Origin of the sequence: Mobilicoccus sp. (assembly GCF_032060985.1) — a bacterium.
Lineage (GTDB): Bacteria > Actinomycetota > Actinomycetes > Actinomycetales > Dermatophilaceae > Mobilicoccus.
Map to the genome: position 1 here is coordinate 57,672 of NZ_DAMBGD010000016.1, position 49,941 is coordinate 107,612.

The window sequence follows — 49,941 nt, forward strand, 5'->3', positions numbered from 1 at the left end:
GCCCCGACCCGCGGGGGTCCGGCGCGGTGTCGCCGGCACGGTCATCGTCCACGGACGCACCTGAGCTGGGTCGTCGTGGGGATCGCCGGGTCGTCGGGTGCGGACGACCGCACCGAGGGGGCGGGTCGAGAGGGGGCCCTGGTCACGGGCCCGACGCCCGCGGTGGTCCCGGGTCCGGCCCGTGCCACCGCCGTCGCGTCGTGAGGAGTGGCACCCCCCACGCTGGGGCGGGTGGGCTCGGCGCACCACCGTCGTCCGGGCTGGACCGGGGTGCCCCGGCGAATGATTCACGTGAAACACAGACGCCACCGTCATCACCGTCGCCCATCTCGACCGAGCGGTCGGACGTCGTGGTCCACGCCCGGCGCCGCACCTCGGCGTCGATCGGCGGAAACGCCACACCACCGTCGGCCACGGCGTCGGCCCGCATCGACGTGAAGGTGGGGGCGGCACGTGAGGGTGCGCGTGGGCCGACTGCTCCTACGCTGACCCCATGAGCCGGCATCACGATGACACGAGCAGCGACGACACGAGTAGCGACGACACGTCCCGTCCCGACGACGACGACGCCGCCACCGAGGACCTCGACGAGACCCCTGCGGTGGCAGGCGGGCAGGACGATTCCGCGCCCGCTCAGGGTGAGGGCGAGACCAACTCCTACTGAGGGACACGCGGCGGGCCTCCCCGTCCCCACCGACGACCACCACTGATCGCCGTCGCCCTCGCCCGGCGGTCGGGTCTGTCGGAGGCCGCCGACCCCCGCTTCTCGGCCGGGCGGTGCACCGCCGTGCGGCGTCATCCCGGTGACCGCGTGCGGACCGGGCGCGGCCGCCGATGCCGCCTCGGCGTGAGGGGGGCTCAGTCCGTCTGCACGCCGACGTCGACCGACGGGCCACCGGTGAGGGCCAGGAGCTCGTCGTGAGTGGTCCAGAACATCGCGTGCACGATGCCGGCGCCGGCCCAGACCCGCTCGTAGGCGGCAAGGTCGGCGTCGACGAGCGTGCGCAGGGGGGTGGCGTGGCCGACCGGTGCGCAGCCGCCGACGCGTTGTCCCGTGGCCGCGAGGACGAACTCGGCGTCTGCGCGGGAGAGCCGGGGGACGCCGAGGTGCGCTGCGGCCTTGACGGTGTCGACGCGGTGGGCTCCGCTGGCGAGGACGAGGACGGGCTCGTCACCGGCGCGGAACACGAGGCTGTTGGCGATGGCCCCGACGGGGCACCCCAGCTGCGCGGCGGCCACGGCGGCGGTGGGCACGTCGTCGTCGAAGGTGGTGATCCGGTCGTGCAATCCCGCGGCGGCAAGGGCCGATTCGACCCGGTTCAGGGCGTCGTGATCGGCCATCAGGCGGCGCCGAACCGCGCGGCGGAACGGGCCTTGGCCTTGGCCGCCTCCTCCTCGCGGTTCTTCGGCGGGGCCGAGGTGACCAGCTCCTCCAGGAGACGGTCGACGACGGCGGCGATGTCGGAGACCGCCCTCTCGTAGGCGGACTCGTTGGCCTTGCTGGGCGCGCCCCCGCCGATCTTGCGGACGAACTGCAGGCAGGCCGCGTCGACCTCCTCGCGCGTGGCCGGGGGTTCGAAGTTGTGCAGCTGACGGATGTTCCGGCACATGGGGACTCCTCATCGGTGGCGAGGGCGGTGACGCACCTCGTGGTGACTGGTCGTCGGTGTCGGTCTCGTGTGCGGTGTCGGAGTGGGGGATCCCTGCGGTGCTCGGGCCGCCGGTTCGTGCTCGTGCGAGGTGCTGCTGCCCGACCCGTCGCCACGCCGGGCACCTCCGCGGGGCGGCCGGGAAGGGGGCCCGTTCCCGATTCTCCCCGTCGCAGCCGTCGCGGTCGACGGCCCGGGGCGATGGGCTCGTGAGACGAGGCGGCCGGCAGTCTCCGGTCCGGTCGGTGGTGGCGGACCGACCGGTGGCGGCCGTCGCCGCGCGGCTCGGATCGTCCCGGGGGCAGGACGTGGGGTCGGAGACGTGGGGTTCACGTCGACGGGCGCTCGTAGGCGACGACGCCGGCGCTCACGGCCTCACGCAGGATGCCGGCGACCTGGTCGCGGTGGGTCGTCGGCGCGAAGTGCGTCGCGCCCGGGATGAGGCGGATGTGCGGGTCGCGGCAGGCGGCGGCGTAGTGCCGGGTGTCGATGCGCAGTTGGTCGAGGGATCCGGCGACGAGGTAGACCGGACAGTCGAGCGCGGCGAGCTGCGCGGGGTCGGCGCTCGCCATCGTCGCGGCCCAGGCGGCCGGCAGCGCCGCGTATCCCGCGCTGTCGGGCAGATCATCCGGTGCGGCCCCGAGACCACGCATGACGAGGTTGCTGCCGCGGGCCATGCGCTCGGCCCCGACCATCCCCAGCGCGCGGGCGAAACCGGTGTAGGTGCGCCGGAGCACCGGGTGCCGTTTCGGGTCGGCCATCGCGCCGATGAGCACGAGTGCGTCGACCCGTGCGGGACGTCGCTGGGCGTACGTCGTGGCGACGTATCCGCCGAGGCTGTGTCCGGCGACGATCACCGGGCCCTCCACGTCGGCGGCCTCCGCCACGACCCCGACCGCGGCGTCGGTGGTGAACTCCGCACCGGCACGGGTGCCGTGGCCGGGCAGATCCACCGCGACGATCTCGGCCTCGGGGATCGCCTCCGCGTATCCCGCCCATTGGCGCGAGTCGAAGCGGGTGCCGTGGACGAGCACCAGTCGCGGTCGCATCATCGTCGTCCCTCCTCACCCGTCGTCCCTCCTCACCCATCGCCGCCCTCGTCGGGCTCGTTCCATCGTGCCCCCGGCGATCGCGTGAGGGTGGGCGAGTGGCCGGCCGCTGCGGTGGGCGGGCCTCACCCGGGCGGACGCACCCGGTCCGGGGAGAATGGCCGCCATGACAGTGGATGCCGCACGCGTGGAGACCTACTACCGGCTCGTGGACGCGCACGACGTCGACGGCCTCGTCGATCTGTTCGCCGCCGACGCCGTCTACCGTCGGCCCGGGTACGACCCGCTGGAGGGTCACGAGGCGCTCCGGGCGTTCTACACCGCGGAGCGGGTCATCGAGTCCGGCACCCACACCCTCGACCACCGCGTCGTCGGTGAGGACTCCGTCGCCGTCCACGGCCGCTTCGAGGGCCGCCTGCGCGACGGCTCCTCGGCGTCCCTGCGGTTCGCGGACTTCTACACCTTCGCCCCCGACGGCCGCTTCGCCACCCGCGACACCTTCTTCTTCGCGCCCTTGGTCTGATGCCGAGCCCCGGAGGCGTCCTCCGGGTGTGCGGCCCGGCTGCGTCAGGCCGTCGCGTCTGCGAGGCGGCGTCGACCGCGGGCGAGGGCGGCCTCCACGAGGCTGCCCTCGTGTTCGGTGGCCTCGCCGACGAGGTCGAGGACCCGATCGCCGATGGCGTCGACGGCGTGGGTGAGCTGCTCCTCCGACCAGCCGGTGGCGCGGGCGTGCTCGTGGATCACCCCGCCGGCGTTCGCGACGAAGTCGGGCACGAAGGTGATCCCGCGGGCGAGCAGGGCGGCGTCGATGTCGTCGGCGTCCAGGGTGTCGTTCGCGGCGCCGGCGATGAGGCGGCAGCGCAGGTGGGGCACGATGTCGGCGGTGACGACGCGGGCGACGGCGGACGGCGCGAACACGTCGCAGTCGGTGGTGACGATGTCGGCGACGTCGACCGCCCTGCCGCCGAGCCTCTCGGCCACACCTTCGGCGCGGGTGGGGTCGACGTCCGCGACGACGACGTGTCCGCCCTCCTCGGCGACCAGACGCGCGAGTTCGGCGCCGACCGAACCGACGCCCTGGATCGCCACCCGCACGCCGTCGAGCCCGGGGGTGCCGAGCAGACCCTGCACGCCGGCCCGCATCGCCGCGTGGACCCCGCGGGCGGTCCACGGCGAGGGATCCGCGTCGGCGCAGTAGACCCGCGCACCGCGCGAACGCACGACGGCCATGTCGGCGAGGGTCGTCGCCATGTCGACGCCGGGGATGTACCTCCCCTCCAGGCCGGCGACCGCGTCGCCGAACGCTTCGAAGAGCCGCGTCCGAGCCTCGCCGTGCAGGGACGAACCATCCGCGTTGATCACGGATTTCGCGCCGCCGTAGGGCAGCTCGGCGAGGGCGTGCTTGAACGTCATCGCGTGGGCGAGGCGTTCGGCCTCCTCGACGGCCGCGGCCTTGGAAGCGTAACGGCGCATCCGGACACCGCCGAAACCGGGGCCGAGGGTGAGGTCGTCGAGGGCGATGACCGCCTCGAGCCCGGAATCCGGATCGCTCACCGTGATGGCCTGGGGGAAGGTGTACGGGGCGTGAGGTGTCGCGTCCATGGGCTCACCGTACGGCCCGCGCGATCGGCCGTGGCTCGGTCGTCTGGGGTTCGCGGGCGCCCTACGCCTACCCTTGGTCATCGTGTCCGAGAGTCTTGATGCCCTGCTGCGGCGTGCCACCGGCCGTCTCGCGCCCACGCTGCCCTTGCTGACGGAGCTCGGGGCCGCCTTCACCGACGCCGGGCACGAGGTCGCGCTCGTCGGCGGCCCGGTGCGTGATGCGCTGCTGGGGCGGGAGAGCAGCGACCTCGACCTCACGACCTCCGCGAGGCCCGAGGACACCGAGCGGATCCTCGACGCCTGGGGCGAGGCGACGTGGGACATGGGTCGGGAGTTCGGCACGATCGGGGCCCGCCGCGGCGCCACCGTCGTCGAGGTGACGACCTACCGCGCCGACGCCTACGACGGGCGCACCCGCAAACCCGTCGTCGCCTTCGGGGAGAACCTCACCGAGGACCTCGTGCGGCGCGACTTCACCGTCAACGCGATGGCCCTGCGCCTGCCCGACCTCGAGTTCGTCGACCCGCACGGAGGCCTCGAGGATCTCGCCGCCGGTCGACTGCGCACCCCCGGCCCGGCCGAGGTCTCGTTCGGGGACGACCCGCTGCGGATGATGCGGGCCGCGCGGCTCGCCGCGCAGCTCGGGTTCGACGTGGCGCCGCAGGTGCGGGCGGCGATGGGCGACATGGCCGAGTCGCTCGGCATCGTGTCGGCCGAGCGGATCCGCGACGAGTTCAGCAAGCTCGTCCTCGCTCCCGACCCGGTCACCGGGCTGCGGCTCCTCGTCGACACCGGCCTCGCCGACGTCATGCTCCCCGAGCTGTCGGTGATGCGGGAGACCGTCGACGAGCACCGCCGCCACAAGGACGTCTACGAGCACTCGCTCACGGTGTTGCGGCAGGCCATCGCCCTCGAGGGTGCGCCCGGCGGCCCGGAGGACTCCGTGCCCGCCCCCGACCTCGTGCTGCGACTGGCGGCGTTGCTGCACGACATCGGCAAGCCCGCCACCCGCCGGTTCGAGCCCGGCGGCGGCGTGACGTTCCACCATCACGAGGTCGTCGGCGCGAAGATGACGAACAAGCGCCTGCGTGCGCTGCGCTACGACAAGGACACGATCAAGGCCGTGAGCCGGCTGGTCGAGTTGCATCTGCGCTTCCACGGCTACGGCGACGGGGAGTGGACCGACTCGGCCGTGCGTCGCTACGTCACCGACGCCGGCCCCCTCCTGCAGCGACTGCACCGCCTCACCCGCGCCGACTGCACGACCCGCAACCGCCGCAAGGCCGAACGCCTCGGTCGCACCTACGACTCCCTCGAGGCCCGCATCGAGACCCTCATGGCCGCCGAGGAACTCAAGAAGGTGCGTCCGGAGTTGGACGGTCACGAGATCGGCGAGACCCTCGGCATCTCCCCGGGCCCCGTGCTCGGGCGGGCGTACAAGCACCTGCTCGCGCTCCGCCTCGACCGCGGACCCGTCGGCAAGGACGTCGCCCGCGAGGAGCTGCGCACCTGGTGGGCGCAGCAACCGGAGTCCGCCCGCGACTGAGGCGCCCCACGCGACGCATCCGCATCACCCGGCGTCGATCGGGGAGTGAGACGCCGGTGGTCAAGACGGATGGCGCCGCGGCCGATGGGGAGGGGTCAGGCTCCGTCGTGGGTGTCGTCGGCGGGCCCACAGGGTCTCGGCATACCCTGACCTGCATCGACCCCCGGTGGAAGAGGATCGCGTGAGTTCACCGACCGGACGCATCCGAGTGGTCGCCCCCCCGAAGAAACGGGGCTGGAGGCGGCTGTTCTCGATCAAGACGTGGCTGCTCGTCATCAGCCTCGGTGTGCTGCTCGCCGCAGGACTCGTCGCCGTCGCCTACGTCCTCGTCGACATCCCCGACCCCAATCAGGCCGCACGCAGCCAGACCTCGATCCTCTACTACGCGGACGGCAAGTCGGAGATGGCGCGGATCAGCGCGGTCGACCGGCAGGCGGTGCCGCTGGACCAGGTGTCGGAGCCGATGCAGCACGCCATCCTCGCCGCGGAGGACCGCAGCTTCTACGAGAACCCCGGGATCTCCGTCACCGGCATCGGGCGGGCGGCGTGGGCCATGCTCTCCGGCGGCCCGACGCAGGGCGGATCGACGATCACCCAGCAGTACGTGAAGAACTACTTCCTCACTCAAGACCAGACGTTCTCCCGCAAGGGCAAGGAACTCATCATCTCGCTCAAGGTCGAGCAGGAGTTGAGCAAGGACGAGATCCTCCGCGACTACCTCAACACGATCTACTTCGGCCGCGGCGCCTACGGCGTCGAGGCAGCCTCCCGGGCGTACTTCGACAAGTCCGCCGCCGACCTCGACCTCGCCGAGAGCGCGTTCCTCTCCTCGGTGGTGCGGGGTCCGTCGCTGTACGACCCGGCGAACGGCGCCAAGGCGAAGAAGGCCGTGGCCGAGCGCATGGACTACGTGCTCGACGGCATGGTCGAGCAGGGGTGGTTGTCCTCCACGCGGCGTGGCCGGGTGCGGTTCCCCGAGGTCGTCAAGCCCAAGCAGCGATCGGCGAAGTCGGGCCCGAACGGGTACCTCGTGCAGATGGTCAAGGACGAGCTCGTCGCCAAGGTCGGTCTGACCCAGGAACAGGTCGACATGGGCGGCCTCCGCGTGACGACGACGATCGAGCGCGACAAGCAGAGCGCCGCGATCCGGGCGGTGGAGAACAACCTCCCGACGCCGAAGGTGCGTACCGGTCTCGTGTCGCTCAAACCGGGTGACGGGGCGATCCTCGCCCTCTACGGCGGGGCCAACGCCGTCACCCAGCCGTACAACGCCGCCACCCAGGCGCAGCTGCAGGGCGGGTCGACGTTCAAGATCTTCACGCTCGTCGCGGCCCTGGAGAAGGGCATCAGCACCTCGCGCGGTTACGACGGCAACTCCCCGCGGTACTTCGAGGCCTTCAAGGGCGGGGACAACCCCTACGGGCGGGTGCAGAACTACGGTGACGCCTCCCTGGGGTGGATCGACCTGCGCACGGCGACGGCGAAGTCGTCGAACACCGTGTATGCCCAGGTCAACGTCGATGTCGGGCCCCAGCGCACGGTCGACGCGGCGGTCAAGCTCGGGCTGCCGCAGAACACCCTCGGTCTCGACGACAACCCGGCCAACGTCTTCGGGACGGCCTCCCCGCACGTCATCGACATGGCCGGCGCCTACGCCACCCTCGCCGCGGGCGGGGTGCGGGCCGAGCCGTACCTCATCCGCAAGGTCGAGGCCGTCCAGGGCGTCTCGGACTCCGTCGATGGGTACACCGCCCAGCCGGTGACCGAGCAGGTACTCGACAAGGACGTCGTCGCCGACACCGTCGACGCCATGCGTCAGGTCGTCGAGCGAGGGACGGCGCAGAAGGCGCAGGCCATCGGGCGCCCGGCCGCCGGCAAGACGGGCACGACGGACGAGAACCGCGCGGTGTGGTTCGACGGGTTCACCCCCGAGATCGCCACCGCGGTCGGCATGTACCTGCCCGACGCCGAGGGCAACGCGATCCCCATGCGGGGTGCCGGTCTCGGCAGCGGGGTCACGGGTGGCTCCTATCCGGTCGACATCTGGACGGCCTACATGCGCGTCGCCGTCCAGGGCATGCCGTACTCGGACTTCCCGCCGCGGGCGGGCATCGGCCGGCAGGACGACGGGGGTGAGGAGCCCGGGTCGACCGCCGAGCCGACCCAGCCCGAGCAGACGCAGGAGTGGGTGCCCGCACCGCCGCCGGTCGAACCCACGCCGCAGGAGACGTGGAGTCCCACCGACGTCCCGCCGCCGCTTCCGACGGAGGAGGACACCCCCGGTGACCTGGGCGACGGCTTCGGCGATGGCGACGGCGGGGGCGACGGAGTCGGTGACCAGCCGGGTGGCGATCAACCGCAGGGGCAGGGGCAAGGACAGGGGCAGGGCCGGGCCCAGGGCCGCGGCGGGGGGCAGGGCTCCGGAGGCCACGCGGGGTTCGCCCCGCGGCGGGGCGACGGCGGTCGGGCGCGCACCGGGGGGCAGGGCTCGGAGGTCCCGGCACCCGGCTCGAGCGGCACGTAGCCTTCGGTCATGTCCTCGATCGCGACGCCGCCGCCCGCTCCGGCCGAGTCCGACACGATCGCGCGGCTCGCGACCGGTGCCCTCGGGGGGCCGCGCGGGCGGTACGCGGTCTCGCCGCTCTCCCGAGCCTCGCGGTTGCTGCTCGCGGGGTTCCTCTGCCTGGGGGCCTCCCTCGCGGTCCTGCTGGGATTCCTGCAGAAGAGCTACTGCCTGAGGTACGGCTGGGGTGCGCCGCAGGTGTACTTCAAGGCCTGTTACTCCGACCTGCCGGCCTACGCGGGCACGATCCCCCCCTCCGGCGGACTGCCGTACGCGAGCGGTTCGGCGCTCTCAGAGCCACTCGGCACGGGGGTCGCGCTGCGATTGCTTGCCGCGTTCGTGCCGAGTGACGGATTCGCCCGCCAGCAGGGGATGTTCGTCGCCTGGGCGATCGCGGCCGCCGTGCTGCTCGTGCTCACCACGGTGGTCACGCTGGCCACGTGTCGGGCCCATCCGGCCTGGGCGGCCCACGTCGCACTGAGCCCGATCATCGTCACCGCCGCCCTCGTCTCGGTCGACCTCGTCGGCGTCGCCCTGACGTCGGTGGCGTTGTGGCTGTGGAGCAGCCGTCGGCCCACGGCGGCCGGTGTCGTCCTCGGCCTGGCGATCACCACCCGCACCTACCCGGTCCTCGTGCTCGTGGTGCTCGGGGTTCTCGCGCTGCGAGCAGGGGTGATGCGTCGATGGGCGCGTACGGCCGGGGTCGCGATCATCACGACGGTCCTGCTCCTCGGGGTCGTCGCCGTGTTCCTTCCCGGGGTCCTCACCCCCTACCTCGCATGGTTGGGCGCGTCGGCGCAGCTCGGATCTCCTTGGTACCTCGCGACGCTCGCGGCCAAACCCGTCCCGCTCGGGGTGCTCACCCTCGCGGCGATGATCGGCTGGGTGCTCGCGGTGGGCGTGGGGGCGTTGGTCGCGCTCGCGGCGCCCGCCCGTCCGCGGATCGGTGAAGTCGCCATCGTCGTCGTCGTGCTCGTCCTCGTCACCGGCAAGTCGTTGCCGCCGCAGTCCTCGTTGTGGCTCATCCCCCTCGTCGCCCTCGCGGGACTGCCGTGGCGCGATCACCTCGTGTGGGCGACCACCGAGATCTGCTACTTCGTCGCCGTCTGGCTCTACCTCGGCGGACTCGACGACGTCACGGCGGCCCTGCCCGCGAGCTGGTACGGCGTGTTCCTCGTCCTGCGTGTCGGCGGGTTGTTGTGGCTCGCCGCCGCCGCGACCCGGCAGGCCATGACCCGCGCCCCCCACTCGGCCCTCGACGCGGCGCTCGGCCGGGAGGACGACGACGCGGCCGGACCCATGCACGCCCGTCGCGACGCTGTCGTCGTCCGGTACGAGCGCTGACGGCGCCTGCGCGGGAGCCACGACCCGGCGCCGTTTCCCTGGGGACACGCCGTTCCCGCGGCGCGTCATCCCGTCAGCCCCGTCGCGTGCCCGGTGCACGATTCGGCCCTCGTCACCGCGACCGGTACGCTGGAGGTATCTCGCGCTGCGCGCGCCATGTCGTCATGCGCCATGTGGTGGTGCCACCACGTCCTCGGGGTCCTTCCGACCCGGTCGACGCGGCCGACCGACAGGGCTGTTCGACGCGGGGGGTCGACGTCCGTCGATCTCTCCGGCGCAGTCGAGACGCTGCAACCCTCCTGTCACGGAAGGACCGTGACCGCCAAGACCGAAGGAGGTGGGTTACCCGCATGCGTCAGTACGAACTCATGATGATCCTCGACCCCGAGGTGGACGACCGCCAGGTCGCCCCCACGCTCGAGCGATTCCTCACCGTCGTCAAGAACGACAAGGGCACCATCGACAACATCGACCTCATGGGTCGTCGTCGTCTGGCCTACGACATCAAGAAGAAGTCCGAGGGCGTCTACGTCGTCGTCAACTTCACCGCGGAGCCGGCCACGGCCAAGGAGCTCGACCGTCAGCTGGGCCTCAGCGAGCAGGTGCTGCGCACCAAGCTCCTGCGTCCCGAGGCGGCCTGAGTCTCCACGCACCGCTGATCGACCGCTGATCCACCCGGCCCGGCCACGGGCCGGTGCCCCACCCACGCGAGAGGATCCCTCCATGGCAGGCGAGACCGTCATCACCGTCATCGGCAACCTGGTTGCCGACCCGGAGCTGCGCTTCACCCCTTCGGGTGCGGCGGTCGCGAACTTCCGCATCGCCTCCACCCCTCGGACGTTCGATCGTCAGACGAACGAGTGGAAGGACGGTGAGGCGCTGTTCCTCACCTGCTCCGCGTGGCGTGACATGGCCGAGAACGTCGCCGAGTCCCTCACCCGGGGTTCGCGCGTCATCGTCTCGGGTCGTCTGAAGTCTCGGTCGTACGAGACCAAGGAGGGCGAGAAGCGCACCGTCATGGAGCTCGACGTCGACGAGATCGGCCCGTCGCTCCGGTATGCCACGGCGAAGGTCGCCAAGACCTCTCGTGGTGGTGGCGGTGGCGGCGGCTTCTCCGGTGGTGGCGGCGGAGGGTACTCCGGCGGCGGCCAGCAGGGCGGCGGCAACGCCGGCGGCTGGGGCGGCGGCGGTGGTCAGGGCGGTTCCCGTCCCGACGCCGACCCGTGGGCCCAGGGGCCGAGCGGCGGCGGCGGTGGCGGCCAGCAGGGCGGCGGCAACGCCGGCTGGGGCCAGGCACCGTCGTACGACGAGCCTCCCTTCTGATCGGTCCCGCCTGCCGGTCCACCTCGTCGTTCCCCGAGACCCGTTCTCGGTGAGCACGGTCGATCGACATCCCGCGAGCCGGTGTCCGCACCGGTCTCGCCTCCCGGCGGAGCCTGCTCCGTCACCTGCGAACCGGCCTCGGTCGGTCCCGCGATCAACATCTGAGTACGACCCCATCCCGGAGCACCCTCCGGGCTCTCACGAGAGGAGAGCACCACGATGGCGAAGCCCGTTGTGCGCAAGCCCAAGAAGAAGGCCAACCCGCTCAAGGCCGCGAAGATCGAGAACATCGACTACAAGGACACGACGCTGCTGCGGAAGTTCATCTCCGACCGCGGCAAGATCCGTGCGCGTCGCGTCACCGGTGTGTCCGTGCAGGAGCAGCGACTCATCGCCAAGGCCGTGAAGAACGCCCGCGAGATGGCCCTGCTGCCCTACTCCAGCTCGGCTCGCTGAGTCCGACCGAGTACGAGTTCAAGGAGACACACATGAAGCTCATCCTCACCAACGAGGTCACCGGCCTCGGCTCGGCGGGCGACGTCGTCGAGGTCAAGGACGGCTACGGCCGTAACTTCCTCCTCCCGCGTGGTCTCGCCACGCCGTGGAGCCGCGGCGGTCAGAAGCAGGTCGACGCGCTCCGCAAGGCGCGCGAGGCCCGCGTCATCGCCTCGCTCGAGGACGCCAAGGGCGTCAAGGGCCAGCTCGAGGCCCGCACGCTCACGATCACGGCGCACTCCTCGGAGTCGGGTCGTCTGTTCGGCGCGATCTCCCAGGCCGAGGTCGCCGACGCGGCCAAGGCCGAGGGCGTGACGATCGACCGTCGCACGGTCGAGTTCCCCGCCCCGATCAAGACCACGGGTGACCACACGGCGCTCGTGCGTCTGCACCCCGAGGTCTCGGCCACGGTGGCGCTGCAGGTCGTCGCCGGCTGACCTGACGCCGTCGGGTCTCGGCCGACGCCCCCGCCTCCCGGTTCTCACCGGGGCGCGGGGGCGTCGTCGTGCTCAGCCCATCCCCGTGACGAGCCAGCAGTCCTGTCGGGCGCGCCGGGTGAGCAGGAGGGCACGGGCGATCATGAACACCTGGAACCCGGCCCAGATCGCGGCGAGGGCGAGACCGGGCCCGGCCTGGGCCAGGGGGGCCTGCGCCGCGAGGAGCAGCCCGACGACGGGGAGATAGCCGAGGAGCAGCACGAACCCGAGCTTGGCGAGCCAGCGTGCGTCCCCCGCCCCGATGAGCACGCCGTCGAGCAGGAACGCCTGCGCGGCGACGGGTTGCCCGAGGGCGAGGACGAGGATGCCCACGGTGAGGGCGGCCCGCACCTCGGGGTCGGTCGTGAAGAGCCAGGGCAGGACGGGCGAGAGCGCGGCGAGGACGACGCCGAGCACCACGCCGAAGCCGATCGACCAGCGCGTCATGAGGGAGGTCATCGCGCGGGTCCCGGCGACGTCCCCCGCGCCGAGGGCCTTCCCGATGAGGGCCTGGCCGGCGATGGCGAGGGCGTCGAGGGCGAAGGACAGGAAGGTCCACAGCGTCCAGGCGACCTGGTGGGCCGCGAGGGTCGTCGCGCCGAAGTGGGCGGCGACCCAGGTGGTGAGCAGGACGACCGCGCGCAGGGTGATGGTGCGCAGGAAGAGCGGGACGCCGCCGACGGCCGCGCGGGCGACGGCGGCGGGGTGGGGCCGCAGGGAGGCGCCGTGGCCCTGCGCGGCCCGGACGACGACGACCGCGAGCCCGGCGGCCATGCCGGTCTGGGCGACGACCGTCCCCCACGCCGATCCGGCGATGCCGAGCCCGGCCCCGTAGACGAGCAGGACGTTGAGCACGATGTTCGCGCCGAACCCGAGGGTCGCGGCGATCAGTGGGGTGCGGGTGTCCTGCAGCCCCCGCAGCACGCCGGTGAGCGCGAGGACGGCGAGCATCGCGGGCACCCCGAGCGCGGAGATCCGCAGGTAGACGATCGCCTGGGCGGCGACGGCCGCATCGCTGCCGAACGGGCTGACCAGGGCCGGGGCACCCAGCCCGAGCCCGAGTCCCGTCGCGCACCCGAGGAGGAGGGCGAGCCACACGCCGTCGAGACCGGCGGCGAGAGCGGCGTCGTGTGCCCCGGCGCCGAGGCGTCTCGCGACGAGGGCGGTCGTCGCGTAGGCGAGGAAGAGGAAGAGACCGACAGCCGTGGCGAGGATGCTCGAGGCGACGCCGAGGCCGGCGAGGGGGGTGGTGCCGAGGTGGCCGACGATGGCGGTGTCGGCGAGGAGGAACAGTGGTTCGGCGACGAGCGTGAGCAGCGCGGGGATCGCGAGGCGCAGGATGTCGCGGCGGAGGGCGCCGTGGTCGATCTGGCCCTGTTCGGTGTCACTCCCGCTCATCGGGGGTGGCGCGGGGCTCGGGAGCAGGGTCGGTGGAGGTGTTCTCGGCGTGGAGGCTGCTCTCGCCGAGGGGGGCGGGGTCGCTGTCGATGCTGGAGCACGGAGGCAGTGTCGCCTCGATGGCCTCGGTGAGCGAACGCGGCAGCTCGTCGCGCCAGGAGTCGAGGGTGCGGCGCACGCACGACGCGGCGGAGGGGAGCGCGTCGACGTACACGCCGATCGCGTGGGGGAGACAGTCACGGATCATCGGCCGGCGGTCGAAGAGGTTGGCGACGACGGCGGCCTTGAGCAGCGCGCCGTCGGTGCGCACACCGCGTCGCTCCTGGCAGATGATCGCGGCCCGCCGCAGCCACGGGGAGCCGACGACGGCCCAGGACTTGAGCACGGGGACCTCCGTCTCCGGGCTCGCCTCGAGCGGTAGGGGGAGGCAGCAGGTCGCGAGGGCGTCGACGGTGTCGATCGTGGGGTGGTCGTCGATGAGGTCACGGTAGAGCCCGGTCGAGCGGGGGGTGCCGGCGAAGTCGCGATACCGGGGCCGGCAGGCGAGCGCCACGGCGGCGTAGCGGGATTCGAGGGTGGGCTCGTCGGTCCACAGGGTGCGGACGGCCTCGGCCCAGGTGTCGGCGTCGCGCGGTTGTTGTCTCGGGTCGCTGGTGGTCAGGGCGACGACCCGGACGATGTCCGGGACGGTCACGCCCAGGGCCGTGAGAGGTCCGCGACGGCGGCGGTTGAGGCGAGCGGCCCGCGCCTTGTCGCCGTGCGTCTCGAGGCCGGACCGCACCGCGTGGGCGAGGGCCTGTGCGACGGTGGACATGCCGCTGACAGTAGTGGATTCGTGGGACGCGCGCCGGACGGGGCGACGAGGGGGTATCCCATCATCCGGACGCCGTGACGGAGTCCTTGCCGTGTCATCGAACGGTGTGGTGGGCGTCACCGGGGATGGTCTCTTTGTCCGTTTCCTCCCCACCCCGCGCGGCCACCGGCTCGGTTCGATGTGCCGGGAGTGTGCGTCGGGTCAAGGCGCGGTCTCGCGATGGTCAGGCGGTGTCTCGACCACCGATCGGGAGGGTGCCCGTCGTTGCGCATCCCGTTGTCCACCGGTATCGGCCCAGGTCACAGCGGCGTCGGTGGACAAGCGAGGCGTTCATCCCCAGGGTCCTCCACAGGATGTGGACGTTGTCCACCGTCTCGTCCACATGCTGTCCCCAGGGCGTGTCGCGCACCCGTTTGTGACGGACGTCCGAGCGACCTAGCGTGGAGCCTCGGTCGTCCCCGCGGCCATGAACGTCGACCCGTCCTGCCAGTGCGTCGGCGCTCGGAGATTCGCCCGTGGGGAGGCGAGGAAGGCCTGTCGGTGGCGGCATGCATCGTGCCGTCGTGGGCAGGCCTGCTCGTCCGTGGGGTCGTCCCGCCGGTGTCCGTGTCCAGCTCGTCGAAATGGGGAACGCATGTCGCTCGCTCGGGTGGATCGCGCCGACATGGAGGCCGGGCTGCACGCGGTGCCCGAGGGCCCGGAGGACCGGGTTCCGCCGCAGGACGTCCACGCCGAGCAGAGCGTGCTCGGCAGCATGATGCTGAGCAAGGACGCGATCGCGGACTCCATCGAAGTCCTCCGAGGCGTCGACTTCTATCGGCCGGCGCACGAGCTCGTGTTCGAGGCGATCCTCGACCTCTACGGCCGGGGGGAGCCGGCCGACGCCATCACCGTCGCCGACGAGCTGACCAAGCGGGGTGAGCTGTCGCGGGTCGGGGGGCAGTCGTACCTGCATCAGCTCATCGCGGGGGTGCCCACGGCGGCGAACGCCGGCTACTACGCGCAGATCGTCGCCGAGCGCGCGGTGCTGCGGCGTCTCGTCGACGCGGGGACGCGCATCGTCCAGCTCGGCTACGGCACGGCGGGCGGTGACGTCGAGGAGATCGTCAACACGGCGCAGGCCGAGGTGTACGCCGTCGCCGACAAGCGCGGCGGCGAGGACTACCACCTGCTCGGTGAGCTGCTCGAGGCCACGGCCGACGAGATCGAGCAGGCCTCGGGCTCGACGGGCGAGATGGTCGGCGTCCCAACCGGGTTCACCGACCTCGACGACCTCACCAACGGCCTCCACCCGGGGCAGATGATCGTCATCGCGGCAAGGCCGGCGATGGGCAAGGCGCTCGCGCTGGACACGCCGCTGCCGACGCCGCAGGGGTGGACGACCATGGGCGAGGTCGCCGTGGGGGATCGGGTGCTCGGCGCCGACGGACGGCCGACCGCGGTGGTCGCCGTCACCGACGTGATGACCGGGCGCCCGTGCTACGAGGTCACGTTTTCGGACGGGTCGCGCCTCGTCGCGGACGAGCAGCACCAGTGGTTCACCGAGACGCGCGCGAGCCGCCGATCGTTCCAGGCGGCCCGTGACGGCCGCAATCGTCACAGGCACCAGCGCACCTTCGGGGCCGTGCGCACGACAGCCGAGATCGCGGCGACGCTGCGTTGCGAGACCGCCGACCGGAGACTCAACCACAGCGTCCCGCTGGCGGCCCCGCTCACCCTCGACCCGGCCGATCTGCCACTCGGGCCGTACACGCTCGGCGCGTGGTTGGGTGACGGCTCGTCGTCGTCGGCGGTCCTCACCTGCAACGATCCCGAGATTCTCATGAGCATCGAGAGCGAGGGGTACGTCACGGCTCCCCGTGCCGGCGTCGTGCGGCATTCGATTCGTCTGCCCGAGGAGGCCGTCGAGCCGCGGGAGTGCGTCGTCTGTGGTGCGACCTTCGTCCCGGCATCCGTCGGGGTGAGAACGTGCGGGAGGTCCTGCGGCGGGAGGGCGCGCGGTATCGGCCCCGCCTCTGTGAAGCCGTCCTGTCCTGACTGCGGCGAGCTGTACAACGGTGGACGTCGGTGCATGACGTGCTATCGGCGACACGGGTCGGTGCAGGCCGTTCTGCGCACCATCGGGGTCCTCGGCGACAAGCACATCCCGACCTCCTACCTGCGTGCGTCGGAACGCCAGCGGCGCGCGCTGCTGGCCGGGCTGCTCGACACCGATGGGACGGTGTCGAACGTGGGGTGTCCGCAGTTCACGACGACGAGCAGTCGGCTGGCGCAGGACGTGGAGGAGCTGATCGTCGGGCTGGGGTACCGGTGTTCGGTCGGCCGTAAGAACGTTCGTGGCCGGACGCCGGAGTCGTCGATCGCCTACACGATGACGTTCAGCAGCGACGAGCCCGTCTTCGGCCTCGAGCGGAAGAAGATGCTCCACAAGAGGTTGGGGCAGCGGGCGTTCCAGCGGCGTGACTCGCGGTTCATCACGTCGGTCACGCCGGTGGAGTCCGTGCCGGTGCGGTGTATCCAGGTCGCCGCAGCCGACCACCTGTACCTCGCCGGGCGCACGATGATCCCGACGCACAACTCCACGCTGGCGCTCGATTTCGCGCGGGCGGCGGCGATTCACAACGAGATGGCGACCGTCGTCTTCTCGCTCGAGATGAGCCGGAACGAGATCACGATGCGACTGCTCAGCGCCGAGGCGTCGATCCAGTTGCAGCACATGCGCAAGGGCACGATGCGCGACGAGGACTGGAGCAAGCTCGCGCGCACGATGGGTGAGGTGAGCGAGGCGCCGTTGTTCATCGACGATTCGCCGAACATGTCGCTCATGGAGATCCGGGCCAAGTGCCGCCGGCTCAAGCAGCGGCACAATCTCAAGCTCGTCATCATCGACTACCTGCAGCTCATGAGCTCGGGCAAGAAGGTCGAGTCCCGGCAGCAGGAGGTGAGCGAGTTCTCGCGTGCCCTCAAGTTGTTGGCCAAGGAGATCGAGGTGCCGGTGATCGCGCTCAGTCAGCTCAACCGTGGTCCGGAGCAGCGCACCGACAAGAAGCCGCAGGTGAGTGACCTGCGTGAGTCGGGGTGCCTCACGGCCGACACCCGCATCCTGCGGGCGGACACGGGTGCCGAGGTGTCCATCGGTGAGCTGGCGGCCTCGGGGGAGACAGACGTGCCGGTGTGGGCGTTGGACGAGTCGCTGCGGTACGTGCGCCGGCCGATGACCCACGCGTTCTCCACGGGGGTCAAGCCGGTGTACCGGCTCACCACCGCTTCCGGAAAGACGGTGCGGGCGACGGAGAACCACCCCTTCCTCACCTATGAAGGGTGGGTGCCGCTGGGCGAACTCACGTGTGGGGTGCGGGTCGCCGTGCCTCGCCACGTGGGGGCGCCGCAGGCCAGTGAGAACGACTGGGCCGACGAGGACGTGCGCACGGCGGCGGTGCTCTGCGCCGAGCATCCCGCCGCGACGATCCCCGCAGTCGTGTTCTCGCTGCCCAAGCCGCAGATCGCGCTGTTCCTGCGGGAGTTCTTCTCGCACGCCGGCGGGGTCGTGCTGTCGCAGGACCGGCCGGGCGGAGAGATCTTCGCCTTTGCCGACGAGCGGACGCGCCTGGACCGGATCGCGCGGCTGCTGCTGCGGTTCGGGATCTCCGCGGTCGTCACCGGGGACGAGTCGGGCTGGGTTCTCGACGTCGTCGACGTGGACTCCCAGCGCCGGTTCCTCCAGGAGATCGGCATCGAGGGCCCGCCCGCGCCCGATGCGGCACGGCTGCTCGACATCGTCCGCGACGTGTCGACCGCTCCGCTGCCGGGTGAGGGCCAGTTGCCGTTGTGGCAGGACGTCGCCGCGGCGCTGTCACCGGTCCCCGAGGAGGACGCGGCTCTCGTCACCGAGGTTGCCGCCCCGGCCGCGCAGGTGGGCACGTTGCGCCAGGTCGCGGCGGTGCTCGACCGTGACGGCGCCGACCTCGAGGCCGTCAACGACGTGGAGTGGGAGGTCGTCGTCGGGGTCGAGTTCGACGGGGTCGAGGAGGTCTACGACGCCACGGTGCTCGGGACGCACAACTTCGTCGCCGACGGCATCGCCGTCCACAACTCCATCGAGCAGGACGCCGACATGGTCATGCTCCTGCACCGCGAGTCGGTCTACGAGCCCGACTCCCCCCGCGAGGGTGAAGCCGACATCATCGTCGCCAAACACCGCAACGGCCCCACCCGCACCATCACCGTCGCCTTCCAGGGCCACTACTCCCGCTTCACCAACATGGCGGCGAACTACTGAGGTTCGTGTCGAGACGGGCCGTTGTCGAGATGCGCTGTCGAGATGCACTCAAAACTGTAAGAAGTGCCGTCGATTCCATGAATAAGCCGACGTTATCCGGTTCGGGCGTGTCGCCCCCTCCAGGTTATGTATCTAGCGTCTTGCCCAGTCCGGTGGTCAGACAGGGGATGTCAACTCGGCGTAGCGACTGAAGAGCAACTCCTGGCGCTCAAGTTCGGATCGGCATCGTTCGGCAGCACCGAATGCTTGGTCGACCACTTCATCAAGCACTAGATGAGCGTCGATGAGTTCGGGCGCCATGCTGCTCGGGTCGTACTGTCGAGCCAACGACTCGCCGCTGCGCAGGTCGCGCGCTGCCAACACTCCGGCGCCCGCTCTGATGATCCCTGCCCGCTGGGCATCGGAGATTTTGGGTAGCGGCAGCGTGTTCCACACAATCGTGTTGGTGAAACTGGGGTCGGACTTGAAGCGGCCGCCAACCGTCTTCTGCCAGGTCAGGAACATCGCTGACGACACGACTCCGAACAGGAAGCCGTCAGGGTCTGGGGATGTGAACAACTTGATGGATGCGATGACGGTGCTCGGCACGCGTGCCACTGTTGCGTAGAGCCGGTTCTCACTGAACGTCTGGGGTATCCCGAGGTACGGCTTCGTTGGCTGACGGCGCTCCTCAAAGAGGTGGGGAGTCGCCGCTCCCTTTCGCGTTGCCGGCTTCGGACTCGCCAACCGCCGGGTCTTGACTTCCCGGAGGCGCCTTTTGATCAGGTCGCTCGTGCGTAGGTCATCAGTCGGGGCATCGACGAGCCACAAGCACCACCGCTCCAGATCGTTGATGAGTTCATCGCCACCCTTGAATGGACGCAGGTACTTTCTCGCGACAGGGTCGGCTGCGACTCCCTCGTACTGCTCGGGCTCCACAGTCAGAAAACCCCAGTCAACCGCCTTGGACCCCGCCACGACCTCGGGTAGTTGTTGCGATAACGGCTTCATCCGCTTCTGGACCAGGACGTTCGGGCCGTCCACCAGATAGGCGTTGATGTAGGGGACCGTCCGTACCGGAGTGTTGAGATCGCGGTGATCGAAAAGTCGCGGCCGCGCAAGATCGGATCGCGAGAAGCCCACGATGACGCAGTGAACGGCGGCACCACCAGTTGCTTCGCTGGTCCACGGGAAGGTCCGGTGAGCAAACTTTATCCTCCAGCCCTGGCTGAAGATCGCACCCCAAAGGGTCGGCACAGCCTGGCCTTGGGAGATGGAGTTGGTGGACACGAATGCCCACCGGGAATCGAGGCCGGCGAGGTAGCTCAGGGCTTTGGCATGCCAGCCAGTCACGTAATCCAAGAAGCCGTCATATGCCCCTCCCCAGACGTACTGCAGATCAAGAGTCTGGTCCTTCGAGCGCTCCTTGGGGCCAAGGAAGGGCGGATTTCCGGCCACAACGACGTGCTCCGAGGGAGGGAGCACCACCTCCCAGTCGATCCGCAGCGCGTTGCCGACGACGATCTTGGCTTCACGTTGGATGGGGAGGCGTTCGGGGGCTTGCCCGAACCGCTCTCTCAGCTTGAGGTCGCACTGTCGATCGATCATGAACATGGCGGTCTCGGCGATCCGGGCTGGCCACTCGTCGATTTCGATCCCGTAGAAGTGGTCGAGGGTGACCTTCAGATCAGACTTCGCGTCGAGGGAGAGCTGGTGCTTGTCGCGGAGGTCGTAGAGCGCCTCCATGACCTGGAGCTCGATGGCTCGGAGCTCGCGATAGGCGACGATGATGAAGTTGCCGCAGCCGCAGGCTGGGTCCATGAATCGGATGGCGCCGAGTCGGTCCCAGAGTTTGTTGAGGGCGTTGACCTTCTTCTGGGTGGTGTCGCGGGCAAGGGCGGCCGCGAGCTCTTCACGCAGTTCGTCGAGGAACAGCGGGTTCAGTGTCTTGAGGATGTTCTCCTCGGACGTGTAGTGCTCGCCCAGTGCGCGTCGGGTTGCGGCGTCTCGCACTGACTGAAACATGGAGCCGAAGATCGCCGGACTGATGCTGGACCAGTCAACGGCGCAGGCGTCCAGGATGGCCGCGCGGAAGTCCTTGCCCAGTGGCGGTAGCTCGATCTTCTCCTCGAAGATCCCGCCGTTGACGTACTTGAAGCCTTCGAAGCCGTTCGGCACGCTCCTGGGGTTGGCCGTGTCGAGGAACGTGAAGAGGTCGTTCAACACCTGGGCAAGGTTCGAGCCTTCGGGCAAGGTCTCGTGCTGGATGACGTTGCGGAACGCGTCGGTGTGCCACATCTCGGTGTCGTCGCCGAACAAGAGGAAGAGGATTCGGGCAAGGGTCACCGAGATCTCGTGGTCCCGGACCTTGGGAGCCACCGTTGCCGGGTAGGCCTTCTCCACGGCGGCGTACATGTTGGCCATGAGTTTGGATGCCCGTTTGGACTCATTCTGAGCTTCGGTGTCGAAGGCCTCCCGAACCCGTCCCAGCACAGCGTTGGCGTCGAGGATGACGTCGAACGGCATCCGGATGATGTCGAGGCGAGCGGCGAACTTGGGGTCGGTGTCCCCCTTCTTGTGTCGGTGGCTGGTAAGCCGTGACGTGACTGAGCCATCCTTGGCCCGCCGCAGTGGCCAGCGCCAGACCTGCTCCTTCTCGTCGTCGAAGATGACGAGTCGGTCTGTGGTGGTCTTCGCGATCAGGCGGTCGAGTTCCGCCTCCAGCACAGATCCCGGCCGCTCATCGCAGACCCACACGCGAAGGCCCTTGTAGGACGCAACGTTGTGGGCGCTGACCTGGCGGCCGTCGTCGTCAGTGACGCTGATCGACTTCTTCACGTCGGGCGCCAGCCAGTTGAGGTCCTCGATGAAGACCTCTTGGAAGTCGCCGCGGTCCACCTTCGGCAGCAGGTCCTGGCTCACTGGTCAGTCACTCCGATCGAGCAGACGATTCGCAGCTCGTCTGACTCGCTGGAGCCGATGACGAGACGGTCTTCGCGGTGAAGTCGGTCGAGCAGGTCAAGGATGTCCTGGTCGGGATACTTGTTTCGCAGCGCGATGGACAACTGGTTGGTGGCATGGGTTGTCAGTGGCCGTTCGTGCAGGGCGTTGAGTGCGTCCTCGGCCTGTTCGGCGTAGAAGGTCCCACCGAATCGCTCCCAGATCCTTTTGCGGACACCGCGGAGGTTTCCGGCGGCACGCGCCTCGATGGTCAGTGGACCGCGAACCAGCTCGGCCTCGCGCTCGAAGTGGTCGTCACGGGGTGATGCAGTGGGGGTCGTTGGCTCAGCTTCGAAGATGCGCAGGGCCTCGGCTGGTGTAAGGAGCCGCTCAGCGCCCGCAGCGGACTCGCTGACCGCGAATGCGTCGACCCCTGACTCGGTGCGCACGAAGCACGCCACGCCACCAGTGGACTCACGGGCGTACTTGTCGCGCGTGGAATGGATGAGGTCGGGCAGCGCGAGCACCCTCTTTGTCACCTCGGGGTGGCTGTTCTGGGCGTTGCTCCACGCCAGCCAGGCCTCGCTCACGGCGTCTGCTTCGCCCTCTCCGTCGTCATCGCCGTCAGAGAGGTTTCCGTTGTAGAAGTTGTGGAGGAGGTTGATCTCGTCGTCGGTTCCGAAGAACTGCTCATCGGAGCCGAATGCTTCGGCGGCCGCACTGAGACGCGCACGGATGCGCTGGCGCAGGCGAATCTGCTGCTCGACCTTGTCGTGGGTGATCAGGTAGACGTGGACCGTGTCGGACTCCTGTCCGACGCGGTCGACTCGACCGGCGCGTTGGATGAGCCGGATGATCGCCCACGGCAGGTCGTAGTTGACGATCACGTGACTGTCTTGAAGGTTCTGGCCTTCTGAGAGGACGTCCGTGGCAACGAGGACCGCGATGGGGTCAGCGGGCTCGGCCACCTCGCTGACGCTTTGGGCTGGGAGCCGATTTGAGCGTGGGGAGAATCGGCGGGCGACATCGGAGGGGTCAGCCACGTCTCCCGTCGCCAACCCGACGTTGTCGACACCCGCGGCCTCAAGCGCGTCCGCGACGTACTCGGCGGTGTCCTTGTACTCGCTGAAAACGAGTACCTTCTGGCCCTCGTGGTCACCGCGTAGCAGGTCGACCAGCGCGTTCACTTTCGTGTCACGCGTGGAGTCCCAGCTGCCGAAGCGGACCAGGAGGGACGTGATCAGCTCGTTGTCCTTGATGAGGTCGTGCCGCAGCGTGGTCTTGAAGACCGTAGAGTTGAGCCACTTGGTCTTCGCCGGCGCGCTGTCGCGCAACTCCTGGTAACGACTGGCCAGCGACCCACCTACTGGCTCGTCGCTCTCGAGGTCGTCGTCGCTGACGGCGATCTGCCTATCGGTGAAGCTCCCCAGCGGGACCTGCAGCTTATGGTCGATCGCGTGGATGAAGAGCTCGTTCCGGGCTCGCTGACGCTGCAAGGACAGGATGAAGGAGTGCCCGGACGACGAGAGGCGCTTGAACAGGCCGATGCGCACGAAGCCGCTGACGTTGCCTCGCCCTGAGCGGATGTCGTCCAGGTACTTCTTGTCCTCGGCAGTCTTGGTTGCTCGGGTGTTCTCGTAGTCGGAGAGCCGATACCGCGGCAGCGTCAGTTTCGCGATCGCGTCGAGAGTGGTGTCGTCCTCCATCAACGATGCCGGGTCGTCCTTCCCGAACGTGTGTGTGAGCGGATGCGGGACCCGGTTCGGGAAGAAGAACTCGGTGCCGTCGGCGAACTGGAGGTACTCGCGCTCTTGGACTGTCCCGTCCGCGAGGGTGACCAGCTTCTTCTTGGCGGACTTCTTGATGAAGCTGCGGGTGCGACGCACGAGGTGGTCGGACATGAGCCGGCGCCAGTCGTCAGATTCTTCGGAGCGCTTGAAGGCCACGAGCGTGTTCGTCTTGCCGTCGACCTTGTCCGCCAGGGTGTGGTCCTTGGCCATCGCCGCCGAAGGGACGATCCCCAGGTCCTCGTCCTCTTCGATGTACAGGGCCAGTTGGTTGGCGACGTCGGCGAAGGCCAAGTTGTAGGGAGTCGCGGTGAGGAGCAGGACCTTGCTGGAGTTGCGGCGGACATACTCGCTGATCGCCTCGTGGGCCCTGGTGGTGTCATTGCGAAGGTTGTGTGACTCATCGCAGATGACGAGTTTGTACAGCTTCAGGTCTGGAAGGACCTTGTCAGCCATCGAGTAGGGAACGACGCGCGCCCCCTCCACCCCGTAGGCTTCCAAGTGCTCCTGCCACATCGACTCCAAGTTCTTCGGGCACAGCACCAAGGTGGTGTAGTCCTCGGCGGCTTGAAGCATCAGGGCAGTGGCGACCGCCGTGAGCGTCTTGCCCAACCCGACGACGTCGCCCAACATGGTGCCGCCGCGGCGAACGATCCGACGAGCCAGGGTTCGCACAGCCGTGACCTGGTAGTCGAGGAGAAGGTCCTGCATCGACTTGGGAAGCACGTACCCCAGGCCGTCGCGGGCATCTTGTGAGAGGGCGTGACAGACCTTGAGGTAGACCTCGAATGGTGTGGCCTGCTCCTCCCCGGACCACGACTCCTCGATCAGCTCGATGATCTCCTTGGTGATCGTCAGGGAGTACTTGTCGTCCCAGCGGTCCTCGAACCATGACGCCAGCTTCTGGTTGGGGTCCTGGTCCGAAATGTCGATGTTGAGCTCAAGGTTGTTGAACAGCCCGGCGCCCGTGAAGTTGGAGGACCCGAGGTAGGACCACAGCGGGGCAGGCCCACCGCCCCCGCGAAGGATGTATGCCTTGCCGTGCAGCGGTCGCCGAGTGAACACCTTGATCTGGACACGCCCCGACTCCAACTGCCGCTTCATGAGCTGAAGGGTGGCCTGCCCGCTCTTGGTCGGCAGCCCGCGCATCAACTGCGTCCGCAGGTGGCGCACGAGCCGCTCCTTCTGATCGAGCGCCTTGCTGTTGTCGTGGATGGCTGCACCGGCCCCTTGCTCCGCAAGCTCTGCTTGGAGCGAGCTCAGGATGGCCTGGGAGTCGGACGGGGCGACCATTCCCACGAGGACCCGAGCGACAGGCGGGTCCCCCTCGGCGAAGGGCTTGCCCCCGATGATGTCTCCGAGGTGGCCCCAGCCTCGAAGGTCGAGGTAGCCCGTGGCGACGTCCAACGACTCGTAAGACCCTTCGAAGTAGTCCCGGAGGGCTACGCCCAGTTGACTCTCCGGCGTGAGGTTGTCAAAGATCTTCGGCACAGTGGTGATCCTGCCCTAGGAGTCCGACGCCGGCGCGGCGTGCAGTTCAGGCCGGTTTCGGTCCGGGGGCACCGCGTACCGCTGAAGGCACCAACGCCGATTGGCCAGCTCCACCTGGACCTTCCGCCGTTGGGCGTGTGTGCCTTCGCCGCGCTCGATCGCTTGCAGCAGCACCGCAATGTCCGCGAGCAGTTCGGCGCGCTCGTAGTCGAAGGCCTCACGGCATGGCCGCCCGCAGAAGAGCGGCAGCCGGCCAGCCTTCGGGCGCGTGACCTTGCGCAGGCAGCTGGGGTTGAGGCAGGGCATCTTGGCGGCGCACAGGACAGCGCGGGGGATCGCGTCGGCCACGGTGGCCAAGGTTGCCCGCTCCAAGGGAACGAGGGTGTTCAGGCGTCGGCTCATCAGATCATCGAGGGCTTTCCTCGTCGGGGTGGTCAGCCCCGAAACGGTTGGTGACCCCACCGTACCCACCTCCAAGGTCTCAGCCGAGTACCCAAGGCAACTCTCGGTCGAGCGGCCCCGCGCTACAAATATTTAGCGTATCGACTCGACCTGCACAAACACGCACCGACACATAAATCAGGGACAGATGAGCAGGGGGCCTCGGCGTTTCCGTCCGGCAAATATTTGCGCGATTCCCCTTGTCTGAGTCGAATGGCCAGGTCTACCCTTGCGAGCAAGACGGTCGCTGTGGGCCTGAGTCCGGACATGGATGAGGGGCACCCGCTGGCACGGGTACCCCTCGGCGACGGTCCCGATGTAACTGTTGCCCAGAAACGAAGGTGCCGTCGCGTGGACGAGTCTATTTCGCATGCCCGAAAGCGGCCAGCCCCTGTGGTGCTTGCCCCTGACCTCGAAGCCGAGTGGCTCTTCGATGTAGGCGCCGGCCTTTCCGTGTGGCCCTGGTCCGGGCGCCCGGATGTCACCCGCTTGCAGCGAACCCGCACGCCGAAGGTAAAGGCACGCTCGGGGCACATCCCCGTGTATGCCTTCACCGTCACGACAGGCACGCACCTCCACCTCGAATCAGGTCTCGAGCACGACCTCGTCAGGGAGCTCGACCGCCGCAGCGACGTGACCTGGCTGGTCGCCCAGCCGTGCAGACTGCGGCTTCCTGCAAAGCGCCGTGGCAGCCGCCTCGAGCACACGCCTGACCTGCTCAGTCGTCACGGCGACGGCACGATTCGGCTCTGGGATGTCCGGCCGGCCAAGCGTCATGACGAGGACTTCAAGTTGAAGGTGCGCTTGACCGCCGAGGCGTGCGTCGAGGTGGGGTGGCGCCACGAGGTCTTCGCCGGCTGGTCACGGATCCGGCGGGTGAACCTGATGTGGATTCATGGATTCCGGCGGCGCATGCCGTGGTACCCCGGATCACTGCGTCTCCTACACGAGCACCTCGAGGGCGCGGGGACCGTCGCCGACGTCCTCGACCTTGATGCCGGTGGAGGGCATGTGGTGTCCGCGATGTGGCACGGCGTCTGGAACGGACAGATCGACTGCGACCTGGACTCCCCAATCACGCGTACCACGCCATTGGTGATCCACCAGCCAGCGGACGTTTCCTCGTGAGCAAGGCGGTGGAGCTGTTCGTCGGAGCCCGGGCCTTGATGTCCTTTGGCCCGGCCGTCGTCGTGGAGCTGGGGCGGCACGGCGTCACGGTCAAGGACGCCGTCGGGGACAACCACTTCGTTCGGGCCGACCAGCTCACCGTCACCGGATTCGGCGACGAGGGCCTGGATGCGATCCACCTGTCGCTGCAGCCGTGGTGGAGCAGCCTGACTCCCACAATGCGCGCAGAGGTCCACCTCAAGCGCGAAGTGGTCCTTGAGATACTCACGGCCTACCGCGACGGTCATCCGCTGATGGCCCGAGACGGGGAACCGTTCCACCCGTTCGGGGAAGGCTTTGGGGTCAGCCTGAGCAAGCGGATCGAGGCGATGGCCCGACAGCTCACCTTCGAGTACAGCGTCGACCGGATGCGGGTCCGGCGCCTCCTGGCCGGTGAGGTCGTGAAGAACAGCGTCGCGCCCAACACCATCCGCGGCTGGATCAAAGCCTTCAAACGCGACGGTCTGCGCGGACTGGTGGACGGTCGCAAGACCAAGGGCCGGCAGGGCTTCGAGGTCATCGACCCCCGGTTCGTCCGCATCGTCGACGAGGAACTGGCGGGGTTTGACGGCACCCGCAGCAAGGTCAGCATCGTCGAGATCGAACGGCGGGTCCTGGTCCGGCTCAAGCAGGAAGGCATCGACGACATCGACCTGCCTCAACGGATCACCCAGCAGTACCTGTCGATGCGGTTCGCCGCCTTGGGGCACACAACCAAGCAGCACAAGTCCTCCACGCTGCGCAGGAACTCCAGCCGGAGCAACTACCCGGCCACCCACCCGGGACACTTCGCGGTCGACGTCACCCGGTGCGACAACCTGGTCTGGGACGACGTCTACGAACGCGTCTACTCCGTCGAGATCATCACGATCATCTCTGTCCCGAGCCGCGTGGTCGTCGCCTGCCGCGTCGTCCCCCAGTCCGCGAACGCACTCGAGATCGCCCTCGCGCTGTATGACGCCATCCGGCCCTTCTCGATGGTCGTCGAAGACACCACCATCGACGACTTCCGGTGGTGCGGCATCCCCGCCAGCCTCGACCTCGGCGACAACCCCGTCACCGCACACGCCAGCCGCGTCCGCACCAGCCGAGAGGTGACCGGCCGACACGTCAAACCCGGCATCTGGCCCATCTCCATGCGGGCTGACAACGGCAAGATCTTCCTCAGCGACAGCCTGCTCGCGCTGCTGCGCGACTGGAATGTCGACCTCATGCCCTCCCGGCCCGGCCGTCCCATCGACAACAACATCGTGGAGCGCTGGCACGACAGCCTCCAGGCGGCATACCAGTCCTTCCGCAACGGGGCCGGGTTCAAAGGCCGCGCCGTCCACGAACGGGGACGGTTCGTCGGCTGGGTTGGGTTCGAGCCTCTCAGATCGTGGCGCGAGCTGCAGCAACACCTACACCGGCACACCGCCATCGCCTACCACCGCAACCGACACGGCGGAGTGAAGATCCCCGGCGTCGAAGACGGCAACTTCACCCCGCTCGAGCGCCACGACATGCTGCACACGATCACCGGGCGCCTGCTCGTCCCGCAACACCCGGACCTGATCTTCAGCCTCCTGCCCGAGAAGTGGCTCACCCCCGGCAACGGCGGCGTCGCCTTCCGCGGCCTCACCTACGACGGCGACATCCTCGACGAGATCCGCGGCGTCCGTCCCGGCACCTACCGCGCCCAGGACGCCAAGGTGCCCTTCCACTACGACCCCCGCGACCGGTCCCGGCTCTGGCACCGCAGCCGACACGACGACCGCATCTACGAACTGCAGTGGCGCGACGCCCACCTGGTCGAAGCGCCGCTCACCGACGTCGTCGTACAACGAGCCCGCCAGCTCATCCGAGACCGCGGCGGCAACCGCGTCGTATCCCGCCGCAACGTGACCCGCGAGATCATCGCCGCCATCACCGAGCTCAGCGCCGCACCCACCGACGAGGAATGGCGCAGCAAGCTCATCCGCGCCGGCATGCGCCACGACCAAGCCCTCATCGACCACGCCGAAGCCGACGCCGCACGCGCGCTCATCGACACCGCCGCCGACGTCACGCCACCCAGCCTCCGCCCCGGCGCCTCCCTCGCCGAAGACGACCCCATCGCCGACGCCGCCGAGACAACCACACAGATCGACTTCGACTCAGCCTTCCCCGACTACGACAGCGAGGCCATCTGATGGACGCCCGCCTGTGGCACCAGCAAGCCACTGCCCCGCCCGGGACCATGCCGACACCGATCCCTGTCGAGACCTTCGACGCGATGTCCGCGGCCGCCCAGGACGAGTACTGGGACGAGATCACCACCGCCATGACCGGGCTCGTCCTCCCCTCGGTCCTGGCACAGCGCGCCGCCCACCACCTCACCCGACTCGTCGACCGCAACCGGCTCCGGCCGCCCGGGGCCAAGGCGATTGGGTCGGTCAGCGCCTCTTTCGCCGTCGGCAAGTCGACCTTCGTCAAGGACTGGGCCCAAGCGGCATACCGCGACCTGCTCGGCCCGGCCTGCGCCGACCCCCGCCCCACGTGGAACCCAGAGCCCGGCGTCACGGCGGACTGGATCCCGCAGCTCTACCTCACCCTGCGCGCCGCCTCGAAGATCCGTGACGTCCTCGCCGCGCTGCTGCTGACGATGGGCTACCCCAGCGAGGGCCTCGTTCGCGTCACCACGACCAGGGTCATCCACGCCTTCCGGCAGCACGGGGTGAGACTGCTGCTCATCGACGACAGCCACTTCCTCGACGTGTCCAACAAGGACAGCCGCGACATGCTCGACTTCCTCAAGTACCTCAACACTGAGCTCGGTGAGCTCGGCGGCACGATGATCCTCGTCGGCGCCGACCTGCACGAGTCCCCGCTCTACCTCGACCCGCAGATCAACTCCCGACTCGAACGCCTCACCCTGACTGCGTACCCGCTGGCCACCGACGACGACCGACGCACTTGGCAACGCTTCCTCAAGGACGCCGAGACCGTGCTGCTGCCGTACTTCGACTGCGCACCGGCAGGGATCTTCTCCCGACAGCACGCCGGCTACATCTGGCGCCGCACCCAGGGCTACGTCGGCGACACTGCCCTACTTCTCACCGAAGCCATGCTCGCCGCCTTCGACGACGGCTCCGACACCATCACCACCGCCCACCTCGACGCCGTCCCCCTCTCCGCCCGGGCGATCGCCGGCGAAGCCGAGCTGCGCGCGGTCGCGCCCCAGCCCTCCCGGCGGCGACGGGTCAAGGTGGCCGTGTCATGACCGTCCTGCCCGTACGTCCCGACCCGCGGCCGTCCGAACCGCTCAGCTCGTATGCCGCGCGGCTCGCTGACGCCAACGGCCTCACCCGATCCCGGCTCCTGCTGCCCTGGCGGCACGACATCGACATCCCCCGACGCGAGCTCGACGCCGTCGCCTCGCTGGCCGGGCTCGACGCAGATGCCGCCGGGCGCCTGACGATGAACCGCTACCCGCTGGCCATCCGCGGCCACGGCCCCCAGCGCCGCCACGGCTGGCGCCTGCATCACGCGGTGGTGTGGATCTGCCCGGCCTGCACCGTCGCGACCGGACACACCGACCTGCTCTGGCAGACCGCCCTCATGCCCGTCTGCCTCCGGTGTCGCTGCTACCTCGTCCAGGCCGGCACCGCGCACATCGTGCAAGCGGCCCACCCTCGGGTCCTCGAGCTCGCCGAGATCCTGCGCGACCTGACCGAAACCGCCATCGACCAGCCCCGAGCCCGCGCCATCCTCTACCAACTGCGCCGCCGCTGCCAGGCCGCCGCCGCCACAGTCGAGGCCCATCCCAAAGACCTGAACCCCGGGCTCCCGACGATCGACGCCGCCGCCGCGCGCAAGTGGGACGCCTACCCCTCACCCGACCCGGGCACGGTCGCATCCCTGCTCGTCCTGTTCGGCCGTCGCCTCGTCCGAGAGAAGCGCCAGCGCCCCGCGCACTGCCGGCGACACCAAGCCGGCGTCTTCACCCCTGCAGACCGGGCCCGGCTCGAATGGTTCCTCACCCGACTGCGGCACCACGTCACCCGCGACGGACTCCATCCGGGGCACGTCCCGGCGCTCCTGCCACTCCCCACCGACAAGGACGCACCGGCGCGACGGCCCGGCCAGTGGCTGTCCCTGACCCGAGCCGCCGTCGCCCTGCACCTGCTCATCACCCAAGCCCACGACGGCGACCCCAATCCCGACCAGACGACCGCCGCACTCGGGGTGAGCGGCATACCGACCAGCCTGCTCATCGACGGCATCCACACCCGCGCGGGCCTTCGCGAGCAGGACGCCGACCTGCTCGGTCGATCCCTCGACGCGCTGCTGGCCCCCGGGCTCGTCGACTACCGGCGACGCCGCGACACCCTGCGCGCCGTCACCCGGCTCCCCTCGAGCACCGCCCGACTCCTGCCGCCCAGCGCAGGCCGCGGCGACACCCAGGTCCTGGCGCAGGGTTGGATCTGGACGAGGTTCACCCACGGCCCCATGCGCTCCAGCCCTTGGGCGCACATCCAGGACCGGGACATCCACGACTTCGACTCACGCATCGACCCCGAGACGAGGCTGCTGCTGCACGAGACCGGACAGCAACTCCTCGCCGACGCCGACCTGCTCACCATCCCGGCCGCCCAGGCCACTTGGGCCGGCGTCACCCGGAGGTACGGATGACCACCATCGAACCGGACCTCGAAGAGCTCCGAACCCGAGCCGCCCGGATCCTGCAGGCCATGGACGCCACTCCGATCCCGGCCATGGACGCCACCTTCCACGCCCACTACACCGAGGAACTTCGGATGGTCGTCGAAGAGCTCCTCGCCGCCGATCCGCCCTGTCACCGCGTCGCGGATCGGGTGTGGCTGCTCTGGAACTGCGACGACATCATCGGCACATACCGCAGCGAACTAGACGCCCAAGAAGCGCGCGCCGACCTCCAGCACCAGCTGCTGTGCGACTACGGACTCCACATCGAGCTCCTCGAGTCCATCACCATCACGACCGCGGACATTCGCTGTGTGCGACCCGCTGCGCTACAGGCGCGGCCGTGAGAGGCATCAGCCGCGAGGTCCTCGCCCGCGACGCCGCTTGGACCCTGGCGGACGGCAACTGCAAGGGACTGGCCCGACGCTGGAACGACTGGGAGAAGACGTACCTCTCCGCCGAAGCCGTCGAAGACCGCGCCCGACTCCTTCTTGCGCCGGTCGCGGTCTGCGCGGGCTGTCCCATCAGCACCGAGTGTGCCGACCTCGCCGAGCTCTCCGGCTACACCGGCATCGCCGGTGGCCGCGCCTACCGCAACGGCCGGGACGACACCTACCGGCTGCGCCAACCAGCGCGTCAGCAGTCAGCATGAACACCGCCGCCCTGCCGGTCAGCATCGCCCCCCGAGAAGGTGAGTCGATCGAGTCATGGCTCGAGCACCTCGCCGACGCCAACGGCCTCACCACCGCCCAGCTCCTCAACGCCACCGGCAGCGGCCGCGGCTGCACCCGCTACCTCACCCTCGCGCCCTCCCCGGAGACCATCTCGCGTCTCGCGGCCCTCGCCCGAGTCAGCGAAGCCAGCGTGCATGCCGCGACCCTCGCCGCCTTCGACGGCATCGCCCTCGACCTGACCGGGCTCGACCCGGGCGACCGGCACTCCTACCGGAAGGTCGCCGCGCGCGGCTGGACCCCCGCCCACGGTACCCAGCTCTGCCCAGCCTGCCTCGCTCACACCGGGACGTGGAAGACCGCGTGGCGACTCCTGCTCGCCACCGCCTGCACCGCTCACTCCGCCGTCCTCGTCGCGGAATGTCCGTCGTGTGGGCGGCCATTCCGCGACCAACGCCACTCCCACCTACGCCGGGTTGGCGCCACGCCGGTGTGCGGGAATCCGCTCGGGCAAGGACCGGTCAAGCAGTGCCAACACGAACTCACCACCATCACTACGGCGCCCGCCTCACCGGCGTTGCTCGCGGCGCAGAGGCGGATCGACGCTGCTCTCGCCGGGGAGCACGTCACTGTTCTCGGGGAACCGGCGAAGCCCGCGGCATACCTCGCCGACCTGCGACACCTCACCACGCTCTTGTTGCACCTCGCCGGACAACCCGGTGCCGACACCCGGGCTCCCTGGGTGCCTGACCTCGCCGCCATCGCCACACACCGAACTGCCGCCCGCGGACCCCGCTGGGGGCTGCGTCCACCGGACGACCCACGCATCCGCGGTGAAGCGCTGGCGACGGCGGACGCGATCCTGTCCGCTGCCGACGTCGACACCGCGGCAGGGCTGTTGACGCCGTGGACCGAGCTCACTCCGACCACCAACGACGGCCCGCTCGGCTGGCTCGCCGACCGCACCGTCATGACCCCCACGCTCACCCGCCTTGTCATGGCCGCAGGTGCCCCCCACCGGCGCCTGTCCCACCACCTCGACATCCCCAGAACCGATGGAGCCCGTATGCCGATCAACCGGCTCGTCATCCCGCAAGTCATCCCGCACGAGCAGTACCTCGAGCATCTTGCTGGCGCGACCGACTCCAGTGAAGCCACCGTCCGCCTCTTTGCGTCGTTGTCGCTGACGCGACTGCATCCAGACGTTAGGTCATGGGCCGCAGCCGCGGAAGCATTCGGTATGCCCGGCCCCATGGGGGTGCGGTGCGCCCGAGCGTGTTCGGCAACCATGGTCGTCACTGCAGACGAGTGGGAAGCCCGGATCTGGCGGGCCGTCGAGGACACACCCCGACGCGACTATCGGGCCATCGAGGCGAAGGTCTGGCATCGGCTCGGCATGAGTGGTTGGTTCGACGAATGGGCCCGCCGCTGCCGCCCGTCAACCCGCGACAGCAGCCAGCCTCACGCCCTGACTTGGCAGTGGGTCCACGTCGCCCACGGACACCTTGACCTCTCACCCGCCTGGCGAGGCAAGAGTCCCAGCGCGAAGGACCGCGCCCACTATCGCCAGTTCGCTGTCTCCCTCGACGAACGCCAGCAGTTCGAACTCGCCTACGCACTCCGCGACCGGGCGTGACGATGACGAGTGTCACCCGTCGGCGATGCGAGGAGCCGCCTTGGGCCCAACCGCTTGGCGGCTTCACGACGTGTCGGCATCCACGGTGCTGCCACTGACCCGCGATCGGCGACAACGTCAGGCGCCGAGGCCAGCATCGACCAGGCCAGGGACGTTCAACACACCACCACCAAGACGTCCCACTCAGTCTGACCCCCGTCTCTAGGATGGGTCTGTGGCCGGCCGACACCTGAAGGAGATCTTCCGCGCGTTCCATGCGCGCGACGAGTTGGCCTTCCGTCGTGCCGCGATGGAGATTATTGAGGAAGAGCAGGCCAAGCACCACAACGCGCTTGCCCGGGACCTTCAGAAGCTCCTCGTTGCTGGCGGTGGCTCCTTCGACTCCGGTTCGACGGTCATCGTCCCGGCACCACCGACGGACCGTGAAGGCGAGTGGGACCTGGCTGAGGTCCGCGAACCGCACCGCCTCTTGGAAGACCTCATCTTGAACAAGGGCGTCTGCTTGGCTTTGGAGAACGTCGTGGAAGAGGTCCGCCAGTGGCCAGCCTTGGACGCTGCCGGCCTGCCGCGGCGCCAGCGCCTTCTCCTTCAAGGGCCACCCGGATGTGGGAAGACAACGTCGGCGGAGGCCATCGCCGCGGAGTTGGGTCGACCGCTTCTGATAGTCAGGTTGGATGCAGTCGTCTCCTCGTACCTGGGGGAGACTGCGAGTAACCTCCGCCGAATCTTCGAGTACGCAGATCAAGCGCCCTTCGTGGTCCTGTTCGATGAGTTCGATGCGTTGGGCCGATCGCGCGACGACGCGTCTGAGCACGGCGAAATGAAGCGGGTGGTCACAGCCTTTCTTCAAATGACGGATCGGTACCAGGGTCCGAGCCTGCTGCTTGCCGCCACCAACCACCCAGGACTGCTCGACGAGGCCCTATGGCGACGTTTCGATGAGGTGCTCACATTTGGGCTGCCAACGGTGCACCAACTCCGGCAGGTCCTCAGGTTGCGCCTGAAGGGGGTCGCGCACTCGGGACTTGAGATCGACCGGTATGCCAGCGCACTGAAGGGTCGACCGCACGCCGCCGCAGAAAAGCTTGTAGTGGATGCCAGGCGCAATGCGCTCTTGCGAGACTCAGCCGTCGTGACGGGCCAAGACGTTCATCGTGCGCTCCCAGGCATCACCGCGCGGCCCTGGTGACGCGATGGCCGAACACCTCCTACTGCCGAACCCTCGTCCACTGCAGTCGCGACGCGCAAGTCCTGCGGGCGGGGGTTCACCTAACCGACAGCGTGGCCAGCACGGTGCGCACCTGCGGCAGCAGCTGCGCACAGCCCGTGCCCCACGCCAGCTGAACGCCGGTGTGGACCCCGACCTTGTATTCAAGATCAAGGCCGGTGCACGACCAGACGATTCTTCGTTCGAGGGCCGCGGACTGCAGGTCCTGGGTGAGACAGTGGACTACACCTACTTTGTGCTCGCGGGTGATCAGGGCTCCTCGCTCGAGCAGGCAATTGAGCGGTACGTTCGAACCGGGGAACTGCGGTCCTTTTTCAACCAGATCGACGACATCGAACCGTATGGCCCTGCCGACCGCACCGGCCCCGGTATCACTGACCTCGACGGAAGTCCCAGCGGTCAGCACACGCTCGACGTCATAATCTGGCCCAGCGGCACGTACAGCGAAGCTGAGCGGCGAACCCGCAGCGTTGAGCAGATCGTGGGTCACAATGGCGGCCGGATCTTGCTCCGATCAGTGTCCCCGAGGCGCAGCTATCTGAGGGTAAGTGTCTCTTCCGCTGGGCTCGACGACCTTCTGAACACCTCGGTAGTCGAGCTGGTGCGTACACCTCCAGTCCCGTTCCTGGACTTCCGGGACTGGAGGAATCTCGACATCTCAACAACCTCTCGGGCGGAGGTAGTCAGCGAGGTGGTCGGGGTCCTCGACGATTCGCCCGAGTCAGCACACCCGCTGCTGAGCGGACTCGTTGTGTCGGACGAGTCTCTAGCGCCGCCTGCCTACCAGTGGCAGCAGCGCGGGACGCATGGCACGGAAGTAGTCGGGCGCGTTCTCTTCCCCGCCCTGCACGAAGAGCTCCGGGAGGCCCTGCCCATCTCGGCTGTCGGGAGTGTCCGGGTCGTTCGCATACTTGAACCCGACCCCTCGCGTCCAGACCGCGCGCCGCGGTTTGCGACGTACGCACCACCGCACGTCTTGGTCGAGGAAGCCATCCGTCACCTTCACGGCACTCATGGGGTGAGGATCTTCAACCTCTCCATCGGCTACGCGGAGCCGTTCAACGACCTTCATCTCGGGCCACTCACCGAGACGATTGACGATCTGATTCGTGAGCTGGGTATCGTCGTCGTTCTTCCCACTGGGAATGCTCCTGCCGACCTTTCGGCCCGAACTCCAAGCGGGCACCATGTCATCGACGACAAGCCAGAGTTCTTCTTCGCCCCCGAGCATCGTTTGTCGGAGCCCGGTCCAGCTGCCTTGGCCGTGACGGTCGGAGCGCTCGCTTTGAGTGGTGCGCCTGCTGAACTTCCTGGACGTAGCGGTTGGCAGGCAGCTGCTGATGCCGACGAGGCTGCACCTTTCAGCCGGACCGGGCCTGGCCTAGGAACCAATGCGAGACGTGCCAACAAGCCGGACGTAACGCATTACGGTGGCAACCTCGTGGTGTCCGACACCGGCAACAGCGTGCAGAACGATCTTGGGGCCTCTCTCATCAGCACCTCCACGCGTGGCTCCGGTGGCCAGATTTTCGCGACGGTGAACGGGACCAGTTATGCCGCGCCAGCGGTGGCCAGGGTGGCTGCCGATATCGCCTACGCCTATCCTGACGCGTCGGGGAACTTGGTCAGAGCCCTGCTGGCGGCGGGCTCCACGCAGACGTCTCCGGCGGCGAGGCTGTCCGACCTGCATCGCCGAAACCGTGTCTACGGATTGGGATTACCGGACGTCGACAGAGCGACATCAAGCGATGCCAGACGAGTCACGATGACGTACGACGGTGCAATGCCGGTCGATACTGTTCAGATCCACCCCATGCCGATCCCCGAGGCCTTCCGCCAAGGGAGCCGGCGCGATCGCGTGATCAGCGTTGCTCTTGCATTCGACCCACCTGTTCGGCGCCAGCGGCGGGAGTATCTCGCCGGGACCATGAAGTTCAACGTGTATAGGGACATCGATCCTGATGAGCTTGCCGAGATTCTGCAGCGGCAAGACCCCGACGATCCGAATGATCTCATCAACGATCGCCGAAGGCTGAACCTCCAACCTGGCGTGAACACCTTCACGCACAGCACCTTGCAGCTCCGCGCATGGGTCGGGCGGAATTCGTTCGTGAACGACAATGAGACCTTTCTGATCGCCGTAACTCACAAGGCTCAGACTTGGGCTCGGGATGACGCCACCTATGAGAAACAGGGCTATGCCCTCGCGGCAACGCTAGAAGACCGTGTACTGGCGACCGCGGATCTGCACCAGGTCTTGCGGCAACAACTACGCTTGCCGACCCGGGTGCGTCTCCGCACCTGAGCCGGTCGCCTTGCGCGCCTTGCACACATGCCAAGGCGCGCATCTTGCACGGACTCTCCCGCGCAGTCGCGTTGTGCAAAGTTCCCCGAACACCCTCGCGCAGTCTTCGCCGCATCTCGACATTAACGTCGTGTTATGCCTCCGCCGCATTTTCTACCCCGACATTATGGATCGTTGGCCTTTGCGTGGGCAAGCCGTGACTGACTCTCCGCGGTTGCCTACGGACCCCAATTGCGCAGCAGCTGCTGCGCAATTGCCGTGGGGCCACGTCATGGTTCTGCTCTACCGCCTCGACGACCCCGACGTGCGTGTCTGGTACGCCGCCCGGGCGGAGGCAGCCGGGTGGAGATGCGGCGTCCTGGAGGGCCGCATCAAAGGCCGGCTGCACGCCCGCGTCGGAGCCGCGCCGTCGAAGCTTCCCAACCGCCTCGCGCCGGGCGGACAGCGACCTGGTGCCGCTACGGGGTAGGCAGGTTGATGGTGAGCGTGCTGCCTTGGTCCGTGCCTTTGCTGGCTGCGGTGAGGCTGCCGCCGTGGGCGTTGATGATGGCCCGGCTGATCGTCAGGCCGATGCCTGAGCCGGTGCGGTCGTGCGTGCGGGCGGAGTCCGCTCGGTAGAAGCGTTCGAAGGCGTGCTGGAGTTGTTCGGGGGTCATTCCGTCTCCGTCGTCGGTGACGGTGAGAGTCGTGTGGTGAGGGCTGCTGTGACCGGTCAGCGTGACGGTCCCACCGGGCGGGGTGTGTCGTAGGGCGTTGCTCAGCAGGTTGGCGAGAACCTGGCCGATCCGGTGGCGATCGACGTGGATGTCGAGGCCGGCGGTGGTCGAGGTCTCGACGATGAGGTTGATGCCTTTGGCGGCATAGGCGTCGCGCATGCCGTCGTGGGCTGCCCAGAGCAGGTCGGTGACATGGTGGCTGCGGAGGTCGAGCGCAAGTCGGCCTTCCTCTGCGGTGGAGACTTCGTCGATGTCGTCGGCGAGACGGGCCAGCCGTTGGGTCTGTTCCTCCAGTGCGGCCCTGGACTCGGGACCGAGGCTGGTTACGCCGTCGTGGAGGCCTTCGTGGTACGCGCTGATGGTGGCGATGGGGGTGCGGAGTTCGTGGGCCAGGTCCGAGAGCATTCTGCGACGGGTGTCTTCGACGCTGTCGAGTCGGGCCGCCATGGTGTTGAAGGCTGCGGCGAGGGTTTCGAGTTCGGTGCCGGCAGCGATAGCAGGGACGCGGATGGCGTAGTGCCCCATGGTCAGTTCGCGGGCCGCGTGGGTGACTTGCTCGAGGGGGCGGCGCAGTCGGCGGGTGAGGAACCAGGTGACGGCGCCTGCGGCGAGCAGCGAGATGAGCAGGCCGATCCCGACGGAGATGAGGGATGAGTCGCGGTAGGCCATCTCGATGTGCACGAGCTCGGGAGAGTTCTGCTGGTGTCCGGCTTCGAGAAGGTGCTGGTGGAAGATCGGGGGCCCGATGACGGCTGCGACCAGTCCCACGGTCAGCGCGCCGGCCACCAGGACGATGGCCTGACCGGCCAGGAGCCTGGTCGCGAGGCCGGTTGACGAGGGGCTGTGGGTGGTGGTCATCCTTGTCCCATCCGGTAGCCGATGCCTCGTACGGTCGTGACGTAGCGGCCAGTGTCGGGGTCGTCGCCGAGTTTGCGGCGCAGGTGGGCAACGTGGACATCGACGAGGTGCTCGTCCCCGACCCAGTCGGTTCCCCAGATGTCATCGATGAGCTGGCGGCGGGTGAAGGCCATCGTGGGTCGTCGAGCCAGCGTGATGAGGAGGTCTCGTTCGGTGGGAGTGAGGGCCACCTCGGTGTCGGCCAGGTGGACGCGATGGCCGTTGGGGTCAACACGAAGTATCCCGAACACTCGGATCGGTTCGCTGCTCGGTGTCTCTGATGCGCTCGTGGGCCCGGTCCGGGGGCGGCGCAGCACGGTCTGGACGCGGGCGAGGAGTTCGCGGACGCTGAACGGTTTGGTGACGTAGTCGTCCGCGCCCACGGACAGGCCGATGAGGGTGTCGACCTCATCCTTGCGAGCGGTGACGACAATGACGTAGCAGTCGGAGAAGGTTCGGATCTGGCGGCATACCTCGATGCCATCCAGCCCGGGCAACCCGAGGTCGAGGATGACGACGTCGGGGGCGTGGTCGCGCACGGCCTGCACCCCGTCGGGTCCGGTGTGGACGGTCGTCGTGGCGTACGCAGCCCGGGACAGGTAGGCGGCGATCAGGCCGGCCAGCGTGGTCTCGTCCTCGATGACCAGCACCCTTGCCGGTGGTGGTGTGGGGTTCGTGCTCACCGCCTCAGTCTCCCGGCTCAAGAGCGAACCTCGTCCACTCCCGGCCCTTCTCGGGGGACGATCTTCGTCAAATCTCAACGTGACCACGGCCGGGCCTTGAGGTCGCCCACGGACAGTGGTCATGTCCGCCTCCTCATGAGGCCGACAGGACAGCGTCAGGAGAGCACCGATGATGTGGGGCAACGGGTACGGCATGGGCTGGTGGATGTGGCTGCTGATGGCCGCCGGAACCCTGACGTTCTGGATCGCCGTGGTCCTGGTGGTTCGCGCCCTGCTCCCGGCCCGGGATCGGCAGGGGGGCGGCATGGAACGCCCCGATCCGTTGACGCTGCTCAAGGAATCCCTGGCGCGCGGCGAGGTGAGCGTCGAGGAGTACGAGCAACGACGCCGCCTGATCGTCGATGGCCACTGACCCCACCGTGAAAGGCACCATGACCTCCCCCCTGCTCTCGCGACGAAATATCCTCCTCGGCGGATTCGCCATCGCCGCCACCGCCACCGTGGCGGCATGCACTACATCGGCGCCGGGGAAGGCAGGTATGCCGTCGCGCACCTTCGGCGCCCCGCCCCCGCTCTCCCCGTCGCCGGGCCAACGTCTCGTCGAGAAGACTTTGGTGGCCAAGCCGGTCAGTCTCGACCTCGGCAGTCGAACCGTGTCGACCTGGGCGTACGAAGGGAAGCTCCCCGGGCCGCTGGTCCGGGCCAGTGCCGGGGACTTCCTGCGGGTATCCCTGGACAACCAGCTTCCGGCCGACACCACGATCCACTGGCACGGGATCCGGCTGCGCAACGCCGCCGACGGCGTGCCCGGCCTGACCCAGGACCCGATCAGCTCCGGAACCAAATACGTGTACGAGTTCACCGCACCCGACCCGGGCACCTACTTCTTCCACCCCCACGTCGGGGTCCAGCTCGACCGAGGCCTGTACGCACCGATGATCATCGACGACCCGAACGAAGCCGGCGACTATGACGCCGAGTGGATCGTCGTCCTCGATGACTGGATCGACGGCACCGGCACCACACCCGATGACGTCCTCAAGAAACTCATCGCCGACGGCGGTCCCGCCTCCTCCGGCGGCATGGGCGGGATGGACCACGGGTCGATGGGCGGGATGGACCACGGGTCGATGGGCGGAATGTCGATGGGAACACCTCCGTGGGGTGATGCCGGGGACGTGACCTACCCGTTCTTCCTGATCAACGGCAAACCACCCACCGACCCCGATGTTCTGACCGCCAAGCCGGGTCAGCGGATCCGGTTGCGCGTCATCAATGCCGCCTCTGACACCATCTTCACCGTCGCGCTTGGCGGACACCGGCTGACGATCACCCACAGTGACGGCCACGCCGTCGAACCGACCGAGGTCAGCGCGTTCTACATCGGGATGGGTGAACGCTATGACGCGATCGTCACCCTCGGCGACGGCGTGTTCCCGCTCGTGGCCCGCCCGTTCGGCAAGACCAGCGGCGGACAGGCGATCGCGGTGGTCCGCACCGGCAGCGGCAGCGCGCCCGGCGTCGACGCCGCTCCGGCCGAGCTGTCCGGGCAGGTCCTCATCGGCTCCCAGCTGCGGCCGGCGGAGTCCGCGAAACTACCGGACAAGGCCCCGGATGCCACCGTCGACCTCGCGCTGCAAGGCTCGATGAAGCCCTACCAATGGGGCATGAACGGTGCCAAGTTCGGGGAGAACGAACCACTGACCGTCAAGGCCGGCCAACGGCTGCGGATCAACGCCACGAACCAGACGATGATGACCCACCCGCTGCACCTGCACGGGCACACCTTCGCCCTGCCCTCCGGGCTGCGCAAGGACACCGTCCTCATGGCGCCGATGCAGTCCTTCGCGATCGACCTGGACGCCGACAACGCCGGCGACTGGATGATCCACTGCCACAACATCTACCACGCCGAGGCCGGCATGATGATCGCGCTGGAGTACGCGACATGAACACCCGCGCCCGCCGTCGGCTCCTCCTGGCCGGTAGCGCCCTCGCGACACTGGCCGTGCTGACCGCCTGTGGTTCCACGGGCACCGCCACCCCCTCGGCACGCGGCGGGTCCCCTGGCACAGCGCCCGCCGCCACAGCCGCAGCGTCGTCCCCGGCAGCGACCTCGTCGAGCCAGCCTCCCGTAGCCATCACCCACATCCACGCCGTCGCCCGCGACCCCAACTCCGGGGAACTGCTCCTGGCCACCCACGAAGGACTCTTCCGCCACGTCAACGGCGAGCTGGTACAAAGCGGCCCCGTCATCGACCTGATGGGTTTCGCCGTCGCCCCCGACGGCACCTACTACGCCTCCGGACACCCCGGCGCCGGGGTCGACCTCCCACAGCCGGTCGGACTCATCACCTCCACCGATGCCGGCCGAACCTGGCGAGTGGCCTCCCGCGGCGGACAGTCCGACTTCCACGCCCTGACCGCCGGCCCCGCCGCGGTGATCGGCTTCGACGGGGTCCTTCGGTCGAGCACCGACGGCACGACGTGGACCACCCGCACGATCCCCGCTCCGCCGCGCACACTGGCTGCGGCCCCCACCTCGGGGACCCTGCTCGCCACCACCGAAGCCGGGCTCCTGGCCAGCAGCGACACCGGCAGCACCTGGCGACCACTGTCCCCGCCCGGGACCGCCCTGCTCGTCACTTGGGCCGACGAGAAGACCATCGTCATCGCCACCACAACCGGCCAGTTGGGCGTCAGCAGCGACGCCGGAGCCACCTGGACCCTCAACCCCACACGCATCGGCACCGCTGAGGCGCTGCACGCGCGGCGCGGCAGCGACGGGGGCCTCGAGATCGTCGTCGTCGCCGACAGCAAGGTCTTGCGCACCCTCGATGGCGGCACCACCACCGAGAACCTCCTGCCATGATCCGGCGACGCGATCTTGACCAGACCTTCACGCCACCACGGCCCCACCTCGGCAACAGCTGCGCAGGCTGAGAACACCCAGGCACCCGCCCGGGAAGACATCCAAGGAGCGGAACGATGAACCACTCGACACAACACCCCGACGAGTACGCCGCCTTCACCACACCGACCAACACGCCCGCCGCCGAAGACACCCAGGGCCCACACGCGCACCACGGGGCCCGCCATCACTGGCTCATGTGGCTGATGTGCCTGCCCATGGTGCTGCTCGTCGGTGCACTGATCGCCACCGGCCGCCTCGGCCTCGGCGGCCTCATCTACGCCGCAGGCTGCCTGCTCATGATGGGCCTGATGATGGCTTGGATGAACCACGGCAACAACCAACCCAAACACTGAGACCACCGCGCCAACGGCGAACTCCCGATCATCAGCGATCTCCCGGTCGACGACGCAGACGTCATCCGCGCGGTCACCGAGGCCGGCTACTCCGCCAGCCGACGCTGACCCACACGATCCCGGCCCTGCATTTCAGGGGCATCCCGAGCGCCACGTCAGGAGCAGCGGACATGCAGCACGAACACCAACTCGCCCCACACGACAACGTGCCCACCCGACCGGGCGCGACCGACCCCGTCTGTGGGATGGACGTCGACCGCGAGACCGCGCTGACCCTCGATCACGACGGCACGGCATACCACTTCTGCTCCCAGAGGTGCCGCGACCGGTTCCGGCAGGACCCGTCCGCGTATGTCCAAGCCGTCGGCGCCCCAAGCGGCATCCCCGCCGCGACCTCGCCAGTGCAGGGTGAGGTCGCGGAGTGGACCTGCCCGATGCATCCCGAGATCCGCCGACTCGGCCCCGGGTCGTGCCCGATCTGTGGGATGGCCCTGGAACCGGTCACCGTGACCGCCGACACCGGGCCAAGTCCGGAACTGGCCGACATGACCGGCCGCTTCTGGGTCGCCACTTCGTTGACCATCCCTATCGTCATTCTCGAGATGGGCCGCCACTTCGTCCCGTGGCTGCACGACCTGATCCCGGCCACCGCGTCGGTGTGGGCGCAACTGCTCCTGGCCACGCCGGTCGTGCTCTGGGCGGGGTGGCCCTTCTTCGTGCGCGGCTGGGCCTCGGTCCGGACCCGTAACCTCAACATGTTCACCCTGATCGCGATGGGCACCGGCATCGCCTGGCTGTTCAGCCTCGTCGCGACACTCGCGCCGGGGATCTTCCCCACCTCTTTCCGCAGCGACGACGGCACCGTCGACGTCTACTTCGAGGCCGCCGCCGTCATCACCACTTTGGTCCTCCTCGGCCAAGTGCTCGAGCTGCGGGCCCGCGAGCAAACCTCCGGGGCGATCAAGGCACTGCTCGACCTCAGCCCCAAGACGGCCCGCCGCATCACCGACAGCGGCGACGACGAAGAGATCCCCCTGGACGCCGTCCAGCGCGGCGACCGGCTCCGCGTCCGCCCGGGCGAAGCCGTCCCCGTCGACGGGACCGTCATCGATGGCCGTTCCGCCGTCGATGAGTCCTTGGTCACCGGCGAGTCGATGCCGGTCACCAAGACCACCGGCGACCCCGTCATCGGCGGCACCATCAACGGCAGCGGCGCGCTGATGATGGAAGCCGAAAAGGTCGGCATCGACACCATGCTGGCCCGGATCGTGGCCATGGTCTCAGAAGCGCAACGCTCCCGCGCACCCATCCAGAGGATGGCCGACAAGGTCGCCGGCATCTTCGTGCCCGTCGTCATCGTCATCGCCGTCATCGCGTTCATCGTGTGGGGCCTGGTCGGACCCGACCCCAAACTGGCACACGCCCTCGTCGTTGCCGTCGCCGTGCTGATCATCGCCTGCCCCTGCGCACTCGGACTGGCCACACCCATGTCGATCATGGTCGGCGTCGGCCGCGGCGCCAGCCTCGGCGTCCTGATCAAGAACGCCGAAGCTCTCGAACGGATGGAGAAGGTCGACACCCTCGTCGTCGACAAGACCGGCACCCTCACTGAAGGCCGACCCACCGTGACCGACATCGTCGCCACCGGTAGTCACTCCCAGGACGACCTGCTCCGCTTTGCCGCCGGGGTTGAACGCTCCTCCGAACACCCACTGGCCCTGGCGATCGTCGAGGCCGCCACGACCCGAAGCCTCGATGTTCCCGACGTCACCGACTTCGACTCACCCGTCGGTCGCGGCGCCCAAGGTGTCGTCGACGGGCACCGGGTTGCCCTGGGCAGCGCCACCTTCCTGGACTCACACGGCATCGACAGCACCGACGTCCGGGAGAGGGCCGACCACCTGCGCGGCGACGGCGCCACCGTCATCTACATCGGTATCGACGACCAGCTCGCCGGACTCTTCGCCATCGCCGACCCCATCAAGGCCACCACCCCCGACGCCCTCAAAACACTGCGTGCGGACGGCATCCACGTCGTCATGCTCACCGGCGACAACCGGGTGACCGCCCAAGCCGTCGCCGCGACCCTGGGGATCGAGCAGGTCGAGGCCGAAGTCCTGCCCGACCACAAGAGCGACATCGTGACCAGGCTCCGCAGCCTGGGCCACGTCGTTGCCATGGCCGGCGACGGCGTCAACGACGCCCCCGCCCTCGCCGCCGCCGACGTCGGCATCGCCATGGGCACCGGCACCGACGTCGCCATCGAAAGCGCCGGCGTCACCCTCCTCCAAGGCGACCTCACCGGCATCGTGCGAGCCCGAAACCTCTCAGCGAAAACGATGGCCAACATCCGACAGAACCTCTTCTTCGCCTTCGTCTACAACGCACTCGGCATCCCCATCGCCGCCGGCGTCCTCTACCCCGTCTTCGGGCTCCTGCTCTCACCGATCATCGCCGCCGCAGCCATGGCCTTATCGAGCGTCAGCGTCATCGGCAACGCACTCCGCCTCCGCGCACAAACAATCACCTGAGACCACGCCGGAGGGCCGGGCACGGAGATTGCGCGACCCCACCGGACGAGCCGATCTCTGCAAAGTGCGCCGCACGACATGGTGCAGTCTTCGCTGCATCTCGACAACACCGCTACGCGGGCTACTTTGCACAGCCCGCCCTCCTCGGTGGGTAGTGTGCAAAGTAGGGCGACGAAGCCCTGAGCGCGCGTGATCGTTGACCCAGAGACCCCTGACGGCAGGCCCCGGTCAGACGCCACCCGTAGCTGCAGCAGTCCCTTGACTTTCGTGATGGGCTGTTCGGTTGTGTGGCGATCCACTCACGGGACGGGTCTGCGACGCGGCGCACGACGCGGGAACCCCGTCGTTGTCCCATGTGCTCGCCCACTCGCGGTAGGCAGTTGGGGCATCCCAACCAGCTCGCTGATCCACGTGCTGACTGGTCCAAGGGAGGAGAATCCGACCGTCACGCAGAACGTCTGTCACACGCATGGGCGATCGGGGCAACAGCGTCATGGCCAGCTCGACCCGACGGGTCATCAGGTCCGAGTACACCGTGACACCTCCTGGCGTGTCCGGAGACTTCCGGAGTCGGGAGGATCCCAGTGATGGGACGTCGTGTCAGGTGGTGCCCGCCGGAACTGCGGGTGCGGGCGGTGCGGATGGTCGCCGGGGTGCGTCCGTCGTCTCCGTCGCAATGGGGCTGCGATCGTTGCGGTCGACGACAAGCTCGGGGTCGGGACGGCCGGTACGCTGCGGCGCTGGGTCCGCCAGGCCGAGGTCGACGCCGGTGACCGACCAGGTAAATCTCAGATGGCGAGGGCGGGCTCGGCGTCGGTGGCGTCGGAGGGACGCACGGCGCGGGCGAACACGATCTCGCCCGGCTGGAACGGCTGGCGGTCGGCCTCCGCACGGGTCATCTGCGCCGCGAACCGCTCACCGGAGTCGGCCCGCAGTTCGACGCGCACCTCGAAGCCGAGGCGCACGACCCGCTCGACGGTCGCCTCGACCACCCCGGGTGAGTCCTGCGTGCGGGCGTCGGCCGCGAGGGCCGTGAGCCGGTCGCGCTCGAGCACGATGTCGTGCGGCCGCACGAGCCGGCCACCGAGGCGCGCCACCGACCCGAGGAAGGACATCACGAAGTCGTTGGCGGGCCGCTCATAGAGCGATACCGGGTCCCCGACCTGCTCGATGCGGCCCTTGCTGAGCACCGCGATGCGGTCGGCGACGTCGAGCGCCTCCTCCTGGTCGTGGGTCACGAGCACGGTCGTGACGTGCACTTCGTCGTGCAGCCGACGCAGCCAGTACCGCAGGTCGGCGCGCACCTTGGCGTCGAGCGCTCCGAACGGCTCGTCGAGCAGCAGCACCTTCGGGTCGACGGCGAGCGCCCGGGCGAGCGCCATCCGCTGCCGCTGCCCACCGGAGAGCTGGGCCGGGTAGCGGTTCTCGAAGCCGACGAGGCCCACGATCTCGAGCAGCTCGTCGACCTTGCGACGCACCTCGGCCTTGGGCCGCTTGCGGATGGTGAGTCCGAAGGCCACGTTGTCGCGCACCGTCATGTGCTTGAACGCGGCGTAATGCTGGAAGACGAAGCCGATGCCGCGCTTCTGCGGGGGCTCGTCGGTGACGTCGACCCCTCCGATCGCGACGACCCCCGAGTCGAGCCGCTCGAGCCCGGCGATGGCCCGCAGCAGCGTCGACTTGCCCGAGCCGCTCGGCCCGAGCAGGGCGGTGAGGTATCCCGAGGGGATCTCGAGGCTCACGTCGTCCAGGGCGACGAAGTCTCCGAAGCTCTTGCGGGCGTTCGACACGGTGATCATCGGGTGCTCCTCTTACGGTCGAGCAGGGTCATCAGCAGCAACGTCGCCACGGCCAGGCCCATGAGGAGGGTCGCCGCCGCGTACGCGCCGTAGGTGTTGTGGTCGTCGATGTAGCGCGAGTGCACGAGCAGCGTCAGCGTCTGCGAGACCCCCGGGAAGCCCGAGCTCACCATGATCACCGCCCCGAACTCCCCGAGTGAGCGCGCCACGGTGAGCACGACGCCGTAGGTCAGGCCCCAGCGGATGGCCGGCACCGTGATCCGCCAGAAGATCTGCCAGGTGGAGGCACCCAGGGTCGAGGCCGCCTGCTCCTGCTCGGTGCCGATCTCGTGCAGTACCGGCTCGACCTCGCGTACGACGAACGGCAGCGTCACGAACAGCGTCGCGAGCACCATGCCGGGCAGGCCGAAGATCACCCGGATGCCGGTGGATTCCTCCACCCCACCGAACCAGCCGCTCGCCCCCCACAGCATCATCAGCGAGACGCCGACGACGATGGGCGAGACGGCGAACGGCAGGTCGACGACGGCATGGATCAGGCCGCGTCCTGGCACCCGCCAGCGCACGAGCGCGATGGCGGTGAAGACCCCGAAGACGACGTTGAGCGGCACGACGATCGCGACGATGAGCAGCGAGAGGTTCAGCGCCGCGATGGCTGCCGGCGTGCGGATGGAGTCGAGGAAGGCGCCGATGCCGGGCTCGAAGGTGCGGTACAGGATGACGAGGATCGGCAGCGCGATGAGGCCGAAGAGGTAGGCGAGTGCCACGACGCGCAGCGTGATCCGAGAACCGCGGGTGGTGGTCATGCGCTTCGCGCCTCCCGCCGTTGGGCGCGGCTGCCCCAGAGCCGCAACAGGAACAGGGTCGCGAAGGAGATGGCGAGCAGGGCCACCGACACGGCGGCGGCGTCGGCCGGCCGGTCGACCTCGATCTGCTGCTGGATGTACTGCGACACGACCTGGGTCTGGTGCGGGATGTTGCCGCCGATGAGCACCACCGAGCCGTACTCGCCCACCGCGCGGGCGAACGCGAGACCGGCCCCGCTGATGATGGCCGGCGCCAGTGTGGGCAGCACGATGAGCCGGAAGGTGGTGGTGTTCGATGCGCCGAGAGAGGCCGCGGCCTCCTCGGCGTCACGGTCGAGTTCGATGAGCACCGGCTGTACCGAGCGCACCACGAACGGCAGTGTCACGAAGGCCAGGGCGACGGCGAGGCCCCACCGGGTGGCGTTGAGGTGCACCCCGATCGGGCTGTTCGGCCCGTAGAGCGAGAGCAGCACGATGCTGGCGACGATGGTGGGCAGGGCGAACGGCAGGTCGATGAGGGCGTTGACGTACGCCTTGCCGCGGAAGTCGTCGCGCACGAGCACCCACGCGACGAGCGTGCCCATGACGGCGTTGAGGAGGGCCACCGCCACGGACACGAGCAGCGTGGTCCTCATGGCGGCGAGCGCGACCGGCGCCGTCACGGCCTCCCACAAACCGGCGAGTCCCTCGTCGAACGACCGCACGGTCAGCGCCGCCAAGGGCAGCAGCACGATGACGCTGAGCCACAGCCCGACGACACCGATGCCGAGGGCGCGCCCGGGCGCCCGCGGGGGCCGGCGCCCCTCCCGGGTGGGAGGGGTGCCGGCCGTCGGGTCGGGCGCGCAGGAACCGTCGAGGACGTCTTCGCGAACGCGTCCGGTGGTTGTCGTCATGGTTCCTACTTGGTGGCCGCGTCGTAGATCTTGGCGATGTCACCGACGTCTTTCTTGAACAAGGTCGCGTCGACGTCCTTCCAGCCACCGAGGTCGGCGATGGTCCACAGCTTCTTCGGAGCAGGGAAGTCCCCGGCGTACTTCGCGGCGACGGCGGGGTCGACCGGACGGAACCCGGCCTTCGCCCACAGCTCCTGGGCCTCGGGGGTGAAGAGGAAGTCGTTGAACGCCTTGGCCTTCTCGGCGCCCTTCCCCGTGCTCACCACGGCGGTGGGGTTCTCGATCTTCACGGTGGACGGCGGCGTGACGTGCTCGACCGGGTCACCCTTGCGCTCGATGAACAGCGCCTCGTTCTCGTAGCTGAGCAGCGCGTCACCGGACCCCTGGAGGAAGGCCTCGGTGGCCTCTCGCCCCGACTTGGGCTGGATCTTCACGTGGTCGCCGACAAGCGTCGAGATGTAGGCGAGGCCAGCGGCCTTGTCGGCGCCGCCGTTGCTCTTGGTGGCGTACGGCGCGAGAAGGTTCCACTTCGCCGAGCCCGAGCTGAACGGGTTCGGCGTCACCACCTCGAGGCCCGGCTTCAGCAGGTCGTCCCAGTCCTTGATGCCTTTCGGGTTGCCCTTGCGCACCACGATCGTGACGACCGAGCCGAACGGGATCCCCTTGTACCGGTTCGAGTTCCAGCTCGGGTCGACGAGGCCGGCGTCGACGAGGCGGGTGATGTCCGGCTCGACCGAGAAGTTCACGAAGTCCGCGTCGGCGCCGGCCGCCACCTTGCGCGACTGGTCACCCGAGGGACCGTAGGACTGCTGGAACTGCACGCCCTTGCCGGCGTCGCTGGCCTGGAAGGCCGGGATCAGCTTGTCGTAGCCGGGCTTCGGCACGGCATAGGCGTAGAGGTTCACGGTGCTGCCCGCGGCGGGCTCGGCTGCGGCGGTGGCACCGACGGTGTCGCTCGCCCCACCACCGGCACAGGCCGCCAGCCCCATCGACGCGGCAGCGACGAGGACGACGAGTGCGGAACGGCGGGTGGTCATGGTGGGCTCCTGAACTTCGTGGTGGGACGGGGCGGCTGCCCCCGGCGCACTTCCAATGCGTCGTGCGAGAGTTTTACCGCGTCTCCAAGTTATGCCACCAATAATCACCCGTTATGTCTTGCTATGTGGTCAGACTGCGCTTACGCCCGCGTGGCGCGGCCATCGGCATGGGCTTGTTCGAGGTGCTCGGCCACGGTGGGCAACTTCTTGGCCAACGCCTTGATGACGCGGTCGAACCGGGCGCGTGCGGCATCGGCGTCGGGATGGTCGTAGATCGAGTGCAAGAGCGCCTCGGCCCGACCCCAGCTGCTTTTCGGGTCGCCGACATGAGGTTCCCGACGTCATGCGTGCGGCAGGCGCCGCCACCCTTCGCCGGGCGGAGTCGCCCCGATCGCTGAGCCCTGATCCACCGTCCTGATTCTGTGGCGTTGTGGCGGTGAATTCTG

General features: G+C 68.7%; 41 protein-coding genes and 2 pseudogenes. 26 read left to right on the top strand and 17 right to left on the bottom strand.

The window, feature by feature from the left end; translation table 11 throughout:
• The first annotated feature begins 493 nt into the window (after positions 1 to 493).
• Entirely contained in the window at positions 494 to 664 is a 171-nt protein-coding gene (locus RT054_RS12535; RefSeq protein ID WP_312720799.1) for a hypothetical protein, read from the top strand.
• Between the two features lie 194 nt (positions 665 to 858).
• Here the strand turns inward: RT054_RS12535 and RT054_RS12540 are convergent, their stop codons facing one another.
• The 3 genes from RT054_RS12540 to RT054_RS12550 all read right to left on the bottom strand — a co-directional run bounded on the left by RT054_RS12540 (position 859) and on the right by RT054_RS12550 (position 2,701).
• Complete coding sequence (locus tag RT054_RS12540) at positions 859 to 1,341, bottom strand: YbaK/EbsC family protein (RefSeq protein WP_313024028.1); 483 nt, start codon at positions 1,339 to 1,341, stop codon at positions 859 to 861.
• On the bottom strand, positions 1,341 to 1,610 hold the full coding sequence (locus RT054_RS12545) for a DUF2277 domain-containing protein (RefSeq protein WP_313024030.1): 270 nt from the start codon (positions 1,608 to 1,610) through the stop codon (positions 1,341 to 1,343). The genes RT054_RS12540 and RT054_RS12545 overlap by 1 nt, the downstream gene beginning before the upstream one ends.
• A 368-nt stretch (positions 1,611 to 1,978) precedes the next feature.
• A complete protein-coding gene (locus RT054_RS12550) occupies positions 1,979 to 2,701 on the bottom strand; it encodes an alpha/beta hydrolase (RefSeq protein ID WP_313024034.1) in 723 nt (240 codons plus the stop codon).
• Between the two features lie 163 nt (positions 2,702 to 2,864).
• On the opposite strand from RT054_RS12550, the gene RT054_RS12555 reads away from it, so the two are divergent.
• Positions 2,865 to 3,221 (top strand): nuclear transport factor 2 family protein, encoded by a 357-nt coding sequence (locus RT054_RS12555; RefSeq protein ID WP_312720806.1) that lies wholly within the window; start codon positions 2,865 to 2,867, stop codon positions 3,219 to 3,221.
• Positions 3,222 to 3,265: 44 nt separating this feature from the next.
• Here the strand turns inward: RT054_RS12555 and RT054_RS12560 are convergent, their stop codons facing one another.
• Entirely contained in the window at positions 3,266 to 4,300 is a 1,035-nt protein-coding gene (locus RT054_RS12560; protein ID WP_313024037.1) for a Glu/Leu/Phe/Val dehydrogenase dimerization domain-containing protein, read from the bottom strand.
• 82 nt (positions 4,301 to 4,382) lie between these two features.
• On the opposite strand from RT054_RS12560, the gene RT054_RS12565 reads away from it, so the two are divergent.
• The 7 genes from RT054_RS12565 (at position 4,383) to rplI (ending at position 12,008) form a co-directional block, all read left to right on the top strand.
• Positions 4,383 to 5,846 (top strand): CCA tRNA nucleotidyltransferase, encoded by a 1,464-nt coding sequence (locus tag RT054_RS12565; protein ID WP_313024040.1) that lies wholly within the window; start codon positions 4,383 to 4,385, stop codon positions 5,844 to 5,846.
• Between the two features lie 181 nt (positions 5,847 to 6,027).
• A complete protein-coding gene (locus RT054_RS12570) occupies positions 6,028 to 8,370 on the top strand; it encodes a transglycosylase domain-containing protein (protein WP_313024042.1) in 2,343 nt (780 codons plus the stop codon).
• A gap of 9 nt (positions 8,371 to 8,379) precedes the next feature.
• Positions 8,380 to 9,753, top strand: coding sequence for a glycosyltransferase family 87 protein (locus RT054_RS12575; protein ID WP_313024044.1), 1,374 nt, complete (start codon positions 8,380 to 8,382; stop codon positions 9,751 to 9,753).
• 350 nt (positions 9,754 to 10,103) lie between these two features.
• The gene (gene rpsF, locus RT054_RS12580) at positions 10,104 to 10,394 is read left to right on the top strand and encodes a 30S ribosomal protein S6 (RefSeq protein ID WP_312720814.1); all 291 of its coding nucleotides are present in this window, start codon (positions 10,104 to 10,106) and stop codon (positions 10,392 to 10,394) included.
• 82 nt (positions 10,395 to 10,476) lie between these two features.
• Positions 10,477 to 11,076 carry a single-stranded DNA-binding protein gene (locus RT054_RS12585; protein ID WP_312720815.1) on the top strand — a complete coding sequence of 200 codons (600 nt, stop codon included), beginning with the start codon at positions 10,477 to 10,479 and terminating at the stop codon, positions 11,074 to 11,076.
• 219 nt (positions 11,077 to 11,295) lie between these two features.
• Positions 11,296 to 11,532 carry a 30S ribosomal protein S18 gene (rpsR, locus tag RT054_RS12590; RefSeq protein WP_040155401.1) on the top strand — a complete coding sequence of 79 codons (237 nt, stop codon included), beginning with the start codon at positions 11,296 to 11,298 and terminating at the stop codon, positions 11,530 to 11,532.
• 32 nt (positions 11,533 to 11,564) lie between these two features.
• Positions 11,565 to 12,008 (top strand): 50S ribosomal protein L9, encoded by a 444-nt coding sequence (rplI, locus tag RT054_RS12595; protein WP_312720816.1) that lies wholly within the window; start codon positions 11,565 to 11,567, stop codon positions 12,006 to 12,008.
• A gap of 72 nt (positions 12,009 to 12,080) precedes the next feature.
• Here rplI and RT054_RS12600 read toward each other — a convergent pair whose 3' ends face one another.
• Together RT054_RS12600 and RT054_RS12605 are read right to left on the bottom strand one after the other, a co-directional pair.
• The gene (locus RT054_RS12600; protein WP_313024050.1) at positions 12,081 to 13,445 is read right to left on the bottom strand and encodes an MATE family efflux transporter; all 1,365 of its coding nucleotides are present in this window, start codon (positions 13,443 to 13,445) and stop codon (positions 12,081 to 12,083) included.
• Positions 13,432 to 14,259 (bottom strand): DNA alkylation repair protein, encoded by an 828-nt coding sequence (locus tag RT054_RS12605; protein WP_313024052.1) that lies wholly within the window; start codon positions 14,257 to 14,259, stop codon positions 13,432 to 13,434. The genes RT054_RS12600 and RT054_RS12605 overlap by 14 nt, the downstream gene beginning before the upstream one ends.
• A gap of 757 nt (positions 14,260 to 15,016) precedes the next feature.
• On the opposite strand from RT054_RS12605, the gene dnaB reads away from it, so the two are divergent.
• Positions 15,017 to 18,538, top strand: a complete 3,522-nt coding sequence (gene dnaB / locus RT054_RS12610; protein ID WP_396837293.1) for a replicative DNA helicase — start codon at positions 15,017 to 15,019, stop codon at positions 18,536 to 18,538.
• A 156-nt stretch (positions 18,539 to 18,694) separates the two neighbouring features.
• On the opposite strand, the gene RT054_RS12615 is transcribed toward dnaB, so the two are convergent.
• Genes RT054_RS12615 through RT054_RS12625 form a run of 3 tightly spaced genes read right to left on the bottom strand, consistent with a single transcriptional unit; the run spans position 18,695 to position 25,137 of the window.
• Positions 18,695 to 21,439: a DNA methyltransferase gene (locus tag RT054_RS12615; protein WP_313024056.1), complete on the bottom strand. Its 2,745-nt coding sequence runs from the start codon at positions 21,437 to 21,439 to the stop codon at positions 18,695 to 18,697.
• Entirely contained in the window at positions 21,436 to 24,735 is a 3,300-nt protein-coding gene (locus tag RT054_RS12620) for a helicase-related protein (RefSeq protein ID WP_313024059.1), read from the bottom strand. The genes RT054_RS12615 and RT054_RS12620 overlap by 4 nt, the downstream gene beginning before the upstream one ends.
• Positions 24,736 to 24,750: 15 nt before the next feature.
• Complete coding sequence (locus tag RT054_RS12625) at positions 24,751 to 25,137, bottom strand: hypothetical protein (protein ID WP_313024063.1); 387 nt, start codon at positions 25,135 to 25,137, stop codon at positions 24,751 to 24,753.
• 390 nt (positions 25,138 to 25,527) lie between these two features.
• On the opposite strand from RT054_RS12625, the gene RT054_RS12630 reads away from it, so the two are divergent.
• The 8 genes from RT054_RS12630 (at position 25,528) to RT054_RS12665 (ending at position 34,522) form a co-directional block, all read left to right on the top strand.
• On the top strand, positions 25,528 to 26,304 hold the full coding sequence (locus RT054_RS12630; RefSeq protein WP_313024065.1) for a TnsA-like heteromeric transposase endonuclease subunit: 777 nt from the start codon (positions 25,528 to 25,530) through the stop codon (positions 26,302 to 26,304).
• Positions 26,301 to 28,514, top strand: coding sequence for a transposase (locus RT054_RS12635; RefSeq protein ID WP_313024068.1), 2,214 nt, complete (start codon positions 26,301 to 26,303; stop codon positions 28,512 to 28,514). Before RT054_RS12630 ends, RT054_RS12635 begins: the two co-directional genes overlap by 4 nt.
• An 83-nt stretch (positions 28,515 to 28,597) precedes the next feature.
• Positions 28,598 to 29,584, top strand: a complete 987-nt coding sequence (locus RT054_RS12640; RefSeq protein ID WP_313024070.1) for a TniB family NTP-binding protein — start codon at positions 28,598 to 28,600, stop codon at positions 29,582 to 29,584.
• The gene (locus RT054_RS12645) at positions 29,581 to 30,996 is read left to right on the top strand and encodes a TniQ family protein (RefSeq protein WP_313024073.1); all 1,416 of its coding nucleotides are present in this window, start codon (positions 29,581 to 29,583) and stop codon (positions 30,994 to 30,996) included. Before RT054_RS12640 ends, RT054_RS12645 begins: the two co-directional genes overlap by 4 nt.
• Positions 30,993 to 31,373 carry a hypothetical protein gene (locus tag RT054_RS12650; protein WP_313024075.1) on the top strand — a complete coding sequence of 127 codons (381 nt, stop codon included), beginning with the start codon at positions 30,993 to 30,995 and terminating at the stop codon, positions 31,371 to 31,373. The genes RT054_RS12645 and RT054_RS12650 overlap by 4 nt, the downstream gene beginning before the upstream one ends.
• Positions 31,370 to 31,678, top strand: a complete 309-nt coding sequence (locus tag RT054_RS12655; protein ID WP_313024077.1) for a hypothetical protein — start codon at positions 31,370 to 31,372, stop codon at positions 31,676 to 31,678. The genes RT054_RS12650 and RT054_RS12655 overlap by 4 nt, the downstream gene beginning before the upstream one ends.
• Positions 31,675 to 33,333, top strand: a complete 1,659-nt coding sequence (locus tag RT054_RS12660; RefSeq protein ID WP_313024079.1) for a TniQ family protein — start codon at positions 31,675 to 31,677, stop codon at positions 33,331 to 33,333. Before RT054_RS12655 ends, RT054_RS12660 begins: the two co-directional genes overlap by 4 nt.
• A gap of 214 nt (positions 33,334 to 33,547) precedes the next feature.
• Positions 33,548 to 34,522, top strand: a complete 975-nt coding sequence (locus RT054_RS12665) for an ATP-binding protein (RefSeq protein WP_313024082.1) — start codon at positions 33,548 to 33,550, stop codon at positions 34,520 to 34,522.
• Positions 34,523 to 34,598: 76 nt separating this feature from the next.
• Here the strand turns inward: RT054_RS12665 and RT054_RS12670 are convergent, their stop codons facing one another.
• The gene (locus RT054_RS12670; RefSeq protein ID WP_313024135.1) at positions 34,599 to 35,051 is read right to left on the bottom strand and encodes a hypothetical protein; all 453 of its coding nucleotides are present in this window, start codon (positions 35,049 to 35,051) and stop codon (positions 34,599 to 34,601) included.
• A 261-nt stretch (positions 35,052 to 35,312) separates the two neighbouring features.
• Between RT054_RS12670 and RT054_RS12675 the strand changes: the two genes are divergently transcribed.
• Together RT054_RS12675 and RT054_RS16540 are read left to right on the top strand one after the other, a co-directional pair.
• On the top strand, positions 35,313 to 36,866 hold the full coding sequence (locus RT054_RS12675) for a S8 family serine peptidase (protein ID WP_313024132.1): 1,554 nt from the start codon (positions 35,313 to 35,315) through the stop codon (positions 36,864 to 36,866).
• Between the two features lie 166 nt (positions 36,867 to 37,032).
• Entirely contained in the window at positions 37,033 to 37,335 is a 303-nt protein-coding gene (locus RT054_RS16540) for a DUF1016 N-terminal domain-containing protein (protein WP_396837291.1), read from the top strand.
• Here the strand turns inward: RT054_RS16540 and RT054_RS12680 are convergent.
• Together RT054_RS12680 and RT054_RS12685 are read right to left on the bottom strand one after the other, a co-directional pair.
• Positions 37,325 to 38,440 carry a cell wall metabolism sensor histidine kinase WalK gene (locus RT054_RS12680; protein WP_010849401.1) on the bottom strand — a complete coding sequence of 372 codons (1,116 nt, stop codon included), beginning with the start codon at positions 38,438 to 38,440 and terminating at the stop codon, positions 37,325 to 37,327. The two genes, RT054_RS16540 and RT054_RS12680, sit on opposite strands and share 11 nt — an antisense overlap.
• A complete protein-coding gene (locus RT054_RS12685) occupies positions 38,437 to 39,162 on the bottom strand; it encodes a response regulator transcription factor (protein WP_313024088.1) in 726 nt (241 codons plus the stop codon). Before RT054_RS12685 ends, RT054_RS12680 begins: the two co-directional genes overlap by 4 nt.
• A 169-nt stretch (positions 39,163 to 39,331) precedes the next feature.
• Between RT054_RS12685 and RT054_RS12690 the strand changes: the two genes are divergently transcribed.
• The 6 genes and pseudogenes from RT054_RS12690 to RT054_RS12715 form a co-directional block, all read left to right on the top strand.
• On the top strand, positions 39,332 to 39,574 hold the full coding sequence (locus RT054_RS12690) for an SHOCT domain-containing protein (RefSeq protein ID WP_313024091.1): 243 nt from the start codon (positions 39,332 to 39,334) through the stop codon (positions 39,572 to 39,574).
• 19 nt (positions 39,575 to 39,593) lie between these two features.
• A complete protein-coding gene (locus RT054_RS12695; protein ID WP_313024094.1) occupies positions 39,594 to 41,114 on the top strand; it encodes a multicopper oxidase family protein in 1,521 nt (506 codons plus the stop codon).
• Positions 41,111 to 42,034 carry a F510_1955 family glycosylhydrolase gene (locus tag RT054_RS12700; RefSeq protein ID WP_313024096.1) on the top strand — a complete coding sequence of 308 codons (924 nt, stop codon included), beginning with the start codon at positions 41,111 to 41,113 and terminating at the stop codon, positions 42,032 to 42,034. The genes RT054_RS12695 and RT054_RS12700 overlap by 4 nt, the downstream gene beginning before the upstream one ends.
• A gap of 116 nt (positions 42,035 to 42,150) precedes the next feature.
• Complete coding sequence (locus tag RT054_RS12705; RefSeq protein WP_313024098.1) at positions 42,151 to 42,429, top strand: hypothetical protein; 279 nt, start codon at positions 42,151 to 42,153, stop codon at positions 42,427 to 42,429.
• Positions 42,430 to 42,599: 170 nt separating this feature from the next.
• Positions 42,600 to 44,960: a heavy metal translocating P-type ATPase gene (locus tag RT054_RS12710; RefSeq protein WP_313024101.1), complete on the top strand. Its 2,361-nt coding sequence runs from the start codon at positions 42,600 to 42,602 to the stop codon at positions 44,958 to 44,960.
• 641 nt (positions 44,961 to 45,601) lie between these two features.
• A pseudogene (locus RT054_RS12715) lies at positions 45,602 to 45,743 on the top strand (IS3 family transposase); the annotation flags it as partial.
• A 5-nt stretch (positions 45,744 to 45,748) separates the two neighbouring features.
• Here the strand turns inward: RT054_RS12715 and RT054_RS12720 are convergent.
• The 5 genes and pseudogenes from RT054_RS12720 to RT054_RS12740 form a co-directional block, all read right to left on the bottom strand.
• A complete protein-coding gene (locus RT054_RS12720) occupies positions 45,749 to 46,759 on the bottom strand; it encodes a TOBE-like domain-containing protein (RefSeq protein WP_313024104.1) in 1,011 nt (336 codons plus the stop codon).
• The gene (gene cysW, locus RT054_RS12725) at positions 46,756 to 47,565 is read right to left on the bottom strand and encodes a sulfate ABC transporter permease subunit CysW (RefSeq protein WP_313024107.1); all 810 of its coding nucleotides are present in this window, start codon (positions 47,563 to 47,565) and stop codon (positions 46,756 to 46,758) included. Before cysW ends, RT054_RS12720 begins: the two co-directional genes overlap by 4 nt.
• Positions 47,562 to 48,458 carry a sulfate ABC transporter permease subunit CysT gene (cysT, locus tag RT054_RS12730; RefSeq protein WP_313024110.1) on the bottom strand — a complete coding sequence of 299 codons (897 nt, stop codon included), beginning with the start codon at positions 48,456 to 48,458 and terminating at the stop codon, positions 47,562 to 47,564. The genes cysW and cysT overlap by 4 nt, the downstream gene beginning before the upstream one ends.
• Positions 48,459 to 48,463: 5 nt before the next feature.
• Positions 48,464 to 49,495, bottom strand: a complete 1,032-nt coding sequence (locus tag RT054_RS12735) for a sulfate ABC transporter substrate-binding protein (protein WP_313024112.1) — start codon at positions 49,493 to 49,495, stop codon at positions 48,464 to 48,466.
• Between the two features lie 140 nt (positions 49,496 to 49,635).
• A pseudogene (locus RT054_RS12740) lies at positions 49,636 to 49,800 on the bottom strand (transposase); the annotation flags it as partial.
• Positions 49,801 to 49,941: the final 141 nt, after the last annotated feature.

What these genes read in the sequence shown, in the direction of transcription:
- RT054_RS12710 (WP_313024101.1), top strand. Translation starts at nt 42,600, where the DNA reads ATGCAGCACGAACACCAACTCGCCCCACACGACAACGTGCCCACCCGA.
- rpsF (WP_312720814.1), top strand. Translation starts at nt 10,104, where the DNA reads ATGCGTCAGTACGAACTCATGATGATCCTCGACCCCGAGGTGGACGAC.
- RT054_RS12540 (WP_313024028.1), bottom strand. Translation starts at nt 1,341, where the DNA reads ATGGCCGATCACGACGCCCTGAACCGGGTCGAATCGGCCCTTGCCGCC.
- RT054_RS12695 (WP_313024094.1), top strand. Translation starts at nt 39,594, where the DNA reads ATGACCTCCCCCCTGCTCTCGCGACGAAATATCCTCCTCGGCGGATTC.
- rplI (WP_312720816.1), top strand. Translation starts at nt 11,565, where the DNA reads ATGAAGCTCATCCTCACCAACGAGGTCACCGGCCTCGGCTCGGCGGGC.
- RT054_RS12585 (WP_312720815.1), top strand. Translation starts at nt 10,477, where the DNA reads ATGGCAGGCGAGACCGTCATCACCGTCATCGGCAACCTGGTTGCCGAC.
- RT054_RS12700 (WP_313024096.1), top strand. Translation starts at nt 41,111, where the DNA reads ATGAACACCCGCGCCCGCCGTCGGCTCCTCCTGGCCGGTAGCGCCCTC.
- RT054_RS12720 (WP_313024104.1), bottom strand. Translation starts at nt 46,759, where the DNA reads ATGATCACCGTGTCGAACGCCCGCAAGAGCTTCGGAGACTTCGTCGCC.
- RT054_RS12575 (WP_313024044.1), top strand. Translation starts at nt 8,380, where the DNA reads ATGTCCTCGATCGCGACGCCGCCGCCCGCTCCGGCCGAGTCCGACACG.
- RT054_RS12645 (WP_313024073.1), top strand. Translation starts at nt 29,581, where the DNA reads ATGACCGTCCTGCCCGTACGTCCCGACCCGCGGCCGTCCGAACCGCTC.
- RT054_RS12650 (WP_313024075.1), top strand. Translation starts at nt 30,993, where the DNA reads ATGACCACCATCGAACCGGACCTCGAAGAGCTCCGAACCCGAGCCGCC.
- RT054_RS12600 (WP_313024050.1), bottom strand. Translation starts at nt 13,445, where the DNA reads ATGAGCGGGAGTGACACCGAACAGGGCCAGATCGACCACGGCGCCCTC.
- dnaB (WP_396837293.1), top strand. Translation starts at nt 15,017, where the DNA reads ATGCTGAGCAAGGACGCGATCGCGGACTCCATCGAAGTCCTCCGAGGC.
- RT054_RS16540 (WP_396837291.1), top strand. Translation starts at nt 37,033, where the DNA reads ATGGATCGTTGGCCTTTGCGTGGGCAAGCCGTGACTGACTCTCCGCGG.
- rpsR (WP_040155401.1), top strand. Translation starts at nt 11,296, where the DNA reads ATGGCGAAGCCCGTTGTGCGCAAGCCCAAGAAGAAGGCCAACCCGCTC.
- RT054_RS12555 (WP_312720806.1), top strand. Translation starts at nt 2,865, where the DNA reads ATGACAGTGGATGCCGCACGCGTGGAGACCTACTACCGGCTCGTGGAC.
- RT054_RS12705 (WP_313024098.1), top strand. Translation starts at nt 42,151, where the DNA reads ATGAACCACTCGACACAACACCCCGACGAGTACGCCGCCTTCACCACA.
- RT054_RS12560 (WP_313024037.1), bottom strand. Translation starts at nt 4,300, where the DNA reads ATGGACGCGACACCTCACGCCCCGTACACCTTCCCCCAGGCCATCACG.
- RT054_RS12605 (WP_313024052.1), bottom strand. Translation starts at nt 14,259, where the DNA reads ATGTCCACCGTCGCACAGGCCCTCGCCCACGCGGTGCGGTCCGGCCTC.
- RT054_RS12660 (WP_313024079.1), top strand. Translation starts at nt 31,675, where the DNA reads ATGAACACCGCCGCCCTGCCGGTCAGCATCGCCCCCCGAGAAGGTGAG.
- RT054_RS12535 (WP_312720799.1), top strand. Translation starts at nt 494, where the DNA reads ATGAGCCGGCATCACGATGACACGAGCAGCGACGACACGAGTAGCGAC.
- RT054_RS12545 (WP_313024030.1), bottom strand. Translation starts at nt 1,610, where the DNA reads ATGTGCCGGAACATCCGTCAGCTGCACAACTTCGAACCCCCGGCCACG.
- RT054_RS12550 (WP_313024034.1), bottom strand. Translation starts at nt 2,701, where the DNA reads ATGATGCGACCGCGACTGGTGCTCGTCCACGGCACCCGCTTCGACTCG.
- RT054_RS12735 (WP_313024112.1), bottom strand. Translation starts at nt 49,495, where the DNA reads ATGACCACCCGCCGTTCCGCACTCGTCGTCCTCGTCGCTGCCGCGTCG.
- cysT (WP_313024110.1), bottom strand. Translation starts at nt 48,458, where the DNA reads ATGACGACAACCACCGGACGCGTTCGCGAAGACGTCCTCGACGGTTCC.
- RT054_RS12680 (WP_010849401.1), bottom strand. Translation starts at nt 38,440, where the DNA reads ATGACCACCACCCACAGCCCCTCGTCAACCGGCCTCGCGACCAGGCTC.
- cysW (WP_313024107.1), bottom strand. Translation starts at nt 47,565, where the DNA reads ATGACCACCACCCGCGGTTCTCGGATCACGCTGCGCGTCGTGGCACTC.
- RT054_RS12690 (WP_313024091.1), top strand. Translation starts at nt 39,332, where the DNA reads ATGATGTGGGGCAACGGGTACGGCATGGGCTGGTGGATGTGGCTGCTG.
- RT054_RS12640 (WP_313024070.1), top strand. Translation starts at nt 28,598, where the DNA reads ATGTCCGCGGCCGCCCAGGACGAGTACTGGGACGAGATCACCACCGCC.
- RT054_RS12625 (WP_313024063.1), bottom strand. Translation starts at nt 25,137, where the DNA reads ATGAGCCGACGCCTGAACACCCTCGTTCCCTTGGAGCGGGCAACCTTG.